Genomic DNA, 54,383 nt, shown 5'->3' on the forward strand with positions numbered 1-54,383 from the left:
CTGTCATCGAATTCTTCCCAGGGCTGGCGCCCCTTCGACTGCGCTCAGGGCAGGCTCTGGGCTACTAGCGTTCGCCCCCTTCGACTTCGCTCAGGGCAGGCCCTGCGGGGCTGGGGTCACGGTGATCCTGAGGCCAGAAACGACGCGCACCAATGGGATGTCAACAAAGCCGAGAGGGTTCTTAAATACTGACGGCTGAAAGCTGATAGCTGACAGCTGAACTCTGACGGCTGGTTTACGTGGCGTAGGCGCGGAAACTCCTGGGCTGGGGGCCGCCATAGGAGGTGGTGTACTCGAGGCGCGCCCGGCCGATGGTCAGCGTGACCCGATCCGATACCACCCGTTCCGCTTCCAGGCAGCGCGTGCACAAGCAACCGAACTCGGCGATGGTCCCGTCGGTGTGCTCGGCTGTGACGGGCAACACGTGACGGACCGAGGCGCGGCACATGGAACAGCGCCCGCCGCCGTGCAACTGGTATTGCAGTTCCGCGTAGGACAACAGGATCTTCTGTTGCCGGTCGCTGGGACCCGCAGCGGCGCCGTCGGCCAGCGCCTGCAGGTACTCCTGCAGCACGTTGTGCGGCAACGGCCTGTGGTGCGATGTGGTCATCTGGGGCGCATATTGCACGAAAGCGCCGCTTTTTACAAATCTCCAAAGGTCACCATTGCGGGATTACCACAAGAGGAATGCGAGCGTGGTGGTGACAGTGGTGGCGGAGGGAAAGCGACGGGCTTCCACGCCCAGGCTGACCTCGGGGTCCGAGTCGCAGCCGCGGAATGGCGAGGGTTGCAGCACGAAGGCCTGGTTTTCGCGGCGGATGCGGACTTTGCCGGGCGCGAACGGTTGCGGGAACTCGACCGCGTCGCCGGCGCCGCAACACAGGTACAGCGACAACAGGTCGCAGAACTGGAGCACCAGCAGCAGGGATTCGAGTTCGGCCGGGCTGTGAGCGCCCTGCGGTTGCAGGCGCTGGCGCCGCTCCGCTTCGCGGGCCAGGAAGGCGTGCAACCGCGAGGAGTTCTCGGGACCGTCGATGGCCGAGGCCAGGCGGCCCTCGCCGAGCGCGCAGAAATGCCGCGAGACAATGTATCCGCCGGCGGGACAGACCGACTCGGCACGGTCGATGGAAGCCGTCCAGGCACGCAGGAACTGCGGCGGGTCAATCTCCAGAAATGAAATCGGTTTCCCGCGGCCATCCACGCCGGGAGCGGCGGTGAAGCAAGCCTCGGGCTCGAAAATTGCCCATCCCGCATCGTGCACTTCGATGGCGCGCGCGAGCAGCGGATCCACGCGGGGAAACCCGGGCGCAACCATGTTGGCGGCCAGCGCTCCCGCCAGCGCGGCATGGTCGGGTTGCGTAACCAGCCAGTATTTTTCGGCAAGCTGTTTTTGGGCGCGCTCGATCACCGGCCAGACGGGCTGATAGTCGTTGGCGGGCGGCGGAGCGTTGGGCACAAGCGGGTAGATGACCACGTTACTTCACGCCTCGGCGGGCGCGCACCGCGCCGCCGGCCGCTTTCTCCGGACCGGAGCTGTGGGGCGGTTTCCGCATGCCGTCCAGAAGCTCCTTGAGCACGACGGCGTTGTTGTGCTCTTTATTCCGGGAGGCGAACACCAGCGTCGTCTTCTTGCGCTTGCGGGCGAGGTCATAAAGCTGCGCCAGAGCGCGCGCGGCCTCGGGCTCGCCGAGCTCCTCGAGGTATTTCTTGCGGAACTGCTGCCATTGCGCCGGGCGCGTGTGGAACCAGCGGCGAAGCTGCGTGGAAGGCGCCAGGTCGCGCAGCCAGGCATCAATCTGCGCGCGTGCTTTGGTCACGCCGCGCGGCCACAGACGATCGACAAGGATGCGGGCGCCGTCGTTCGGTGATGGTGGGTCGTAGGCGCGCTTGAGAGCAATGAGCATGGCTCTGGTATTGTAGCGCTCAGCAAGACAGCTATCAGCTGTCAGCTTTCAGCTTGAGGCGGACCAAATCATTTGCATAAACACTTATTCATCCTCCTAGTCGCAGCCGCGGCGGTGTTGCTTGGGGGCTGCGACACGCAACTTCGTAAGAGCGATGCCGAGCTGGGATTGAATCCGCAGCAGGCGAGCGGGCGTCGCGTCTTCGACCGCTACTGCGCCACCTGTCACGAGGCGTACAGTTCGCGGTCGCTGCGCGGGCCCAGCCTGGAGGGCGTCTTCAAGAAGCAGTTCATGCCCAGCGGCACTCCGGCCAATGACGAGCGTGTAGGCGAGGTGATCAGCCTGGGACGCAGCAAGATGCCGTCGTTCGGGCGCGTGCTTGACCAAAAGCAGATGGACGACCTGCTGGCTTACATGCATACCCTTTAATTTTCAATAACTTACGGCGCTCAGAATAAAGAGTCCTCGCCAGTTGGGGAGAATCTATATACACTGTACGAGCGTGTGGATTTGAATTGATCTAAGTACGTTCTGCCGAAGCTCTGCTGAAGCACTACCTGTTCTTAGTCCCGATTTACTTCCCCGCAATTTCAACACAGAAGAGAGCAACACGAAAATGGAACAAGGAACAGTGAAGTGGTTCAACGACGCCAAGGGTTTCGGTTTTATCAGCCGCCAGAACGGTGAGGACGTATTTGTCCATCACACCGCCATTCAGGCGCAGGGCTTCCGCAGCCTCCAAGAAGGGCAAGCGGTTCAGTTCGACGTGAAAAAGGGTCCCAAGGGCTGGCAGGCTGAGAACGTTCAGGTTCTGTAATCCGGCGTTCGCAGAATCATTTCGGGGTGGCTTCGGCCACCCCGATTTTGTTTGGGCGTCTCACTCGATCTCCCGCACCGGCCTCTGCATCGCCCCGATGGCAGACATGGCCACCACCGCCAGTCCGGCCAGGGCGAACATCCCCGCAACGCTCCACCCCACCAGTATGCCGGCGGTTGCCAGGGAGATTGGCATCAAGCCGAACGCCGCCAGCATCAGCACGCTCATCACCCTGCCGCGTACCGCGACCTCAACCCGTTGCTGGATCCACGATTGCAACTGCACGTTCACATATCCGCTAATCGCGCCCATGGCCAGCAGCAGCACCGCAATCGACCAGAGCGGTTGCAGGAATCCGATTGCGGTCATACCCATACCCAACAGCGTGGTGCCACCTAGCAGCAGCTTTCCGCGCCGCTTCGACCTCGCCACCCCCGCCAGCATCATGCCGGCCAGCGCCCCGGCAGCCACGCTCGAGATGCACAGCCCGTAGGCCGACGGCGACGCGAACCGGTGCTTGGCCAGGTAAGCAAGCCCGACGCTAAACGGCCCGATGGTGCAGAAGTTGATGACCGCCGCCACCGCCATCAAAGTGCGCAAGGCAACGTCCTGCTTCACGAATCCCAACCCTTCCGCCACCGATTTCAGGAGGCTGGGCTTCCGGCCGCCAGCCCTTTTCGACGGGTCCGGAAGGCCGATCAAGGCGCCGATAATGAACAGAAAACTTATAGCGTCCAGCACAAACGCCCACGCCACACCCTTGGCTTTGATCAGGAATCCGGCCGGGGTCGGTCCCAGGATGCCGGCCAGCAGCGCGGTGCTTTGCGCCACCGAGTTGGCCTCCGGCAACTGTTCACTCTCCACCAGGGAAGGCAGGAAGGCGGAAGCCGCCGGCATGGCAAACGCGTCGGCCACGCCGAAGGCGAATCCCAAAACGTAGAGGTGCCAGAGGCGAATGTGCAGCGTCCATAACAGCAGCCCGATTAGGGCTACCGCTGCCGCGCGAGTCCCCGCCGTCGCCATCAACACCTTGCGCGGCGAAGTTCTGTCGGTGATCGCGCCGCCCAGCAGCATGAGCAGGGCGCGCGGGATGGCCGCCGTCATCAACACGGTGCCCATCGCCAGGCCCGAGCCGGTCAGTTGCAGCACCACCCAGGGCAAGGCCACCAGGTAGAACTGGTCTCCGGCGATCGAGACGGTGGACCCCATCCACCATTTGCGGAACCAGGGATTCAGGAGCGGATGTCGGGGAGCGGGCAAGGCTGCGGCGGTCGCCATGGGGCCTCCTGGGTGGGTCGTTTCGATCCGATGCGAATGTGAATTTACATTTACATTCGATGGGCTGTCAAGCCCCCTCCGCTGTTTTTTTCGCGTGCGCTTCTTGCGGGCTGCTATAAAGGGGCCATGCCGGCGACCCGGAAATCGCTAGTCCCGCAGCAGGCGCGCAGCCGCGAGAGCCTGCGCAAGCTGATGAAGGCGGCCACCGAGGTGCTGGGGCAGCGCGGCCTGGAAGGCGCCACCATCCCGCGCATCGCGCAGCACGCCGGCTTGTCTCCGGCCGCCATTTATCGCCGCTTTCCCGACAAGGATGCGCTGCTGGAGACCGTGATCCTGCACATTTACGAGCGGCAGGAAGAGCACTTGCGGACGAACCTGACGCCGGAAATGGCGGCGAAGATTCCCGCGCCGGTGCTGGCGGCGCAACTGGTGAATAGCATCTTCGTCAGCTACCAGATGAACACCGGTCTGATCCGCGCCATGCGCCAATTCCTGCACACCACCGGCAACAAGGCGTTCTGCAAAAAGGCGGTGCGCTCCGAGATGCGCACCTTTGAACACCTCATCAACCTCTTCATGTCGCACCGGAAGGACATCAAGCACGCCGACCCGAAGGTGGCGATATCATTGGGATTGATGCTGGTGGTCAACACCCTCCTGGAGTTGATTGTCTTCAACCAGTACCAGCGAGAGTTGCAACAGTTTCTGCCCCCCGACGATCAGCAGTTGAAAAAAGAGCTGACGACCGCTTTTTTGCGCTATCTCGGGCTCGAGGCCAAGTAGGCTGGAAACGAACCGGTATCAACCTCATCTCGCGGGCGCGTCGTACAATGTAGCGTTCTCATGTTCACGACCCTGGTTCAGATCGACACGGCGCCGCGGCGCCCCGGGCCCAAGCCGGAGTGGCTGAAGGCGCGCGCGCCCATGGGCGAGAACTATCACTCGCTCAAGAAGCTGGCGCGCGGGCTCGGCCTGCACACGGTGTGCGAGTCGGCGCAGTGTCCCAACATCGGGGAATGCTGGAACCACCGCACCGCGACCTTCATGCTGCTGGGCGACATCTGCACCCGGCGCTGCGGGTTCTGCGCCGTGCCCAAGGGACACCCCGGGCCGATTGATTTTGACGAGCCGCGGCGCGTCGCCGATGCGGTGGCGCAATTGGGACTGAAGTACGCGGTGGTGACCAGCGTCAATCGCGACGACAACAACCTGGGCGGCGCGCGCGTGTTCGCCATGACCATCGAGGAGATCCGGCGGGTGGCGCCCGACTGCCGCGTCGAAGTGCTGATCCCCGACTTCCAGGGGCACGACGACTGCCTCGAGGTCGTGCTCGACGCCCGGCCCGACATCCTCAATCACAACACCGAGACGGTGCCGCGGTTGTACCGCGTGGCGCGGTCCGGGGCGCGCTACGAGCGCACCCTGCGCCTGCTCGGGCGCTCGAAAGAAATCGCGCTGCGGACGGTGACGAAGTCAGGGCTGATGGTCGGACTGGGCGAAACCACCGAGGAACTGCTGCAGGTGTTTCGCGATCTTGCCGAGCGAAAGGTGGACATTCTCACCGTGGGGCAGTACCTGCGGCCCTCGCGCGACCACCTGCCGATGGCGCGTCTGGCGCCGCCGGAGGAATTCCGTTTCCTGAAGCAAGAGGCGCTGAAGATGGGATTCCGGCATGTGGAGAGCGGGCCGCTGGTGCGGTCGTCGTATCACGCGCACGAGCAGGCGGAGTCCACGGGGATATCGTAGCGATTCGCGGTTCAATCAAACACAGAGACACAGAGGCACAGAGGGTTTACCGGGAACGGTTTCCCTCCGTGCCTCGGTGCCGCTATGGCGAATCATCAATGTTTGCGGGCAGAGTTTCTGATATACGATACGTTTTCCCACCCGAACACGAGGCTCCATGAAAGATTTCTACGTCCGCGACGCCGCGCAATTCGAGAACAAGGTCGTCACCACCAGCTTCGTCGTGGCGGTCAAGCAGGTAAAGCCGAAAAAGACCGGCGAGCCGTACCTGGCGCTCACCCTAGCCGATCACACCGGGCACATTGACGCCAAGGTGTGGGACAACGTTCCCGAGATCATGGGGACGTTCGAGCAGGACGACTTCGTCAAGGTGCGCGGCCTGATCAACAAGTACAACGGCCGCCTGCAATTGACCGTGCACAAGCTGAAGCGGCTGGAGGAGTCGGAGATCGATTACTCCGACTATCTGCCCAAGACCACCAAGGACGTGGATGAGTTGTGGCGCACGCTTGGCGAGTTCGTGGCCGGATTCCAGAATCCGCACCTCAAGGCGCTGCTGGAAAATTTCATGAGCGATCCCGAAATCGCCGCCGCCTACCGCAACGCGCCCGCGGCCAAAACGCTGCATCACGCCTATATCGGCGGGCTGCTCGACCACGTAGTATCGCTGTGCAAGCTGTGCGACCTGGCCTGCCGCAACTACCCCCAGATTGACCGCGACCTGCTGTTGACGGGCGTGTTCCTGCACGACATCGGGAAGGTGCACGAGCTTTCGTACGCGCGCTCCTTCGCCTACACCACGCGCGGGCAACTGCTGGGGCACATGATCATCGAGCTGGAGATGCTGCAGGCCAAGCTGCCGCCGGAGTTTCCTCCGGAGCTGAAGACCCTACTCGAACACCTCATCATCAGCCATCACGGACACTACGAATTCGGCTCGCCCAAGCTGCCCATGTTTCCCGAAGCGCTGATGCTGCATTATCTCGACGATCTCGACTCGAAGATGGAAAGCATGCGGGCGCATTTCGAGCGCGAAGCGGCGTTGGAGAACCCGTGGACGAGCTACAACGCGTCCTTGGCGCGTCCGCTGCTGGACACCGGCAAATTCCTGCGGCCGAAACCGCAGGCAGCGCAGGCGGAGGATGTCACGGCGGCGCCGGCGCAAGCGGTGGAGGAACCAGCGGCGGTAGCGGCGACCTCCGCCGAGACCGCCGTGCCGCTGGAGAAACACATCGAGGCGCTGCAAAACAAATTCAAGCCTGCCGCCAAGAGGGAAGGCAAGTGAGATCGGGCGCGCCGGCGTCGCTGGAGATGGATTGCCTTAGGGTGTTGTGGAGCCGTCCCGAGGCAAGCGTCGCTGAAGTGCGCGCCGGCCTGCCACGGCCGCTGGCATACACCACCGTCATGACCGTGCTCGATCGCATGTGCGGCAAGGGCCTGGTAAAGCGACGCAAGCGCGGGCGGGCCTGGTCGTATTCCGCCTGTCTCGACCTGGACACGGCGCGGGCGGAAGCGGTGCGCCGGCTGGTGGCGAACCTGTTCGAGTCCGATAACCGGGCGCTGGTCCGGTACCTGCTGGGCGAAGGCGCCCGTCCGCGGCGGCGAGTGACGGCGGCGTCCAGCATTGATGATGAACTGCTCTGAATTGGTAATTTCGTAATTTTGTAATTTGGTAATTTCAAGAGTAGCGGTTCCAATCGGCTGCAGAAACCAGTTCTCGCAGACAGATTATTCTTCATTCTGACTTCTTAATTCTTCATTCCTCCGTGGTGGAATCCGCTCTTAATCTCAGATCGCGAACTCCGTAAATTACCCAATTACCCGATTACCAAATTACTCAATCGCCCACGTTGCTATCCGGCGCTCCTTCTGGTAGAAAGCCCCCAACGGTGGAGGTTTCTATGCGTCGAACACTATTACTGTGCAGTCTTTTGGTCTTGGCAATTGCATTGATGATGGCGTGCACGAAGAAGCCGGCAGAACCGGCGGCGGCAGAGGGCGGGCCGTCGTCAACTGCGACCGGAACTGGGGCAACTGGAGCCACGCCCGGAGGCACGGCAGGCACGGGCGCGACAGCTGCCAAACCGGGCGCCATGGCCGCCAAAACGGCCGAAGCGAAGCCCGCGGCTGCGAAGCCTAAGATCGTGCCCGCCGGGCAGCACATCGTAGTGCGGCTCGGGCAGGCGGTGGGATCGAAGATCAGCTCGCCGGGGCAATCGTTTACGGCGACGGTGGCGCAGCCGGTCGAGGTCGACGGCCAGGTGTTGATCCCCTCGGGCGCCGAGGCGACGGGAACGGTGGCGGAAGCGGTGCCGCTGGGGCGCTTCAAGGGAGGCGCGGTTCTGCGGCTGGCGCTCAACACGGTGAAGGTGGGGGGCAACACCTACAAAGTTGAGACGGCAGCCATCGCCCAATCCGCCAAGGGCAAGGGCAAGCGAACCGCCGTGGCGGTGGGTGGAGGCGCCGGACTGGGCGCGGTCATCGGCGGTCTGGCCGGCGGCGGCAAGGGCGCTGCCATCGGCGTACTGGCGGGCGCGGGCGCGGGCACTGCCGGAGCGGCGTTCACCGGCAACAAGGACATCGTGCTGCCGGCGGAGGCGACGCTCAGCTTCAAGCTGCTCCAGCCGCTGGAAGTGAAATAGCAGGCGGCGGTCGCCAGTCGCCAGGCTGCAGGCAATCGAACTTGTTTTCCTGACGACTGAAGACTGGCGACTGACGACTTTTATGTCTGATTTCGATTTCTCGCCGTTCTCCTGGCTCACCTTCGACTGCTACGGAACGCTGATCGATTGGGACCGGGGAATCCTGTCCACGCTGCGTCCCGTGCTGGCCGCGCATGGCCGCAATCTCAGCGACGGCGGAATCCTGGAACTATTTGCCGCCATTGAGCGCGTCGAGGAGGCCGGCGAATACCGCACCTATCGCCAGATTTTGGAAGCGGTCATGACCAAGATCGCGGCGCGGCTGGTGTTTCGCATCAGCAGCCAGGAGGTGCGCTCGCTCCCGGATTCCCTCGGCGACTGGGCGCCATTTCCCGACACCGTGGCCGCTCTGCGCCAGTTGAAGAAGCACTACAAGCTGGCGGTGATCTCCAACACCGACGACGATCTGTTCGCCCGCACCGCAGCGCACCTGGAAGTGCCGTTCGATGCCGTGATCACCGCCCAGCAGGCGCGCAGCTACAAGCCTTCTTTGAACAATTTCCGGCTCGCGCTGGAACGCCTGGGAGCGGGGCGAGAGCAGGTGCTGCACGTGGCCCAGAGCCTCTATCACGATGTCGCTCCCGCCAATGAACTGGGAATCGCCAGCGTGTGGGTCAACCGGCAGGGAAGGCCGGGAGCTTCCGGCGGAGCTGCCGGCACGGCGAAGCCGGATTTGGTGGTTCCGGATATGGCGACACTGGCGGCGATGGCGGTGAGTTAATCGGCGGCGCTCTTTAGTGCCCGGTACAGTTGTAGAATGTGCAAGATATGATCAGCCAGGAACTGCTCGATATCCTCGCCTGCCCGGTTTGCAGGACGCCCTTGAAGTTGACTGCCTCGGACCAGTTGCAGTGCGTCAAATGCCACCGGCTTTACCCCATACGCGACGGTATTCCCATCCTGCTGGAAAGTGAGGCACAAAAGGCCTGACTTGCACCAAATTCGGTGTATGGTTGTGCCACAAACGTCCAAGTTTCCCCAAATGAGAACAAGATTCGTCATTGCGGAGCCCTTTTCGGGCACAGTTTACAACCCCGTTCCAGCGTAAGAAATATCCGTAAGTCACTTCCAAACAACCAGTTAGCTCAGAAAGTAGGAAACGGCTGTGGAATACGCCATGCTTTGGGCCGAGAATTGCTTGCAACATCGGTAGGGTTTGCGGAGTCTAACCGGGTAGAGAAGGGTTAGAAGTAATAGGCAAGGGTGAGGAACCCAAGCCTTCAGGGTCGGAGGTGATCCATGATGGCTGAAAAGTTCTCAAGCGGTGAATTGACGGCCCTCCGCAGCGAACTGCTGCAAAGCGGGGTGGATTCCTGGGATGCGGCCCGCGTGCTCCAGATCTTTCTTGCCGGGCGCGGCTATGGAGTGTCGCCCGAGGCGGCGCTGGATGCGGCCAGCCGCGTGGAATGCGCTGGCTGTGCTCTGGATGTGATCCAGAAGGAGCTCGAGGGCATTGCCATGGTGATGTAAAGTCGGGCGCGGAAGGTGACGCCGCGCTGACCCAAGTTTCGCCGGAACTCAGGCGAATTAAGAAGGAGCAGGCCGGACCAACCAGTCCGGCCTTTTCGCTTTTCCACGCCTGCTGCAACTCGGATTCAACCCGGTAACCGCGCCGGGGTAACGGGGGTGTGTTGGCGAAGTAGGTTTCCGGATTGACCCGCCACCACTCTTTTCATACCATACCGCCACTGGGGTCGAGCAGCGCTAAGTAGTCTTCATATCTGCATTCGGGGATTTCTCAAAAATTTACGTGACCGGTAGTCACAATTCCATGGAGGAGCCACTATGAAGCGGTGTTGTGTCTTGGTGTTCGCAGCGTTGTTGTCGGTGCCCTTGGGGTTCGCGCAGGAGGCTCAGAACGGTCATGGCCGGCCTGAACCGCCGATGCTGGGCGTTCACTGGGCCAGGGGAATCGCCCGCGCACGATCAAACCCCGATATGACCTGGCACAAGGGCGCCATCATGAACGCCGCCGCCGTCAAGGTCATTTTCTGGGGACCGAAATGGGCCAACAGCTCCTTCGTGGGCGACAAGATTTCAGGCCTGGATCTGTGGTACTCGGGGTTCAGCAACTCCAATTACGCCAAGACTTCCGACGAATACACCGGAAGCAACGGCCAGGTGGGTCCGACGAGTACCAACGGTGGTTATTTCATCGACACGACGACCGCCTCGGGCGGCAACACAACCTCGCCCATCCTCGCCGAAGTTTGCAGAGTGATCCCCAACCCGGTCGCCGACGGGTATTATCCGGTCTACACGGACAAGCCTCGCGGCAACGCCGGGTACTGCGCCTGGCACAGCTACGGTTCTTGCGGAGGCACACCCGTGCAGTTTGCATTCTTCTGGAGCCTGGATGGCGACCCGGGATGCGATCCGCAAGACACAACGACGGGACATTCGCAGGGCCTGGCCGCGCTTGCCAACGTGAGCGGGCACGAATTGTCGGAAGCGCGCACCGATCCCCGCAACGGCGGTTGGTACGATTCCTCGGGGGCCGAGAACGGCGACAAGTGTGCCTGGACCTTCAACGTTTCCTCCGTCGCGTTTCCTAACGGGACCCATTGGAAGCTGCAAGACGAGTGGTCGAATGCCGCGTATAACGCTGGCACCGGGTACCCGAACAGTTCCGGACAGAAAGGCTGCCTCGACGGGCACTGATGCCGGCGAGCGCTAGCTGCGGCTGAACATCAACCGGGCCGCCTTCGTACTGGGGCGGCCCTTTTTCATTTTGCTCCGCGGGCGCCTGTGCGCAGCGGAGAAGCGCGGGAAGGTTGAACCGCGCGCGCAGCGAATTTACACTGGATCGATGCACGCGCACGCCCACGATCCGCAGGGACATACCTCGCGCGTGCTGCGGGTCTCGCTGGTGGTGACGATGGCCTACATCGTCCTGCTGGTGATCTCCGGTGTCCGTGCGCACAGCCTGGCGCTGCTTTCCGAGGCCGGGCACAACGTCTCCGATTTCCTTGCCCTGCTGCTCTCGCTGGCCGCGGTGTACCTGGAGAACCGCCCGCCCAGCGCGACCAAAACCTACGGCTACAGCCGCGCCGGCGTGCTGGCGGCGTTCATCAACGCCATGACGCTGGTGGCGATCGCCTTCTACATTTTTTACGAGGCAGGCCGCCGGCTGGTGGCCCCGGTGCCGGTGCATCCCGGGTTGATGATCGGCGTCGCCGCCGCGGGCGTGGTGGTCAACGGCGTCATCTCCATCATGCTCTGGCGCAGCAGCAAGGACCTGAACATCCGCAGCGCCTTACTCCACATGCTGGGCGACACGCTGTCCACCGCGGCCGTCATCGGCGGCGGCTGGGCGATCCTGGCAACCGGCCAAAACTGGATTGACCCGGCGCTCTCCTTCGGCATCGGCGCCATGATCTTGTGGTCATCGCATGGGATCATCCGCGAGACCCTCAACATCCTGCTGGAAGGCACGCCACGCGGCATGGATCTCTCGCTGGTGGCGCAGGACATCACTGCCGTCGCGGGTGTGAATGACGTGCACGACCTGCACGTGTGGAGCATCGGCAGCCAGTCGCACGCGCTCTCCTGCCACATCAGCATTGCCGACATTCCCCCGTCGGCCAGCGAGGCCATCCTGCGTGACGTCCAGGAGCGGCTGCGGGTGAAGTTCCACATCCATCACACCACCATCCAGTTCGAGCACGTGGTGTGCGACATCGCCCACGGCTGCGTCGTTATCCCGACGCAGACACCCGAAGGCCATGGGCACGAGCACTAGAAGCCCTATCACGCCCGCTTTGAAATCCTGTCGGTTAGTCGGCCTACTAAGAAATATTGGTTGACAGCGGTTATTAAACGTGGCAGAGTTGTATTGATAATGCTTATCAATACGTTACAACCAATGAGGCGAAAGATGAAGTGGACTCGAAAATTTCCTAATTCCGCCAATAACTTCGATCTGGTCCTAGCCACGCCGCAGGAGCTGGATTCTAAACGGATGAACACACTTCTAGATGGCATTTTAGAAGAGACCCACCGCGGACTTACGCTGAGTTCGCGTGCCAGCACCGAGTTCCGACGCTGGTTCGACAAGCCCGAAACCCCACTGAAGAGCGAAGCCTATGTTCTGTTAAGCAACTGGTTCATGACGCAGTCCGGAGATCGACACTGCACGGTTGCGAGCCGCTGCGAAGACCTCTGGGATGCGCTGTTCCCGTGCCGTCCAGTGGAGCGGCTGTCTTCGCCTGAAGCTGGACGCAATCATGTGATGGTTCCGGCCGCATTTCAAAGCTTTTGGCGGCGGCTCTTGGAGGCTCAGGGCGAAAATGTCCGTGAAGCTGATGAATCGTCCGCAGAGCCGAATAGCGCGCCGCCTTCTCGGACGGATGAGGCGCCTGCAGTTAGTGACGTGTCCACGACTGACCGGCTTCGGGCGAAGTTCGACAAGGAGGGTCTGCACTGCGAGGTGGAAGGATCTCCCCGGGCGCTCGCTGATTTTCTAAAGATGGTATCGAACTGGGAGGCTGGCCAAGCTTGATAGCCCGGCGGAATGCGCCCAAAGCTTTCGTCGAGAAACTGCCGTGATGACTCTATGGCGCAATGGAAAGAAGCGTCAAAAACTAGGAGCTTAGCGAATGCGCTATTGGGGTACTCGTTGGAGGCGCGGGATACTCACCAAGAATTGGCATTGGCAAGCCGCGATGCTGGCCCGTTGGGGCAATTGGCTACTTGGCCGCGGCTTCAGGACTGACGCCGAATACTGGCGTGAGAATAAAATGGAGCATCGCCAAGGAGATGACGAGCGGGGCGGACGAAAACGACGCGGTATCGCTACCAATGTCAAGTTCACGATTGAATGCGGCTGCTGCGGCAAACACTTCAAGCGGCAATCTCCGACAGGAACAACGTTAAAACCGCACAAATCTTCGGAGGGCTTGACTTGCCACGGAACGATCGGTTTCTTACGATGAGGCATCGGCAGCTGGCCTCCGAGGAACCGCCAAGTTCCCCCATCCCATAGAAGTGACTGGGTGAATTTGCGAATGGATCGTCGGCCACTCGGAAGCAATTCCAGCGGCCAACTGACCGAAGTTCACCAGCAATCGCAGGCACAGGCTACAGATAATTCTGCGCCTCAGGTCTGAAGCTCGAACTGCTTCCTCAGCTTCTCCCACGTGGTTCCAAGATCTTCCGGCACAAGGCGCGTCTCGCCAACCACCGTCATGAAGTTGCTGTCGGCGATCCAGCGCGGCAGCACGTGCATGTGGATGTGGCCGGCCACGCCTGCCCCGGCGGCCGCGCCGATATTCATCCCCAAGTTGATCCCGCCAGGCTTGTACGCCGCGCGCAAGGCCCGCTCCATCCGCTGCGACAGCGCCATCATCTCGGTTGCAGCCGCGGGCGACAGCTTCTGCAATTCGTCAATGTGTTCATAGGGAACGATCATGACATGGCCGCTGGTGTAGGGAAAGGCGTTGAGGATGATAAAGCAGTGCTCGCCGCGGTGGAGGATCAGCGCCTCGCGGTCCTGGAGTTTGACTTGCTCGCAAAAAACGCAACCCGGGGTCTTGCCGACATTGGTGAGATACGTGAAACGCCAGGGGGTGAAGAGGTAGTCCATGCGCGACAGCGTACCTCAAAAGTCAGAATTAAGAAGTCAGAAGTGAGAAGTAAGAAGTGAAAATGAAGTTGAGATGAGGTGCAACGTGCCTGTACTTTCTGACTTCTGACTTCTGACTTCTTACTCAATCATGCGTTGCAGCCCAAAAGGGCACAGCATGGTTCCGTTTTTCGTTCGCAGATGCAGTATTGGCCTTGCAAAGGCGCCCACGTAGAATTTATGCGATTTAAGGGCTGAAAAAGAAGATTCCTGATCAATCGCTCTCTCATTTCGCTGAGGCGGCCGCCCAACGCCCAGCGCAGCTACGAGCAACCAACCGCAGTTACGAATCTAGCGCAGCGTAGCGGACATGCACCGTGGATACCGATTTCTCACTTCTATGGGCCGCAGAGTCTCTGGAGAGAGCTGAACGGGGCGCTCGGCTCGGTAGGGGAGTCTATCTGCGCCGTCTGTCAGAGATTTCCCGGACAAGACTCCCCATTATTAGCAATATCCCCGATACTCCGCCTATGGTGCATAGCCGCACACTGCAGAACTTCGAAATGTTTCGCATTCTGTTAGTGGATTCAATCGCTCTCTCATTTCGCTGAGGCGTTTACGCCAGCGCCCAGCGCAGCCAAGAACAACCAGCCACTTCGTGAGGTGAATATGAACAAAGTAACACGTGCGTGTCTTCTTGTCGTGACGCTGCTGGCTCTCGTAGGGCTCGCCGCAGCGGGGTCTAATGGGCGTCGGCACTTCAACCTTGCCGACGTCGACGGCCGTTACGTCAGCGCAGAGACTGCGTACGACATTTCTCAGGGGAATGCCCTCCCGGCAGTCCTCTTCGCCGGGGCATCCGTGATGATCGCCGACGGGGAGGGCCACGTATGCGGAGAGTCCGACGGCTTCTACGGTGGGAATCCGCCTCCTGGCCTGAACCTCGGCCCAAGCCTGTTCCACGGAACGTACACCGTTGAGGCTAAAACTGGAAGAATCACGATTATTACCGCCAGTGATGGGCCTCCCGTGCCTTTGACAAATGTATTCTGCGGAACAACCGCACCGATTGACACCACTGGCGCCGTTGTGTTCAAGACCCAGGTGGGCTACCTCCAGTCGGACGGTGGCAACGGTGCCGGCAATAAAATCGTTACGACGGAGCAGATCAACGCGTCTGACGCATCGCAGGGCGGCTGCTGCGCTACCAGCGGTTTTCTTGTACACGCAAGGGTGTGGACCAAAGGCGGCGAAAGCGAAAGCGAACACGAACGCGATCGCGATTAGCCCCCTTCCCCTGGAAACTCTGAGCCCGGCCTGGAAGTGAGGTCGGGCTCTCTTTTCACAACGCGGCGAATCGATTGTCTCCCCACCAGGCGGAGATGGCTGTGGAGCCGGTATTCATCGCTTCGGCACAACGCTTCAACTGGATTATTTACCCTTACTTCTGACTTCTTAATTCTTACTTCTCCCGGGTGCGCGGTGTCACATGTCCCTGTGCGGCCCGACCTTGCCCGGCGGCCTGGCGCCTGCCACAATCTGGGGCAGTTGGTTGCAGAATTTTTTTCGTCTGTTGGGAAGAATTCCGCGGGGCGTTTGACCAATTTGTGAGCGGTTGCTATAGTCGGAAAGGCCTCCAGATCGCCAGCCGCGCTGGAGGGAGCGACCGCTGGACTGTCCAAGCCCGATTGCGGGCAAATCACCCCGACGACCCACGCCAGCAGTCCGTACAAAATCGTGGTCCCCATGCGCGCGCTGCGGTGTGCGATGGGTGGAAGAATTATGGTCTTAGACGAGCGTACAGCCCACAGCGACGAATCCCCTTCGGACTCGCAGCCGGCTGCGGAACAGAGCGCACAAGATTCGCCTACCGGGCAAGCCGAACTTTCGCCTACCGAGCAAGCCGCCACGCCCCAACCGGCCAACGCTGTGAATCCTGTTGAGACTCCCGCTGTTACTCCACCTCGGCCCGCCTCGGGTCCGACGAACAGCACCCCAGCGCGCGAAACGCGCGCTGGAGACCCCGCAAAAAGCAATCGAAACGAAAAAGAGATGACGGACGATTTCGCAACCGCACTGGAAAACTTCACCGCCGAACAGGCGGCCGAGCAGGCCGCCCATGAAGACCGCGTCATCAAGGGCACGGTCCTGAAGATCACCCCCACCCACGTCGTGGTTGACGTCGGCTTCAAGTCCGAGGGACTGGTACCGATTGCCGAGGTTCAGGACCACGAGGGCAACGTAAAGGTTGAGCCCGGCCAGGAAATCGACGTCATGATCGAGAAGGGCGAGACCGAGGAGGGCTACACCAAGCTCTCCCACCAGAAGGCCTCGCGCCTGCGCGCCTGGGACGAGATCGAGAAGGCCTACAACGACAAGACCCCCATCCGGGGCATCGTGGTGGAGCGCATCAAGGGCGGTCTGACGGTGGATATCCAGGGCGCGCGCGCCTTTCTCCCCGGCTCCCAGGTGGACCTGCGGCCGGTGCGCAACCTGGACGGCATGAAGGCACAGGAGCTGGAAGTCCGCGTCATCAAGCTGAACAAGAAGCGCGGCAACATCGTGGTCTCGCGCAAGCAGCTCCTCGAAGAGGACCTCACGGTAAAGCGCAGCCACACGCTGGAGCAGTTGCACGAGGGCGCGGTGATGACCGGCACGGTCAAGAACCTCACCGACTACGGAGCGTTCGTGGATCTGGGCGGCATTGACGGCCTGCTGCACATTACGGACATGAGCTGGGGCCGGCTGACGCATCCCCGCGACCTGGTCAACGTCGGCGACCAGATCCAGGTGAAGATTCTCAAATTCGACAAGGACAAACAGCGCGTCTCGCTGGGATTCAAGCAGCTCACGCCCGACCCGTGGCTGGATGCCGCGCATCGGTATCCCATCGGCGCCCACGTCAAGGGACGCGTCATCAGCATCACCGATTACGGAGCCTTCATCGAGCTGGAGCAGGGCATCGAGGGACTGGTGCACGTCAGCGAAATGACGTGGTCGAAGCGCATGAAGCACCCGTCGAAGATGCTGAACGTCAGCCAGGAAGTGGAAGCGGTGGTGCTGAACGTGAACCCCGGCGAGCGCCGTATTTCGCTGGGCCTGAAGCAGCTCGAGTCCAACCCCTGGGAGACCTTGCACGAGAAATACCCGGTCGGCTCCACCGTCGAGGGCCGCGTCCGCAACCTCACCGATTTCGGCGCCTTCATCGAGATCGAGGACGGCATTGACGGCCTGGTGCATGTCAGCAACCTGAGCTGGACCAAGCGCGTCAAGCATCCTTCGGAAGTTCTGAAGAAGGGCGACAAGGTCAAGGCCGCGGTGCTGGCCATCGAACCCGAAAACCGGCGCCTCTCCCTCGGGATCAAGCAGCTTCAGCCCGATGTGTGGGAGACCTTCTTCAACGAGCACCGCATCGGCGACGTGGTGCACGGCAAGGTGCTGCGCGTGGCCACCTTCGGATCCTTCGTCGAGATCGCCGATGGAGTCGAAGGCCTCTGCCACAATTCCGAAGCGGTGGACGAGCACGGCGCCCAGGCGAAGCTGGAGCCCGGACAGGAATTCGATTTCAAGATCCTCAAGATGAACCCGGGCGAGAAGAAAGTCGGCTTGAGCCTGCGCGCGGTGGGAGCGGAAGCCACTCGCGCCGACGTCGAGGCCTACAAGCACCCGGTTTCAAGCTCGACCACGACCTTGGAAGAGCTGATGACGTGGAAACGAGCGGGCAGCGATAACCAGTAGCTGGGAGTTAGTAGTTAGGAGTTAGTGAGCTCGGCGGAAACGCCGAGCTTTTTGCTGGAATCAAGAATTGAAGATTGAAGATTTCAGATTGCAGAATGAACAGCAGAAATGGCCAATGTTCGAACGAACAACGCCCCCGACCAATCTTCAATCTAAACTCTGAAATCTTCAATGCTTTAGAACGCTTCCACCGCCCACTTATACGTCACGCGCCCGGTCTCTTCGCCCTGGGTCACCTTTTGGTCTTTAACCAGCATTTCCAGGATGTGCAGAATCTTGGTTTCCGGGTAGCGCGGCTTTCCGGTCGCCGTGATCTTGCTGGAGATATCGAATACCGACATGCCGCCGCCCGCATTTCTCAGTGCCCAGATGACGTCGGCCTTGATGTTGCCGGGCGGTTGCGCCGGTGGGGGTGGCTGTTTCTTTTCTTCCGCGGGCGGCTGGCCGTAGCCGGGCCGTGTTCCCGGTTGCTGTCCATAGCCGGGCCGGTTTTGACCCTGTCCCTGCTGCTGTCCCGGGCGTCCGTAAGGGTCTTTCGGGGGTGGCCGCATACAGGTTTTCCTCACGCGCATTGTATGGCATGAAGGTGGCGGCCCGGCATTACTTTCGTCGGCGACCGACGGTTGGTGGCCGGCGTCACTCTTTGATCTTCAGGTTGATGTACGCGGTCTTCCGCGAATCGAAGGAGCTCAGGGTCTTGGCGTCGCTCTTCTTGCCGTTGCGCTCGGCATGCACTTCATAATCCACATTGGGCGAGAGCGCGTTAAAGCGATAGCTGCCGTCCTGCCCGACAATGAACGTCTTCACCGCCATGGTCTTGCTGTTCTTCAGGTACACAATCGCACCCGGTAGCGGCTTCTCCTGCTGGTTCACCACCGCGCCCGTCAGGATGCGCACCTGGGGCTCTTTGTCAGACATCGCGGCGCTACCCATGGCGCGCGCTGGCGCCGCACAAGCCCCGGCCAGCAACCCAGCCAGCGCGGCGGTGAGCCATAATCTCTTCACGTGACACTCCTGACTCTGACTTCCCTGCTGTGTTGGATGCAAGCCGATGCCGGCCCGCTCATCATATTCCAACCGCTTTGTCCGCTTCCAGTTGCGGCCAGAACCGCTGATTTCCAGCCCCGGCCCGGCGCATGCGATAATGCTGTCTGTGCAATTGTTCCGACGTTTTCTTATCGCCGTTCTCTTCCTCTGTCTGGGCTGCGCCGCGCAGGCGAACTCTCCGGAAGTCAACCAGCGCATCGAGCGCCAGGTACGCGTCTATTTGGGCGACAAAATCCCTCCCTCGGTGAACGTCACCGCCGGCCCACGCACCGCCAGCACCGAGTTCCCCGGCTACGACAAGGTCACGGTGACCCTCTCCCAGGGGGAGCGCAAGCAGGACATTGATTATCTAGTTTCCAAGGACGGCGCCAGCCTGGTTCGCGTCCTCAAGTTCGATATCAGCAAGGACCCCTACGCCGAGATCCTGAAGAAGATTGACGTCAACGGCCGTCCGGTGCGCGGCAACAAGGACGCCAAAGTTACCATCGTCAACTTCGACGATTTCGAGTGTCCGTTCTGCTCGCGCATGCACTCCCAGCTCATGCAGGAAGTGCTCAAGATGTACGGCGACCGGGTGCGCATCATCTACAAGGATTTCCCGCTCGCCGAAATTCATCCCTGGGCCATCCACGCGGCCGTGGACGCGAATTGCCTGGGCGCGCAAAGCTGGGACGCCTACTGGCAGTTCGCCGACTACGCGCACGCCAACCAGAAACAGATTTCCGGCGGGGAGCAGAAGCCGCCGTTCACACAACAGTTCGCCGCGCTCGACAAATCGGCGGCCGACATTGCCCGGCGGCTGAATTTGCAGGCCGCGCCGCTGCAAGCCTGCATCAAGGCGCAGTCAACCACGGCAGTATTGGCCTCCATGCAGGAGGGCCTGGTCCTGGGAATTTCGGCAACGCCGAGCCTGTTCGTCAACGGCGAGAGGGTGGATGGCGCCGTGCCCATGGCGGAATTGCAGGCGATGATCAATCGCGCGCTGCATGACGCCGGCCAGCCCATTCCGGCGGCGGCCGTGGCGCTGCCGCCAGACTCGTCGCCTATGGGAAGCGCCCCGGCGCATGCGCCGGCCAAGGCAGATGCGGCGCCAGCAGCCAACGCCGTGCCGGCCACGACCGCGCCGGCGACGAATGCGCCACCGGCCCCCAAGTAAGTGTCATTTCGGAGGAACAACTTGATTCGCACTCGTAGCGGGCTTCGCCCGACCGGCCCCGCAGTCCTCGTCATTCTCCTGGCGCTGCTGGTTCCCCTTGCCGCCTGCAACCGCGGCCAGACCGCTGCCGACGTCATGGCCAAAGTCAACGGCCGTAAAATCCTGCGCTCGGAAGTGGACAAGTACTACGCCAATCAGACCGCCTCGTCGCCGCAGCAGCCCACCGACGAGCAGTCCACCAGCCTCAAGCTCGGTATCCTGAAGGAGCTGATTGACAACGAAATTCTCATGCAGCGCGCCGAAAAGCTCGGGCTGCTCGCCACCAACGAAGAGGTGGACCAGAAGCTGAACGAGATCAAGGCGCCTTACACGCAGGAGGAATTCGACAAGCGGCTCAAGGAGCGCAAGATCAGCCTCGACGACTTCAAGCGCGACCTGCGCCGCTCCATCACCATTGACAAGGTTCTGAACCGCGAAATCACCTCCAAGATCGCCATCTCCGACTCCGACATCTCCTCCTACTACAACGCCCACAAGGGCGAGTTCAACCTGATCGAGCCGCAGTATCACCTGGCGCACATCTTCGTCAGCACGCAGCCCAACCCGCAGGTGCGCAACCTGAAGGGCGACAAGGCGCAGAACGAGGCCGAGGCACGCAAGAAAATCCAGATGATCATGAACCGGCTCGACAGTGGCGAGGACTTCGCCACCGTCGCCATGAATTATTCCGAGGACCCGGAGAGCGCCGGCAATGGCGGCGATTTGGGCTTCACCCCGCAATCGGCGCTGGCCAAGACCGATCCGGCCACGCGCGACGCGGTCAGCAAGCTCAAGCCGGGCCAGTACAGCAACGTCGTCACCATCGCCAACCCGGAAAACCGGCAGGTCTACGGCTTCCGCATCGTCAAGGTGGTGGCCAAGGAACCGGCGGGCCAGCGCGAACTCAATGACCCGCGGGTGCAGCAGGCCATCCGCGACCAATTGCGCGACCGCCGCGAGCAACTGCTCAAGGCCGCCTATTACGATGTGGTCCGCGACCAGGCCAAGGTCGAAAACTACTACGCCGAGCAGATCCTGAAGAGCACGGGACAGAAATGACGGCGTAGTCCGCGGCGTCTGAGCCGCGGGCCGTCATCCTGAGCGAGCGCAGCGAGTCGAAGGATCTTGGTGTGGCACAGGCGTCTGCCCTGAGCGAAGTCGAAGGGGACGGCACGCCGCATCTGTGCTACATTTCCCGCCATCAATGCCCGAAAACCACCTCTACTACGGCGATAATCTCGACGTTCTCCGCCAACGTCCCTCTGCCACTGGAGTAACGTGCAATGCCGGATATCGACAACGTCGGCCAAGCATTGGCGACCTACGCCACGAAATACGGTCTGAAGAAGGACCCGATTCTGAGCGCGTCTGAGCTTCTTCAGTATGGCCAACCACTCGCGAATGTGCGGACCGGACTACCTCCGTCCATCGAAGAGTGGCAGGAGTTCATCGCGGAGGTCTTGCTCGTCCCTCAGGTGCCTGAGGCCGTACGCCGCACGTTTTCTGTAGCCAAGAGGCTCTTCATTTTCGGGTACTACGAATACTCTCTTTCAACGGTGTCACAGCATTACGCGCTACTCGCGCTAGAGGCGGCGCTACAGGCGCGATGGTCTGCTGCGCTGCCGCGACCATGTGCGGTTGCGTACAGCAACGGTATAGTGACGTCATTCGACAACCTCACTCACAAGTTCTTGCACGACCACTGGAGAGCGGACCCGAAGCTCAAGGTAAATGGTGAAACATTCCCAAGAAGTAATCATCAACTAACGGCATGTTTGGAGAAGATGAAAATAATCACAGCTGAAGATGAGAAGTGGATTCTTGAAGCAATGGAAGACAGGAACCACTTGTCACACTTGGAATTCGCGCCGATCTACGGACCATCGGACGCGGCGTTGTACTTCGTTGCGGAGCTGATCAACCGAATGTTTGATTCTCTGCCACTGCCGGCTCCCTCCTCCTAGCCTGGGTTTTGCTGCGGCAGGTGTTATCGCAAACGCGCCTTTCGTGTGCAGTCCGACAGCGCCGTTATGGCTTGCCCATGGACGGCACGGTAAACGGAAATACCGCCGCATCGGGCTCACCAAACTCAAACACTAGCCAGTCGTCATCATCTTGCGGCACTGCCGACCTCTCGAATCGCACACCTTTAATTAGCCTGCCTTGCGAGAGCATTTGCATGAACGGCGTCATACCGCCGCCCGAGTCATACTGTTTTACGAATGTTGCTTGGTCGATTTTACCTGCCAGGACCTCCTGGACTACCCTCGAAGAAATCTTGATTTCACGACTGCTCACGGTCATGCCTCCGTAGTTGCTCTCTCCCTCATGCATTTTTCCCGCCCGAACAGCCCACTGCAATCGGTATCGGGCATTCATAGGACCGATAGCCGGATTTGCGAGTTTGAGATGGATGGACCCAAGGACTCTCTTCAGCTCGCTGCTCATCGGGTCAATCGTGCAATTGAGGTAAAGCGCTGGGTCGAGAGACCAATGTCCCGGACCGACATTCCACAAATTGCCTACGTGCTTCATTCTCAACAGGAGCACAAATGCAGCCAACGAGTGTTGCCGGAAAAATTCAGCAATAATCTCGTTGAGTTCATAGGTAGTCCAGTCGTGCTGCCGTCCCGACCGCAACGTATCACAGCCGCCGTCACAAAGAATGATTCCCTTGTAGCCGTTAAAGCCTGTCTCCTTCAGCTTTTGCCATTTCTTAGCTAGAGCACGAAAAACAGCATTCTGCCTTACTGATCTCGCTCCTGTATAACTGGCGTGCGATCCCGAGGAAGTAGATGCTCGCGGTGTGTACAAAATTGCGACCGACGTGTCGCTTGTATTGACCTCATACGTGCGTCGTACACCAGGGTTCGCCACAATCTCCGCCAGGAATTGCCGGAATCGTTCATTGAAGATTCGGTCCTCAAACAGGCGGCGCTCCGGAACTTTCAGTCGAAGTGGCGGACCGCCCCTGCGCGGCCGCACATCATAGTCGCCGACCCTCAGCGAAAAACTCCCGTGCACGCCCTTGTCGCGCAACCACCGAGTTCGTAAGCGCAACTCGTCCCACAATAGGTCGAAGCGATTCGCTGCATGCAAGCCCTTATCCGACACGCTCGTGATGTCGGCTATAAATTCTTCTCCCTGTTTCGACGAAAAATGCACATCGGGAGCCTTCCTGCCCGAAAACGTCGGTTCGTGCCGTACCGTTCCCAGCTTGCTCACCGCATTTAGGACAACGACCTCCCACTCGGTTTCAATACACTGATACGTATTCGTCCCATTCAGCAAATCCACATGCCTTTGCACCTGGCTGGGAAGCATCCACCGAGCGTTTTCATTGATTACTCGTTGCAAGGTGCGGCGCGAGAACATCATGTCGTGCAATCGTACCTGATCCCGAGCCGGGTGCCCCACCCTTCGCGCTTTTCGAAGGGTGGGAATCAAGCCACCCACCACCGGCCAGCCCCTCACGACCGCTTCGACATCAAGGCCTGCGCCGAATTGCCGGCTGAACCAATCGCTGAAACTGAAACTTGACTTGTTCTACAATCTCGCCAATCTTCCATGGGCAACGTCCTCGAGTGGCTCCGCGATTTTCGCGACTACGTGCGCCGGGTGTGGCAGGCGGAATGGCTGCCGCTGTCGCGGGCGGAGGCCATCGGATGGATGCTCTTCTTCCTCTTCTTCCTGTGGTACGCCATCGGCAAGGAAGGCGGCGATTTCGCGCTGCTGGACTCCGGCAATCTGGTAATCCACGAGGGCGGACACGCGCTGTTCGGCCACTTCGGCAATTTCCTGGGCGTCGCCGGTGGAACGATTCTGCAACTGCTGGCGCCGCTGCTGCTGGCGCTGGCCTTCCAGGTCCGGCGGCAGGCGGTGGGCTACGCGCTGTTCCTGCTGATCGTGTTTGAAAACCTGCTCTACGTGGCCAAGTACATGAGCGACGCGCGCGCCCAGGCGATGAGCTACGTCGCCATCGGCGTGGGCGCCATGGAAGGGCTGGAAGACCCCATGATGCACGACTGGTACAACCTGTTCTCACGCTTCGGCGTGCTGCCGTACGACACACGCATCGCCGCCGCGGTATTCAAGATCGGGTGGGCGGGCATGATCGGCACGGTGCTGTGGTTCGGGTGGCGGTGTTACCGGAGTTGGCGAGCGGGATGGGAGTGAGACAGTCGATGGTCGATGGTCGATGGCCCAAGAAATGAAGATCAGCCGCGGCCCGACAGATTTGCGATAGAGGGGGTTGGTCGTTAGTCGTTCGCAAATCTCATTGGCCCACCGCTGACGCTAATTGTCTACGGCGATCGACCATCGACCATCGACGCTTTGACTAAATTTTCGCGGCGGCGCGTTCCAGTTCCTGCCGGGCGAGATTGGGTTCGAAGCAGCGGCGGCAGCGGGCTTCGTACATGCCGGCGGCGCCGACCACGATCAGGTCTTCGCTGGCGACCAGGCGCTGGGTGTGCTTGGCGGGATTGCCGCACTGCATGCAGATGGCGAGGGTCTTGGTGATCTCGTCGGCGACGGCGAGCAATTCCGGCAAGGGGTGGAAGGGGCGGCCGAGGTAGTCGGTGTCGAGGCCGGCGATGACGATGCGCTTGCCCATGTCGGCGAGGCGCACCACCAGGTCCACCATGCCGGCGCCGAGGAACTGGGCCTCGTCAATGCCGATGACCTCGGTGCGGAGGTCGAGGCGGGATTCCAGGTCGGCGGCGTCCTTCACCGGCACGGAGCGGATTTTCAGCTCGCTGTGGGAGACGATGTGGTCGCCGGCGTAACGGTCATCGAGCGCGGGCTTGAAAATCTGCACCCGCTGGCGCGCGATTTCGGCGCGGCGGAGACGGCGGATCAGCTCCTCGCTCTTGCCGCTGAACATCGGCCCGCACACCACTTCAATCCAGCCCAGACTGCCCTTGGCGAAATTCATGGAAGCTTTCAGCTTTCAGCCATCAGCTTTCAGCTAAAGAATGACCAACCAAAAATTGGACTCAAAACTCAGCACTCACAACTCGACTTGCTCAATCCCTGACCGGCAACTGGCGCGCGGCGATGGCCTGGACTTCCGTGGCGATGTTGGCGGCGTAACGCTGCGCGTAGGTGCGCGTCAGAAACGACTGCAAGTCGGCGAAATTGTCGAAAATTCTGGTAGCGCAGCCCAGGATCCATCCGCTCACCACGCGCGACGGCATGCCCAGCACCAGGTACACAGGAATGCCGGAACGATGGGCGAAGGTGAGCTCGCCCTGAGTGCCGGCGCCGCGCGCTGCGGCCGCGTCCCAGTAGCAGACGACGTAGTCGGCGCGCGACTCGATCCAGTCCAGGTCCCAGGCGATGATTTTGCGCACCGCCGCCCGGTAGCGCACCAGGTCGGTGGTTTTCCAGCCGCGGAAGTCGCGGACTTCCTCGTCGGTGAGATTTTTCCTTTCGTCGGCGGCGGGATCGTAAACCTCGTGGCCGAGGGCGCGCAGGAAAGGAGTGACCTGCGCACGCCATCCCTTGCCGAGGTCGGGCGAGTACTCGATGGAACCTGAAAGATAGGCGCGCATGAAGGAAAAGCCATTGTCGGACGTGTGAAGCGGGAGGTCAATCCGAATGAATGTGAATCACTGTGGATAGCGGTGGAAAAACAGGCTTCAGGCTCCAGGCTTCAGGAAGGCAGATTCCTCACGGGCTCCTTCCCCGTTCGACTTCGCTCAGGGTCGGGACAAGTTCCGCCCGTTCGAAATGACAAACACAGTGGTCAGTGGCCGGTGGCCAGCGCGGCAGGGTTGACAGCATCGGGCAAAGAACCCTAGCATCGAGCGAATTTCACGGGCGAGGGCGCCCGCGCCACATCGACTCATGAAGAAATCCGGAAAAGTCACCCTGGGATTCGTGGCCGGCGCGGCCATGGTGCTGCTGGGCTGCCAGCGCACCGAGATGCAGCGCTGCGTGGACCAGTACGGGATGGTGACCGAGGATTTTTACTGCAATCCGGCGCGGCCCAGTACCTATCGCAATTTCTATCACTGGCACTACGGCGGCAGCGGCGGCTTCGGCTACGGAACCTACGTGCACGGCGGCAGCAGCGTCGCGACGCCGGGCGTGGGACACAGCACGGCGACGGGCGTAGGACACAGCACGGCGAGCGGAGTTTCGCGCGGAGGCTTCGGCGCGCACGGCTCGGCGCACTCCGCGGGATCATGAAATGAAGCGCAACACGATCACACCACGCAGCGGCTGGGAAAAGAAGGTCGAGGAAGCCGGCCTGGTGTTTCATTCGCCCGACCAGACGTACTGGAACGAGGCGGCATACTACTCGTTCACCTCCGCCGAAGTGGACATGCTGGAGAAGACCACCAACGACCTGCACGCCATGTGCCTGGACGCGGTGCAGTTCGTGATCGATCACAACCGGTTTGCCGACTTGAAAATACCCGAGCTGGCGGTGCCGGTGATCAAGCGCGCGTGGGAGGCGGAGCCGCCGGCGATCTACGGGCGCTTCGATTTGGCGTACGACGGGAAGAATCCGCCGAAGCTGCTGGAGTACAACGCGGACACGCCCACATCGCTGCTGGAGGCGGCGGTGGTGCAGTGGTACTGGCTGCAGGATGTGTTTCCCAAGGCGGACCAGTTCAACTCCATCCACGAGCGGCTGATCGCAAAGTGGAAAGAGCTGAAGGATTATCTGAAAATGCCGCTGTACCTGACCAACATGGACACCACCGAGGACACGATGACGGTGGCGTATATGCGCGACACGGCGGAGCAGGCGGGGCTGACGTGCAAGTCCATCCTGATCGAGGAAATCGGGTGGGACCAGGAGCAGAATTATTTTGTGGACCTGGAATTGAACCCGATCCGGTCGGTGTTCAAGCTCTACCCGTGGGAGTGGCTGCTGGCGGACGAATTCGGCGAGCACACGCTGATGACCTACGGCGAAACGCAGTGGGTGGAACCGATCTGGAAGATGGTGCTCGCGAACAAGGGAATCCTGGCGATCCTGTGGGAGATGCACCCGAACCATCCCAACCTGCTGGAAACGTATTTCGACAGCGCGCGCTGGATGTCCACCTACGCCAAAAAGCCGCTGCTGGCGCGCGAGGGAGGCAACATCACGCTTACAACGGCAAAAGGCACCGTCGGTCCGACCGACGGCACATACGGCGAGGAGGGATACGTTTTCCAGGCGCTGGCGGAGTTGCCGAACATGGACGGAAATTATCCGGTGATTGGGAGTTGGATGATTGACCAGGAAGCCGGCGGAATGGGGATTCGCGAGTCCGATGGGCCGATTACGACGAATTTAAGCAGGTTTGTGCCGCATCTTTTCGAGTAACTCAGTATTTCAGTACGTCAGTGACTCAGTACCTGAGTACCTCAGTCCTTACAATAAAATTACGCATAGAAATGCGTTGGAAGTTGTAGTTCGACGCCTTAGGTACTTGAGGTACTTAGGTACTCATTCCACGATGGCGAGCACTTCGCCGGCGGTGACGGAGGCGCCTTCGGCGACCATCACCTGCTTGACCGTACCCTTCTTCGGCGACTTGAGTTCGTTCTGCATTTTCATCGCTTCCACGACAAGCACGCCCTGGCCGGCTTCGACCTCGCTGCCCGCCGCGAGGATCACGCGCACCACTTTGCCGGGCATTGGCGCCAGCAGTTTCTGCGGGCCTTCGCCGGTGGCCGCGGCGCCCTTGCGGCCGCGCAGCGAGCGCGGGTCGCGGACTTCGACGGCAAAGCGCGAATTCTTGACCCAGTAGTGGACGTCGGTGGCGGTGCGCTCGCGCTTCACCTCGTACTGCGTGCCGCCGATGATGATGGAGATGACGTCGTGCTTGGTCATGGCGGCGTCGGCCTGGACGAGCTCGCCGTCGAGCCGACAGGACCAGGCGTTGCCGTCGCGCTCGAGTTCGAGCTTGTGGGGCGTGCCGTCGATGGAGATTTCGTAAACCACGTTGTCGGTTCTCGGTTATCGGTTGTCGGTCCTCATCCGTTACGCAAGGCTTCAACGCGCGCGGCCTGTTTCCAGGCCGATGGCTTCGCCGGGGCGGCTGCGCCATTCGCGGCGGCGCCGTTGACGGATTTGGGAGCGGCACTTTCCAGCGTGGCGAAAATTCCGGCGGCGAGGGCGGCGACGCGCTCGCGCTCGGCGGTGCGGTCCATGCCGTCGTCGAGGCCCGGCGGCGGCGCGGGCTTGCTCAGCAAACGCTCCAGGTAGCCGGTATCGAGCTTGCCGGCGTGGAAGTCCGCGTCCTGCAAAATGCGCTGGAAGAGGGTGATGTTGGTCTTGATGCCGGCGACCACGTATTCGTAGAGCGCGCGTTGCAGGCGGTGGATGGCCTGGTTGCGGTCGCTGCCATAGCCGATCAGCTTGGCGAGCAGCGGGTCATAGTCAATGGGAACAGTCCAGCCCTCGTAGATGCCGGTGTCGCGGCGGATGCCGGGGCCGGCGGGAATTTCGAGCAAGGAAATGCGGCCGGGGCTGGGAAAATAATTGTTGTCGGGATCCTCGGCGTAGATGCGGCACTCGATAGCATGGCCGCGCAGCGCGATATTCTGCTGCTGGAACGGGAGCGGCTCGCCGGCGGCGATGCGGATTTGCAGGTGCACCAGGTCGAGTCCGGTGACCAGCTCGGTGACCGGATGTTCCACCTGCAGGCGCGTGTTCATCTCGAGGAAATAGAAGTTGCGCTGCTGATCCACCAGGAATTCGACGGTGCCGGCGTTGGTGTAGCCGGCGGTCTGGGCGACGCGGACCGCGACATCGCCCATCTGGCGCCGCATTTCGGGCGAAACGATCGGCGACGGACACTCTTCCAGCACTTTCTGGTGGCGGCGCTGCACGGAACACTCGCGCTCGCCGAGATAGACGGTTTGGCCGTGCTCGTCGGAGAGGATTTGCATCTCGATGTGGCGCGGGTTCTCGATGTACTTTTCGACGTAGACCTCGTCGTCGCCAAAGGAGCGCTTGGCCTCGCTGGAGGCGGCATCGAAGGCGGAACGCAGTTCGGCGGCGGAGCGCACCAGGCGCATCCCCTTGCCGCCGCCGCCGGCCGCCGCTTTCAGCATCACGGGATAGCCGATTTTTTCGGCCACCTTGTGGGTCTCGCCGAAATCGTGGCCGCGCGAGGAACCGGGGACGAAGGGCACGCCGGCTTTCTCCATCGCCTGGCGGGCGCGTGTCTTGGAGCCCATGGCTTCCATGGCGGCGGCGGTCGGGCCGATGAATTTGATGCCGGCATCCACGCAGGCCTGAGCGAAGGAGGCATTTTCGGAAAGGAAGCCGTAACCGGGGTGGATGGCCTCGGCGCCGCTGCGGCGGGCGACGGCGAGGATCTTGTCCTTGTTCAGGTAAGACTCGCTGGCGGTCGCCGGGCCGATGGGGTAGGCCTCGTCGGCCTTGCGGACGTGCAGGGAGGCGCGGTCCACGTCGGAGAAGACGGCGACGGAGCGGATGCCCATCTCGCGGCAGGCGCGAATGACGCGCACCGCGATTTCACCGCGATTGGCGATCAGGATCTTTTTGAACATACGGGCGACCCGGAGATTGTAATGCAGGGGAGGGCACGCCGCCGGGTGATTTAGGTCACAGGGGAGTGTGCGGTGGTGGGCGTAAGGCAAATGGCCCAAGGCCCAAGGCAAAAACCTCATGCCTTGAGCCTGCACACGCCATGGCGCCCTTCGACTCGCCCAGGGCAGGCTGTGTGCCACCCAGCGTGGGCCGCTAGTCTTTCTTCTCCAGGGTGATGCCGCCGGGGCCCGCCTGTTTTTCCGCCTTGGCCGCCTTGGTGGCCATCGTCTTCTTGACCCACTCGTCGGCCTTCTTCAGGTCTTCTTCGCGGGCCTTGGGGTCGCCGCATTCGATGTCGGCCAACTCGCGCCACATCAGGTTGTAGTAGGCCATGGCGTCGTCGTAATCGGGCCGCAACGCGATGGCCTTCTCCAGCATGGTCATGCCTTCCTTGACCGCGTCCTGGTTCTTGTTCCGGAGCGCCTCGCAGATTTTCTTGTCCTTGATGGCCTCGTCGGGCTTGAGGCCGGCCTTGGCCTTTTCCTCCATGCGAGGCTGGTAGGTCTCGGTCCAGTCAATAACGGCGACCGAGTAATAGGCCTCGGGATCGTTGGGATCCACGGTGATTACCTTCTTGTAGTATTCCTTGGCCTGGCCGAACTTCTTCATCTGCAGGTAAAGGTAGGCGATCCCCTTGATAGCGTTGAGATCGTTGGCCTTCATCTTGAGTACGTCCTGGTACTGGTTGATCGCCTGTTCGGCCATGCGGTTGTTGTCCGGTGTGTCCGCCCCCGGGATGTATTGCTGCGCGTACGCGGTAGCAAGATAAAGCCGGGCATTAATCAGGGTCGGGTCAAGCGCCACCGCGTTCTTGAACTTCTCGATGGCATCTTCATATTTGGCGTTCTTGTAGGCCTGCACGCCCTTGTTGAGCTGGTCGCGAGCGCGGAGCTTGTTGCAGCCGGCAAGCGAGAACAGCGCCAGGACGACGGAGGCAAGCGCCAGCAGTCGTGCGCTTCTGTTCATTAGTTTGTCTCTCCGATAAAGTCGATGGCCGATGGTCGATGGCCGATGGCCAAAGACCTCAGCGGCTAACGCCGTTTTTCAGTTTCAAGCTGGGATGGCACGGCTCCTTCCGCTTCGCTCAGCGTCAGGACAAGTTCCGCCGTGTCCCTCCGAAAGAACTAGCCGCCGGCCTCGATCTTGGCGGTAATCAGGCCGACCTTGTCCACGCCAGCCGAGTGCGCGATGTCAATCACCTGCGCCACGTCGGCGAAGGGAAGATCGGTATCGGCCTTGACGAAAACCACCTTCTCGGCACGCGTCTTGTAGATCTCTTCCAGGCGACCCTGGAGCTTGTCCCAGGAGACGTCTTCCTGGTTGATCTTGAGCAAGGGCTGGCCCCCGGTCTTGATCACCTGCACGACGACCGTACGGTCGGTCGAAGGCGGCTGCGCCTTCTGGTCCTTGGGGGGCTGCGGGACGAGGGCGTCCAGGCCCTTGGGGGTGAGCGGGGTGATGACCATGAAGATGATCAGCAACACCAGCAGCACGTCGATCAGCGGCGTAACGTTCATGTCGGAACAGGGACCGCTACTAGTTCCAACTACCATTGCCATAACGAAATCCTCTCTAGAACAGTTTCAGTTTCGAGTTTCAGTTTCAGCAGGCCTCAACTCCAGACTGAAACGGCTCGCAAACACGCGGACCTATTGCCCGCCAGCAGGCGCCGGCTTAGCAGCGCCCGGCGCGGTGGGCGGTGGAGCGGGAGCGCCCTGCTTGCGCTGCTCGGTCAGCAGACCCAACTGGTCAACGCCGGCGGCGCGGACGTTGTCCACCACTTCGACCACGTTGCCGTACTTGGTGCGCGCGTCGGCGCGGATGAAGACCCGTTTGTCCATGCGGGCGGCGAGCTTGTCCTTGATCTTGTTGGTGAGCTGGTCGGGTGAGATTTTCTCCGCGCCGAAGAACACGGCGCCGTCGCGCTGGACTGCGACCAGCAGCGCGTCTTCCTTGTCGGCGTCGGGCATCTGCACCGGGTTGTTGGTCTTGGCCAGGTCAACGCTGACGCCCTTCTGCAACATGGGCGTGATCACCATGAAGATGATCAGCAGCACCAGCATGACGTCCACCATAGGAGTGACGTTGATGGTGGAGTTGACCGGCAATGGTCTTTTTCCGAGCGGCATAACTACGACCCTCCTGCACGAAACCTGAAGCTGAGGTTGTCTGTCCCTCCCCGCCGGGCGGGGAGGGACAAGCAACTATGCTCGTTCGAACTGCCTGCTTCCCACTCTCCGCCAAAACCGGGCGGAAGGGTGGGCCCCCCGGCGGATTTACCGGCGGACGGCGTTGCGGCGCTTCAGGAAGTAATCCACCAGCTCGCTGGAGGAGTTATCCATCTCGACGTCAAACGCTTCGACGCGGCCGGACAGGTAGTTGTACATCATTACGGCCGGGATGGCGACGAACAGACCGACGGCGGTGGTGACCAGCGCTTCGGCGATTCCGCCGGCAACGGCGCCCAGACCGGTGGCCTTGGCCTCGGAGATGCCGCGGAAGGCGTTGAGAATGCCGACCACGGTGCCGAACAGCCCGACGAAGGGGGCGGTGGCGCCGATGGTGGCCAGGCCGCCCAGGCCGCGCTTCAACTCGGCGTGAACGATGGCTTCGGCACGCTCCAAGGCGCGGCGGCTGGCTTCGATCTGTTCGCCCGGAATTTCCGCTGACTCGCCATGCGCCTTGAATTCCTGCAACCCGGCGGTGACCACCTTGGCCAGGTGGCTCTTCTTGTTGCGCTCGGCGACGCGGATGGCCTCGTCAATCTTGCCTTCGCGCAGGGCGCCGGCGACGGCGGGAGCAAACGCCCGCGATTGCTTGCGGGCGGCGCTGAACGCCATCCAGCGGTCGATCATCACGCCAATGGACCAGCCGGACATGATGAACAGGATGACGACCACGAGTTTGGCCAGGATACCCATCTGCTTCCACAGCGAGATCGGGTCCCAGGTAATCGTGCCCTCCTGGAAAATCGCCAGGGCGATGGTGGGCACGTGTGTGTAAAAGAGAGTTGCCAGTGCTACGAGCATGAGTTGCTTGTTCCTCCTCAGAACTAAAACAGTTTCAGTTTCAGTTTCAGTTTCGAGACCGAAACTGAAACTCGAGTTCCGCGCCAAGGGTCGCGCCCCGCTGTCGAAGCTGGGGGCGGCCACGAATCCCCGCGCGTGGGGGGCCGGAACGCGGCGTGCCAGCCCCGAATTCGTTGCCCTTCCAGAGAGAAAACCGGATCAACCGGCCAGGGTGAAATTGACCGTCACCACGGTTTCCACTTCCACCGGCTCGCCGTTCAGGAAGTAGGGCTTGTAGCGCCACAGCTTCACCGCTTCCACGGCAGCCCCAGTCAGCATCGGGTGACCGCTCACAACGTGCAAGCCCTGAATGCTGCCGTCCTTGGCGATGACCGCCTGCAGCACCACCGTACCCTGGATCCTGGCTTGGCGAGCCAGCGGCGGGTAGGTCGGCTTCACCTGGTGAATGAGCAGACCTTGGGAAACGCCCTGGGAGACGCGCACGCGCTGCGGCGTCGCCACTTTCGGGACCGCGACCGGCGTCGAGCTGATGATGCCGCCGATCACGCCGCCCATAGTCCCTCCCGGAATGCCGCCAGGCACGCCACCAACCACACCCCCGATGCCGGCAGCCGGAGGCGCTTCCTCTTCCTTGATCATCTGAACCTTTTCAGGAATCTTGGTCGGCGTGCGCAACTGACCGTTGTTAATCTCACTGATGATTTGCTTTACCACCTTGATCTGCTGTGCAGCCGGCGGGGGCGGCGGCGGCGGTGGTGGTGGCGGCGCTACCAGAAACGTCATCAACTGCTGCTTCGGCAGCGCTTCCGTATAGATCAGCGGAATCAGGATCAGGATGCCCAGCAGAATTCCCTGGAGCACGAACGACAGCACCGTAGTGGCGCCGCGCTTGCTGCTGAGCCTGCCTCCCGACTCGATAAGGCTATCCTCAAACATGCCCTTGTTCTCCGGTTGCGGTACTTCCCGCACGTAATTTAGACACCGGGCCCGCGAGTTTTGCTCCCGGGGGCGTTCATTTCTTGCCGCTTGGGGCGAACGCCTTCGAGAGCGGCCGAACAACAACTAGCCCTTGGCGCGTACTTTTTCACGCCGTTGCGAGGGCGCCACCGGCACCGTGGCCGCCACCCCGCGGGCCTTGCGCAAACGCCAATCCTGGTACGCAACCAGCATGGGCGAAGCGATGAAGATCGACGAATAAGTCCCGATAATGATGCCGATGACCAGTGCCAGGCTGAATCCGTGCAGCACCTCTCCCCCGAAGAGGTAAAGCGAAAGCACGGTCAGGAAAGTCAAACCGGAAGTCAAGACCGTTCGGCTCAGCGTCTGGTTGATGCTGCGATCCACGATCTCGGCCAGCGATTCACGGCGGAGCAGTTTAACATTCTCCCGGATACGGTCAAATACAACAATCGTATCGTTCATCGAATAGCCCACCAAGGTGAGGATGGCGGCGATGACGGTGAGGGAGATTTCCTTGTTCATCAAGGAGAAGGCGCCGACCGTAATCAGGGTGTCGTGGAAGCAGGCGACGACGGCGGCCAGGCCGTAAATCAGTTCGAAACGGAACCACAGGTACACCAGCATGCCCGCCAGCGAGTACAGGATGGCCAGTTTGGCCTGCGTCTGGAGCTGCTTGCCAACTTGCGGACCGACAATCTCGACATTGCGCACGCCAAAGTCGGAGGTGTAGAAGCCGCCGTTCAGCGCCGCGAGCGCGGGTGCGGCAGTGCCGGCGGACTTGAGCTCGTCAACCGAGGCGATGACCCCGCCGCGGGTCTTGTCGCGGAAATTGGCGATCTGGCGGGCGATCTCGCCGTAGCGCTGCGCCGCGTCGCTGCCCAGGTGCAGCGGGTCCTTGGAGAGCAAGAAATCCTGGATGGCCTGCACGCCGGCGTTGTTCAAGTCCTGCTTGCCGGCGGGCGGGTCGGGCGGTTCCAGCGCCTTGATGATCTGGTTCTTGCCCTGGTCGAGTGCGGATTCGCTGGTTTCCTTGATGTCGAGCGCGACCAGCACTTCATTGGCGGCCGGATCGCCATAGCGCTGGATACGGGCATTGTGCAGCGCGGCACGGTCCAACTCGGCGCGAATCTGGTTGTTGTCAGGCGGGTGCGTGAACTTCACATACACCAGCGTGCCACCGCGGAAATCCACGCCCAGCGGGACGCCGTGCCAGAACGCCATGCTGAGAATGCCGGCGACGCTGAAAATCAGGGAAAAGGCGAGGAAGTACCACTTGTACTTCAGGAACGGGATGTTCGGGTTCCGAAAGAACTCCATTGTTTACCTTGTCGATGGTCGATGGCCCGTGGTCGATGGCAACCGGGTCCCGACCTGATTCTTCCAAACTTGTCATCGTCGTTGATCGCTCGTCGCTGGCCATCGGCCGTCGACCATCGACCATCGACTTGCTAAATACTCAGCACTTCGCCGCGCTTCAGGTTGTTCAGGTGCGCGTCAAAAATGACGCGCGACACGAACACGGCGGTGAACAGGTTGGCCAGCAGACCGAAGGTCAGCGTGACCGCGAAACCCTTCACCGGGCCGGTCCCGAAGATAAACAGGATGAAGGCGGAGACGATGGTGGTGACGTGCGTGTCCACAATCGTGATCCAGGCGCGTGCAAAGCCTTGCTCCACCGCCGAGGGCGCGGTCTTGCCGTTGCGCAGCTCCTCGCGAATGCGTTCGAAGATCAGCACGTTGGAATCCACGCCCATGCCGACGGTCAAGATTACGCCGGCGATGCCCGGCAAAGTGAGCGTCGCTCCGCTGAAGCCGAGGAATCCGAGCAGGATCACCAGGTTGAACAGGAGCGCAAGATCGGCATTGATGCCGGCGACGCGGTAGTACACCAGCATGAAGATCATGACCGCCAACATGCCGATGACCGCGGCGAGCACGCCGTGCTTGATGGAGTCCGCTCCCAGCGACGGCCCGACGGTGCGCTCTTCCAGATAGCGGATACCGGCCGGCAGCGCGCCGGAGCGCAGCACCATGGCGAGATCCTTCGACTGCTGCTCGGTGAAGGCGCCGGTGATGCGGCCTTCATCGTGAATCTGTTCCTGGATGGTGGCGACTTCCTGGACCTTGTTGTCGAGCACGACAGCCAACTGCTCGCCGACGTGCGCGCCGGTGAAGGAGGCGAAGCGGCGCCCGCCTTCGCCGGTCAGCAGGAAGCGGACGGCGGGACGGTTGTTCTCGTCGCGGGTGGGCTCGGCGGTGCGCAGGTCGCGTCCGGTCACGGCCGAAGCGCGGGTAATGATGTACCAGGCGGTCTGGGTGGCGTCGGCGCCGCGCGCGCCGATGGAGCGGCCCTGCATGAGCACGGAATCAGGAGGCAGCACGCCGTTCTTGGAGGCCAGCGCGTCCTGCTCGCTGGGATAAGGCCCGCCCAGCGCCTGGCGGATTTCCAGCATGGCGGTGGACTGCATGATCTGCTTGACGCGGGCGGGATCGTCCACGCCCGGCAACTGCACCAGAATCTGGTACTGGCCGAGGCCGTGCTCCTCGATCACCGGCTCGCTGACGCCGAGCTGGTCAATGCGGTTGCGAATGGTCTCGATGGCCTGCGCCACCGAGCGGTTTTTCAGCTCGGCCAGCGATTGCAGCTTCATGGCCAGCGTCCAGGAGTTTTCGGCGCCCGAGGTGAGGACGTACTCCGGCAACTGATTGCTGACGATGTCTCTCAGGTCGGCGGCCGATTCCGGCGGCACGCCCTTGATGGCGATGTGGTCGGGAGCATTCTGCGGGTCGGGCTTAGTGATGTCGGTGTAGACGATGCCCTTGGACTTGAGGCTTTCCTTCAGGCGCTCGATACCGCGGTCGCTGTCGGCGTTGACCGCGTCGTTGACCATGACCTGGAGGATGAGGTGGGTTCCGCCCTTGAGATCGAGCCCGAGTTTGACGCGCTCGAGGACGGCCGATTTCAGGGCACTGCCGCTCACGCCGCTCGGCAGCCCGAAGATGCCGAACACAAAGACCAGCAGCACGGCAACGATAAACAGGGATTTCCAGAGTAACGTCTTATTCATTTGAGTCGATGGTCGGCGGTCGACGGTCGACGGTCGACGGCCAAAAACCTCAGCGGCTAAAGCCGCTTAAACAGTCGCACGAATTCGGCACGGCTCCTTCTGCTTCGCTTCGCTCAGCCTCAGGACAAGTTCCGCCGTGCCCTTCCCGAGCCTTGCCCTTTCCGAAATGCTTCCCGAAAAGCTAGCCACCGGTTTTGACTTCCTCGCCCGAGCTGACGGTGACAATCGAGCTTCGGCTCACTTCCAGCCGCAAATTGTCGGGCGGAACGCGCAGGTGAATGTAATCTTCCCGCAGGGCGATGACCGTCCCGCGCAGGCCGCCGCTGGTGACGACGCGATCGCCAGTCTTCAGCTCGGCCAACATCGCCTGCCATTTTTTCTGCCGCCTCTGTTGCGGCATGATCAGCAGGAAATAGAAAATGACGAAGATGAAAACCAGCGGCAGCCAAACCAGCGCGCCGCCGCCGCCCTGCCCTTGCACCAGGGCTAATGCCATGAAGAATGTCAAGACTTGCCTATCTCCTCCCGCGCAACCTTCGTAGCCGGATGCAACGGGCACTGCCCCGGTCGCCACTCGGTTCGCCACCCCATCGCACGCGGCGTGCGCTGGGGACCCCGGTTCGTCGCGGCTTCGCCAGACAAATTTCAGCCTGCGGCGACTATTACCACCGAGGATGATCTTGAACCGACGGGTCTGCCACCCCATCGCGCGCAAAATCGGCGACGCGATGGGGACCCCGGTCGCCCGGGAGCCCCAGTCGCTTATTCTCGCGATGGGGCGATGGTCGGATCTTCCCTTTGGGCACGAGCAGGGGAGTTCAAATTCTGCGACCGGAGACCAGAAAGAAAACTACTGAATTCCCCAAGTTGTATAGAATGCCGCACCCGTTTCATGGTGTCAAGGTAGTAAGCCAGATTGTGGATGGAGTTGAGGACTTGTCCCAGCACCTCGCGGGCGGCAAACAGGTGTCGCAAGTAGGCGCGCGAGTAGCGGGCGCAGACCCGGCAGCCGCAATTGGGGTCGAGCGGGGCCTGGTCGGCGGCATAGCGGGCGCCCTTGATGTTGATCTTCCCTTCGGAGGTAAACAACAAGCCGTGGCGGGCGGCGCGCGTGGGATGGACGCAATCCATCATGTCCACGCCCAGGGCGGCGTATTCCACGATCTCCTCCGGGGTACCCACCCCCATCAGGTAGCGCGGCTTGTCGGGCGGAAGATGCTCCAGGGTTGACTCTACGATCTCGCGGGTGAGGGCGCGCGGTTCGCCTACGCTCAGGCCGCCGATGGCATAGCCGGGAAAGTCCATGTCAACCAGGCGCTGGGCACATTCACGGCGGAGGTCGGGGTAGATGCCGCCCTGGACGATGGCGAAAAGGGCGGGGGAGTCGATGGTCGATGGTCCCCTCGGCTGCGCTCGGGACAGGCTCTGGTCGATGGCAACCGGGTCGACGGTCGACGGTCGATGGTCGACGGCAACAGCATTGCCGATTGCCGATTGTCGATTGCCGATTTTGCGCCAAGGAACCTCATCCTTGTGCTCTTCCCAATACTGCTTGCACCGTTCCGCCCAGCGCACCGTCAACTCCATCGACTGGCGGGCGCGCTCGCGGTCGGCGGGGAATTCGGTGCACTCGTCGAAGGCCATGATGAGGTCGGCGCCGAGCGCGATCTGCGACGCGGTCGCGGATTCCGGCGTGAAGAAGTGCGTCGAGCCGTCCAGATGCGAGCGAAATTGCACGCCCTCGTCGGAGACCTTGCGCATCTCGCTCAAGCTCCACACCTGGAAGCCGCCGGAATCGGTAAGGATGGCGCGCTCCCAGCTCATGAAGCGATGCAGGCCGCCGAGGGCGCGGATTTGCTCGGCGCCGGGCCGCAGGTAGAGGTGATAGTTGTTGCCGAGAATGATCTGCGCACCCAGCTCCTCCAGGACGTCCTGGGGTACGGCCTTGACCGTCGCCTGCGTGCCCACCGGCATGAACACGGGGGTCTCGACCGGCCCGTGGGCGGTTGAAATGCGCGCGCGGCGGGCGGCGCCGGAGCGAGCCGTTACTTCAAAGGAGAAGGGCATGCAAGAGAGGATTGTAAATCGCCGCTGATGAACGCAGAAAAACGCAGATGAATTTCCCGATCTGCGTCAATCAGCGTTTATCTGCGGCCGGGTTTTTTACGCGCCCTTTTGCTTCACCCGCGCCATGAACTTGCCGACGCTGACGAAGGCGCGGTTCACGGTGCCGCTGCCGATCTCGTTGGTCTCGTCCCAGGCGCGGACGCGCATGGTGTAAAAGCGGCCGTCGAAGGACTCCATGACCGCCTCGGCCTTCACCTTGATGCCGATGCCGGTGGCGGCCTTGTGCGAGACGTTGATGTGCGTGCCGACGGTGGTCTCGTCGCCTTCCTCGTAGGGCTTGAGCGCCCAGTAGCACGCCTCTTCCATGAGCTGGATCATTTGCGGAGTGGAGTACACCGGGGAAAATGAGTCGTGGATGCCGGCCAGGGTTTGTTCCAGCTTGACGACGTTTTCAACTTCGGCACGGGCGCCAACGGGGACGGGCTTGGACATGGGGTTCCTCTGTTGCGAGAGATGAAAGATCAACGCAGAGGTCGCAAAGGATTCGCAGAGGACCCGGCCGTCGGCGAGCGGCAATCGGCTGTCGGGCCAGAACTTCCCCACCCTATCTCGCCCCTTCGACTGCGCTCATCAGGGCAGGCCCCCACCGGGGCGAGATAAGGGTGGGGCAACCGCCCGTTAGTATGAAACTCAAATCGGATGATATTTTGTAAGCCTTGGAACCGCTGACCCACTTTCTGACCGGGGCCTGCATCTCGCGCGCCGCCGGGCTGAACCGCAAGACGCTGCTGGCGACCACCACCTGCGTGCTGGCCGCGGAAGCCGCCGACCTCGACGTCCTGTGGCTCTTCAAGAGCCCGATTGACAGCTTCGCGCACCACCGGGGCATCACACATTCGTTCGTGGGCGCGCCGTTTGTGGCGGCGTTCGTCGTCGGATTCATGTACCTGGTGTGGCTGTGGAAGCGGCGGCGAAGGCCGGAGCCGGCCGGCGCGGCGAAGGGTCCGGCACTGCCGAAAACGCCGCGCTGGGGGCTGTTGTACGGCTACGCGCTGATCGCCGCCCTCAGCCACATCCTGCTCGACTTCACCAACAACTACGGCGTGCGCCCGTTCGAACCGTTTTCTTACCGCTGGTATTCCTGGGACATCGTCTTCATCTTCGAGCCGCTGCTGTACGTGTTTTTTCTGGCCGGCCTGGCGATGCCGGCGCTGTTTGCGATGATCAATGAAGAGATTGGAGCGCGCCGCAAAGGGCCGCGCGGACAGGGCGGCGCCGTGGTTGCGCTGGTGCTGATGGTGGCGCTTTGGGGCCTGCGGGATTATCAGCATCGGCGGGCGGTGGCGGCGCTGGATGCACGCATCTATCACGGGGCCGAGCCGATCCGCACGTCGGCGTTTCCGTATTTCGTAAACCCGTTCAAGTGGTACGGCGTGGTGGAGACGGAAAAGTTTTACGAGCGCGTGACGGTGGATTCGCTGACGCCGGAAGTGGATCCGGCGGCGCGCAGCGAGACCCGCTACAAGCCCGAGGAGACTCCGGTCCGGGAAGCCGCCAGGGACACGCGCCTGGGGCGGGTATATCTGGACTGGGCGCAGTACCCGATGCTCGAGGTCCAAGCGGTGAGCGGGCCGGTGCCGGGCTTCGAGGGGCCGATTCATGGCGGCACCATCGTGCGCTTTTACGATCTGCGCTTCGAGTATCCCGACCTGGAGCGGCGGGGCGGACACACGCTGGGCGCGCGTGTCCTGCTCGACCAGAACCTGCACGAGGTGGCGGAGTGGTTTGGAACACGCTCGCAAAGGCCGGACCTGATCGCACCGCCCCGGGAAAACGGGAAGTGACCAAGAAATCTGTAATTTGCAATTTGTAATTTGTAATTTTTCTGGACGTGAACAAACGTTGTGCCTATCGGCCAGAGCTTCCGCGGCTTTCAAATTGCAAATTACCAATTACAAATTACAAATGCCGTCTTGACGATCCATCCTCCGCAGCCGCAGAATCATGCGTTGACCTCGGGGAGGAATTCATGCTGGCTTACCTGTTCGTAGTCTTCGCCATTGCCGCCCGCTTTCTGGTTCTGCTGTTTCCGCAAATGTGGCTGAACTTCACCCCCGTGGGCGCGGCGCTGCTGTTCTTCGGGGCGCGCGGTCCGCGCAAGCGTGCCTGGGCCGCGGTGCTGCTGCTGGCCGGTTCCGATGTGGTGCTGACCAAGTTTGTCTATGGATATCCCTACACGCCGGACCATTTCGCGACCATCGCGTGGTACGCCGCCATCGTCGCGATGGGCACGCTGCTGCGCAACCATGCCGGCCCGGCGCGGATTGTGGGTGCGGCACTGGCGACCTCGGTGTCGTTCTTCGTTATCAGCAACTTCGCCGTCTGGCTGACTTGGAACATGTACCTGCACAACCTGGGCGGACTGGCCGCCTGCTACGCCGCCGCGGTGCCGTTCTTCCGCAACGATGTGGTGTCAAATCTCCTGTTCACCACGGTCATGTTCAGCGTCCCGGCGCTGATCGAGCTGCTGCGGCCGGCGGCAGTAAAAGCTTAACCACGGATCGCCACGGATCTTCACGGATCAAGAATCAAAGGCACGGATCACCTCCGTGCCTTTTGTTGTTGCGTTCACTTTTCTGATCCGTGTTGATGCGCGGCTAAGCGGTCTTGTTGTTTCTGCTCCTCCACCAGAAGGCCACGGCGAAGATCACAGCCAGCAGCAGCGCGAGCAGCAGCCAGGCCAGGTGGGTACGGACCAGGTTGGCGGCCAGCGTGACCGCTCGCGGCCCAAACTTGATGACCAGCACGGAGAGGATCAGAAAGCGCGCCACGCGCCCGGCGAAGATGGCCAGCAGAAAGTGGCTGAAGTGCATTTCGAAGACGGCGGCGGAGAGCGCGAAGAGTTTGAAAGGAAACGGCGGCGGCATCATGGCGGGCAGGATGAGCGCGAGATACTTGTGCTGCTCGAAGCGCTCGCGCATGCGGGCAAATTTCAGCGGCCCCATGCGCTTCTCCAACACCAATTCGCCCATCTCGTAGCCGATGGCGTAAATGATCAGGCTGCCCAGGGCGGAGCCGGCGGCCGCCATCAGTATGTAGAGCCAGAACCGCTCGGGATGCTTGTAGACGTAGCCGGCAACCAACGGATCGAGCGGCAAGCCGAGCAAGGCCGCGTCGATTCCGGCGATGGCAAAGACGCCCCACGCCCCGAGGGGTTTCAACAGCGCCCAGAGAAATGCCGACCAGCGGGCCAGGAGATTGCCTAGTGTGTGCAAGGATGGAATTCTACCAGCCGGGTCACGCCGGACTTAACCACAGCGGCCACAGAGGAACGCAGAGGAACACGAATTGATTGCCTTTCTCCGTGATCCTCTGTGTCCGCTGTGGTTAATGTTGTGTTTTGCCCGCCAGCAACTCCAGGGCGTGCGGCAGGATGTCAATCACCGCCGCCAGCGATTCGGTGGCGGCGGAGGGGCTGCCGGGCAGATTGAGGATCAGCGACTTGCCGCGCACGGCGCACATGCTGCGGCTGAGCGCGGCCAGCGGCGTTTTCTTGGCGCCTTCGGAGCGCATGCGCTCCCCGATACCGTCCACGATCTTGTCGGCGATCGAGCGGGTAGCCTCCGGCGTTACGTCGCGCTCGGCGATGCCGGTGCCGCCCGTGGTGACTACCAGTTGGGCCAGGTGACACATGTCCATCATGGCGACTTCGATGTTGGTCTGATCGTCCTTGCTCACGCTGCTGACAATCACGTTGAAGCCCTTGGCTTCCAGCGCGGCGCGAACGGCCGGGCCGGAGAGGTCGTCGCGGTGGCCGGCGGCGGAGGAATCGCTGATGGTGAGGACGGCGGCGGTGAATGGCATCGGTCTGTCAGTCTAGCGGGGAATCACGCTTCCAGCACGTTGTCTTCGGCTTCCCGGCTGGATTCATCGAGCAGGCGCAGGCCTTCCATGAGCAGGCCCTGGGTGGAGCGCGAGATGGACTTCTGATCGCTGTTGCCGTTGAAGTCAATCTGGAAGTTGCCGCCGGTCCAGCTCAGGACCTTGAACACGGCCTCGTCACCTTTCAGGCCGCCGTAGACGGCGTGGTTGATCTGGCCGTCGTGGAAGTAGATTTCGCAGCGGTCGCCGTTGTTGGTGAGCGTGAGCAGGCAGCTCTTATGACCGAGATCGAGCGACTGCAGCAGGTCAATGACGTTCATCTGCGCCAGGCTGCCGCGCAGTTTGCCGTCGGCGGTAGGCGCTTCCCTGGCCAGTTTCTCCAGCGCGATCTTGTCGATGATGCGCTTGATCTTTCCCGCCGCTTCCTTGACGAAGAAGGGCTTCTCGATGAAGTCTTCGACCTTGTCCTGGAGCACCTTGAGCTTTTCGTCGATGTCGCCCTTGGTGGCAATGATGATGAAGGGAATGCGCGCGGTGGAGGCGCGGGCCTTGATCTTGTCGAACAGGGCGCGGCCATCCATGCCGGGCATCTGGTAATCGCTGATGATCAGGTCGAAGGGCTCGTCAATGATCTTCAGCAGGGCATCGGCGCCATCCCCGGCGGTGCTGAGGTTGGCCATCGGGGCGAGCGCCTGCCGCAGCATCCCCAGCACCATGGGGTTGTCGTCGACCAGAAGGACTTTGACGTTGGATGGCATGAAGTAGTCTGTCGGTCTATCGGTCTTTCAGTCGATCAGCTCTTGCCTGATGCCTTGCGCCTTGAGCCTTGCGCCTGTACTCCCCGCTTTTTCCGCCTGACTTCTTCTGCAACACGATCTCGCGGATCGCGATGCCTTTGTCGAGCGCCTTGCACATGTCGTACACCGTCAGAGCAGCGACACTGGCGGCCACCAGCGCTTCCATTTCGACGCCGGTGACGGCGGTCGTCGTCACTCGGGAGGCAATGGCGACGCCATTCTGCCGCACGTGCGCCTGCACGTCAACCACGCTCAGCGGCAGCGGATGGCACATCGGAATCAGTTCCGCGGTGCGCTTGGCGGCCATGATTCCCGCTACCCGCGCCACTTCCAGTGGATCGCCCTTGGGATTTTTCGCCAGCGCCTTCACCACCGCCGGCGACATGGCGACGAAGGCGGTGGCCTCGGCTTCGCGGTGGGTGGCGGCCTTCTGCGAGACGTCGACCATGCGGGCGCGGCCAGTGCTGTCGTAGTGGGAAAAGCTTTTAGCCATTAGCTCTTAGCGATTAGCTCCTGCAAACCGCTGGTCAATCCGTTGGCCGCTAACAAACGACGAAAATGCCGGACGATTCGCCAATTCTGCAATTCGACAATTCGGCAATTCAGGTAATCCAACCGCTACGGTACACCAGCCACCAACTGAAAAACAGGATGGGGATGGTCGCTACCAGGCCCCACAGCAGCGGCAGCACGAAATCGGCGATCAGGCTCAGGATGACGAAAATGATCCAGAACAGCTTCTTCTCGTCCACCGCACCATGGTAGTCCTAAAACAGTTTCAGTTTCGAGTTTCAGTTTCAGTTGGCTGCCTCAGCGGCTAAGGCCGTTCACATTAGCGGCTGAACAGCAGGGCTGAAGCCCTGCTCCACCCGAATGCAAGCAGTTACACCAGCAACAGGGAAACCATGTCGCCGGCGGCCAGCATTTCGCGGTCGGGCGGGACGACCAGGTAGCAGTTGGCGCGCGCGGTGGCGGCCATATCGCCCGAGCCTTGCCATTTCACCAGTTCAACTTCGCTACGCTCATATTCACCGCTCAGCAGGGCCGGGAGAAAGCGCGTGAGCCCGGTTTTGACCTTGACGTCGTACCGCAAGCGCGCCTGGGTGAACGTCATCCTTCGTGGAGATGCGCCGGCGAGCGCTTCCACCATCAGGCGCGCGAATAATTCGAAGCAGACCATGGTCGAGACAGGATTCCCCGGCAGTCCGAAGAAATGCGTGGGCAAAGCGCCGGGGCGCGCGGGCGCGCGACCGAAGACAACTGGCCTCCCCGGCTGGATGTGTGCGCCGGTAAAGAAAAATTCCGCGCCCAGCTCGGCGAGGACCTGCTCGACCAGGTCGTACTTGCCCACGCTGACGCCGCCGGAGAGCAGCAGCAGGTCGCTGGTGAGCCCCTGCCGCACCAGATGGCGCAAGCGCTCCAATTCGTCGGGTGCGATCGGCAGTACGACCGGCACGCCGCCGGCGGCGTGCACCTGCGCGGCCAGCGAGTAGCTGTTGGAATTGCGAATCTGGTTGGCGGCGGGCTCAGCGGCGATGTCCACGAGTTCATCGCCGGTAGAAAGGATCGCCACGCGCGGACGCTTGTAGACATGCAGTCGGTGGCGGCCGCATGAGCCGGCGACGGCGATGGCGGCGGGGTTAAGGCGCGTGCCCGGGGACAGCAGGACCTCTCCGCGCTTGGCTTCGGCGCCCGCGGGCACGATGTTCTCTCCCGCGGCCACGCTGCGTTGGATCTCGACCGTGTCGCCGGTGCGCAAGCTGTATTCAACCATGACGACGGCATCCGTGCCGACCGGGACGGGCGCTCCAGTCATGATCTCGACTGCCTGGCCCGGTTCGATATCCAGCGCTTGCGGCGGCCCGCCGGCGCGGATTTCTCCGACCAGCTTCAGGCGAGCCGGGACGCTGGCGACATCCGCGGAGCGGACCGCGTAACCGTCGCGGGTGGCGCGCGCAAATGGCGGGAAGTCGCGGTCGGCGAGCACGGATTCGGCGAGCACGCGGCCGCCGGCGAGGAGCAGTTCGCACCGCTCGGCTTCGGGAGGATGGACTTGCGCCGCGGCTTGCTCCACCCCGCGGCGTGCGTCTTCGAAGGAGAGAATGGTGGGCTGCATCAAGGCGGTGATTTTATAGCAAATGAGTTGCGAGTTCTGAGTTGTGAGTTGCGAGTGTATGTCGGCGAGGGCGCCGGGCCTACAATTCAATGGTTGAAGGTTGAGGGCTGAGAGCTGACCGCGTGCATCGAAATCGGACAGTGCGTACTAATTTACTGAGGTCTCTGGTCGCGGTGGTGGTCGGGAACGCGATTTATTTCCTGGTGATCATGCCGTGGCTGCCGGCCGCGGGACGACATGGGATTGCGCGGATCGACCTCGGGCTGGCGGTCGACTTCTGGGTGTGCCTGGTGGTGTTCGGCTTAATCGAGCTGGTGTGGCGCAGAAAAAGGGCAGGTGCGGGCAGGTAGTGCTGCTGATAAACTAGATTCCTCTTCCCGGCTGGCATTTTTCCCTCAACGTCGCCCGGGCACCGACGCATGCAGAAGATTGCCATCCTCTACGACGCCAGTCAGGCGGTGATTTCGACCTTCGACCTGGACGAGGTGCTGAGCCAGATTCTCTCCATCCTGGGGGATTATTTTCATCTGCACCGGGTTGCGGTCGTGCTGCTGGACGCGGACAAGAACATGCTGCACGTCCGCTCGCATACCGGGTGGAACCGCGAAAGCGTGGAGATGGACATCCCGCTGGGCAGGGGGCTGATCGGGACTGCGGCCAAGCTGAAGCGGCCGATCTACGCGCCCAAAGTCAGCAGCGACCCGCGCTACATCATGTCGATTCCCAGCACCCAGTCGGAGCTGGCGGTACCGCTGATCGTGCGCGACGAGGTGGTCGGAGTGCTCGACTGCCAGAGCGACCAGGAAGAATTCTTCGACACGGAAGCCATCGACCTGCTGACGCTGTTCTCCACCCAGGCGTCGATCGCCCTGCAGAACGCCAAGCTGTACTCGAACGAGCAGCGCAAGGCGGCGCAATTGGAGGCAATCAACGCCATCGCGCGGCAGACCACGGCGGTGCTCGACATCGGCGAGCTGCTGCAGAAATCGTGTCACTTCATCCAGCAATCGTTCGCCGTGGACCACGTTGCCATGCTGCTGCTGGAGGACGGCATGCTGGTGGTGCGGGCGCATGAAGGCCGCCTGACACCGCGCATCCACACCGGCACCGAGATGCCGCTGGCGGGGTTGTGCGCGCGCGCCATCGCCTCAGGAAAGCTGGTGACGGAAAACGATGTCAGCGGCGTCGAGGGCTATGTCCCGGGATTCGAGGAGACGCGCTCGGAGATGTGCCTGCCGCTCATCTCCTTGGGAGAGACGCTGGGCGTCTTGGCGGTGGAAAGCGCGCAGACGAACGCGTTTTCGCCGGCCGACGCGCAGCCGCTGGAGTCGGTGGCGGACATTTGCGCCGCCGCCATCCAGAACGCGCGCTACTTCGAGAAAGTCCGCCAATTGGCCTATGTTGACGGGCTCACCGGCATCTTCAACCGGCGCTACTTCGAGATGAGAATGGCCGAGGAGATCGAGCGCGCCCAGCGCTATGAGAACGAGCTCTCGCTGATCATGGTCGACATTGATAATTTCAAGAAGCTGAATGACGAATTCGGCCACCTGCTGGGCGACGAAACGCTGCGCCAGGTGTCCACCATCTTCGCGCACAACCTGCGCAAGGTGGACATCGCCTGCCGCTACGGTGGGGAAGAGTTCGTCATCCTGGCGCCGCAGACATCGGGCGAGCACGCCCACGCGGTCGCGGAAAAGCTGCGCAAGGTGGTGGAAGGCTGGTCATTTCCCGGCGTGCCTCGTCCGGTGACCATCACGGCCGGCGTGTGCAGCTTCCCGGCGAATGGCAGAACCCGCGACGAGTTGGTCAAAGCCGCCGACGACGCGCTCTACTTTGCCAAGCAGCACGGGCGCAACCGCGTACAGCTTGCCGGATCCGGGCTGGCGACGACGGCATGAAGTGATCAGTGGCCAGTGGTCAGTGGCCAGTCGTCGGGTGATGCTGGCCACCGGCCACCAACCACCGATCACTTGTTGTTTCACTGGCGTGAGGCCGATTGTGCCGTCAGCTTCCGCAATTCTTCCGCCGACGCGTTCAGCAGGTTCCGCAACACGGCGACTTCCGCGGTAATGCCGGTTTCCAAGGCCGGCTCCACGTCGGGTGCAAACAGGGCAGAGTGGTTGGACGGCAGCGTGGTTCCCGCCGCCTTGGCCTGGGCCAGCTTCTCCGGATCCGCGCCTCCCAGGTTGAAGTAGAAGCCCGGGATACCCTGCTTAACGAAATACGAAAAGTCCTCCGACGCCGTTTGCGGCTCCTCACTGACGACATTGTCCTTGCCCAGCGTAGATTCAAGCGCAGACCTGAGCCGCTGCGCCAGCGCGGGGTCGTTATAGACAGCGTCGGTGAACTCGAGCCGCTCGATCAACGGCTCGCGCGGCGCGCCGGCTGCTTGCGCTTCCGCCTTGGTAATCCTGGCAATCGCCGCCAGCACCTGCTTGCGGATGTCCTGTTTGTAGGTGCGCACCGTCAGCCCAAGTTCGGCCTGGTCGGGAATAATGTTGTTCTTGGTGCCGGCGCGCATGTAGCCGACGGTAATCACCGTCATCTCGCCGGGTTTCACCTCGCGAGAGGGGATGGTCTGCAGGGCGAGGATGGTGCGGGCAGCGATCACGATCGGATCGATGGCCGTGTGCGGCGCCGATCCGTGCCCGCCTTTGCCGAAGATGGTGATGCGCAGGGAGTCGGAGTTGGTGTCGTAGATGCCGGGCACGACTCCCACCTTGCCGGCCGGAAGCTCATTGCCGACGTGCAGCGCCACGGCCACATCCGGCCGCGGAAAACGGGTCAGCAAGCCGTCCTTGATCATGCCATCGGCGCCGCCGATGGTTTCCTCGGCCGGCTGCCCGATCAGCATCAGAGTGCCGTGCCAGGTCGTCCTGCTCTGCGCCATGATCGCGCCCGTGCCCGCGATGGAAGCCATGTGCAGGTCGTGCCCGCAGGCGTGCATGACCGCGACATCTTGCCCGCGGTCATCCTTGGTCCGGACCTTACTGGCGTAGGCGAGGCCGGTTTTTTCTTCCACCGGAAGGGCATCGAGTTCGGTGCGCAGCATGACCGTGGGCCCGGGACCGTTCTTGAGAATGGCGACGATGCCGGCGCCGCCGACGTGCTCCGTGACTTCGTAACCCAGGCTGCGCAAGCGGCCGGCGAGCTTGGCTGCCGTTTGGGTCTCGTGCGAAGACAACTCCGGGTGCTGGTGCAGATCGACATAGAGAGCGTGCGCGTCGGGATAGACGGTTTGAACTTCCTTGGGTACCGCCGCAGATTGCGCGCACGCTGATGCCGTCGCGCCGACCAGGAGCACGAATGCCGCCCATTTCATTGCGAATTACCCCTTCTGGTTGATGGTTCATGGATTATATGACTGCGCGGCGCACCAGCGGGGAAGGCAGGGGAAAAAGCAAAGGCCGCGACGGCTCGCGGCCTGAAGAATGACGGCGAATGATCATTGCGGAGGCGAGGGCGGTTGCGCGGGCGGCGCGGGAGGATTGGTGGGCGCCTCCGGCGGCGCTTTCTCCTGGTCGCGCTGGGCCTGCTCTTGCGCGCGTTCGGCCTCGCGCTGGGCCTTCTCTTGCGCGCGCTGGGCGCGTTCCGCCGCGCGTTGGGCCTGCTCTTGCGCGCGCTGGGCCTGCTCTTGAGCACGCTCGGCTTCGCGCTGGGCTCGTTCCGCCGAGCGCTCCCAGTCGCGCTGGCTGCGCTCCAGTTCACGCTGGATCTTTTCCTGCGCCTCGCGCATGGAGCGCTCGATCTCCGGCTGCAGCCGTTGCAGATCCCTCATTTCGAGCTTGAAATCCTGCATGTTGTGCCCGAAGTCTTCCATGTTCAAGGGGAATTCTTCCATGCCCGGAAAAGTGTCCGACTGCTCGCGGCTGTGTTCCGGGACTGTGAGCGAGAGCGTCTGCTGCCGCTTATCGCGCATGATCCCGAGCTGCACCGGGCCCGCCTTCTGCTCGCGCATGAGGCGATTCCAGTCGGGGGTACCCGCCACCTTCTGATTGCCGACGCGGACAATCACGTCTCCGGCGCGCAGGCCCGCCGCCTCGCCGGGGCTGCCTTTTTCGACGGAGCGGATCAGCACGCCTTCGCCGTCCTTCACCCCGAAAACCTCGCCCAACTGCGGCGTCAGGTTTTCCACCAGGACGCCATTGCGGCTCGACAAGGTGGTGATGATCGGAACCCCGATGCGCGGGATCCGGATTCTGGAGATCTCGACGCGAGGAGCCATGACCACCACGCGGCGCCGGTCGGCCAATTGCGCTTTGATGGTCATCGGCTTGCCGTCGCGGCTGATGCCCAGTTCCACCGTCTGCCCCGGCGGCGTTTCGCGAATCAGCTTGCGGAGATCCTCGCTGCCCTGGAGGTTGCGCCCATTGAACGAGAGGACGACATCGTGCTCCTTCAGCCCGGCTTTCCCCGCGGGCGCGTCGCCGTCGACCATGGTGATTTCCACGCCGCGCGCGTCCTTCAACTTCAGGGCCGCCATGCGATCGTGGGTCACGTCACGGATATCAACTCCAAGATAAGAGCTTGGCTTGGCCGGTTTGGCCGCCGTTGCCGCTACTGCCACTGCTACCGGGGCGGGTGAGGGGCGCGCCTTGACCACCGGCGCGGGCGGCGCCGGGGGGGCAGCGGGCGCCGGCGTTTCCTGGGCCGCGGCCAGCGCGCCCAGAACAACCGAAATGATGGCGAACCGCGTGATCCTGCTCATAGTCTTCCTCTGTGCTCCCTTGCCCCCCAGCGTGTACATCAACAGGTTTTAGGCGTTAGGCGAATACCCAAGGCCTGTGGCCTAAGATCAAATGTAAAACCCGAAACTCACAGCTTGAGAACTTCAAGCTCATTCAGCATTGCCGCACATCATTTAGCGCGCCGGAATTCGATGTTGCCCGACATGGTGCGCACCTTCAACACCGAGCCGCCGCCATTCAACGACCCCTGTGCGTAATAGTTTTTCGGTCCGTAGTTACCGCCATCGGTGGTGATTTTCAGGTCGGGAAAATCGGAGCGAATCTGGTGGCCATTGGCCATGTCCAGCTCTGCCTTGACGGTCAACTTGACCTGCGGGCCGACGTAAACGATCACGTCGCCCACGGAAGTTCGCAGGGTGGAATCGGTGCCCATGCCGAGAAACTCGACGGTAATGGGTCCGGCGCCGGTTTCGGCCCGCGCGCCCTGCATCAGCTTGTACAGTTCGATACCGCCGCCACCGGTGTTGGCGACCACCGGCCCGCTGGCGGAGGTCAGCTTGATGCTGCCGCCGCCGGTGATCAGCTTGGCCTTGCCGCTGACCTCGCCGACGTTAATGCTGCCGCCGCCGGTGGAGACGTACAGTTCCGAGCCGCACTGCTGTACCTGCACGCTGCCGCCGCCCGTGGATACCGTCACCGCTTGCGATGCTCCTCCGACGCTGATGCTGCCGCCGCCGGTGCTGGCGTTGACCTTGCCCTTCGAACCCGTGATCTTGATGCTGCCGCCCCCGGTGCGCAGGCTCAGCATATTGGTGGAGTTGGCCGCCTCGATGCTGCCGCCGCCAGTGTCGGCGGTAATCTCCCCGGCGATATCGCCCAGCGAGATGCTTCCGCCCCCCGAATGGGCCGTCACCCGTCCTGACAGGTTATGCAGGCTCAGGCTGCCGCCTTCGGTGTCGGCGCGCACCTGCTGCAGGTCGCGCGGAACCTGGACGTGGAACTCCACCGACAAGCGACCGTGGCGCCGTTCCGTGGTGCCTTCGATCACGGCGGCGTCGCCGCGTTTGGCGGCGCTGACGCCGAAACCCGCCAGGTCGCGCCGGGCGGCCTCTTCCGAGCCGCCGTGGATGCGCTTGCGGATGGTGTAGGTCACGTCATTCTGGGTTCCGCCCTGCACCGTGATCGCGCCCATGTCGGTGTTCACCCGCAAGGAGGCCGGAGCCGGCATGCTGCCGGTGATCTCCTCCACCCAGGCATTGCCGTCACGATAGATCCTGCTGCTCGAATTACTGGTCTGCGCGAACACCGGCAAGGCGGCGATGACGATCGTCGCAGCCAGCAGCGCGAATTTAGGAATGCGTTTCACTTCGATTCTCCGATCTCCCCCAAAATCCAGTCTTCCGTCGTCGGTCTTCAGGCGTGAGCCTGGAATCGCATTAATCAATTTCCGGCAGGGAGGCCAACATGCGGCCCGCCTGCTCGCGAATAAAGTCGCTGCGCTCCTCCGCGGCCAGCTTCTGCAACACCATCCGCACGGCGCCGTCGGCGCGTACCGGTTGCAGGAAGCTAATGGCCTCGGCGCGGACGCCCGGATTGGTGTCGTTCTGCAACGCTTGCAGGATGGCATCGCGCACGCCGGTATCTTCCTTGATGTAGGGCGCCAGGGATTCCAGCGCCTTCAGGCGCACGCCGGGGTTGGTGTCGTAGAGCAACGACGCCTTCAACATCTCGCGGATACGCGATTCATCGGGCTTCTGCGACAGCAAGTCCACCGAGTTCTGACGCACCCCGGGGTTGTAGTTGTTGCGCGCGGCAAACAGCAGCAGTTGTTGGATGCGCTCGTCGTTGAGCGAGCCTTCCGCACGCTGCGGCGTGACCGTGTCGTACTTGATTTCCACCTTGCCGCTCCCCGGGACCTGACTGATCTCGCGAATGCCGGCAATCGAGGCCTCCGCCGGGGCCGTCCCGGTTCCTGATCCCACGAGTTGACCGCCGATGCGCGGCACCAGCCGCCACGCCGTCCCAATGCCGCCGGCGAATCCCAGGATCAGCAGCACCGCCGCCAGCGCCGGCGAGAATTTCATCTGCCGCAGCCAAACCATGGGATCGATCAGCCGCCACCCGCGCTGCGGTTCGGCCGTCTCCAGCGCTTCCTGCAAACGCATGCGCGAGGCGGCGAGCAGATTGGGCGTGGGCTCCACGGGCGGCGTCGCCGACATGGTGGTGCGGAAGGCGCGCACGATCTCGAGCTCCGAGGCGCAGGCGCCGCATCGGCTGACGTGCTGCTCCAGCTCGTAGCGGCTGTCGTCGGGCAGCTCGTCATAAACGTACAGCGTGATGTTCGCTTTGACCCATTCGCAGTTCATACCGTCATCTCATTTCCGCCAGGGACGCGCGCAGCTTCTGCGTGGCCCGGAACAACGTATTCTTCGCCGTCTCCTCGGTGGTATTCAGCATTTCACCGATGGTGCGCAGCTTCAGTCCCTGGTAATGCTTCAATTCAAAAACCATGCGCTCGCGCCCGGAGAGCCTGCCCAAAGCGGAGTGGATGCGCGATCCCAACTCGCGGCGCATCAGGTCGTGCTCCGGATTGCTGTGGGCGCGATCGTCGGCCACGCGGTCGATCACGCTGTATTCCTCGCCCTCGGAGTCGGTGGCCACCGGCGCGTCTTCCTTGCGGACCTGTCTTTTCCGCAGGTGGTCGAGGCAGAGATTGGTCACGATGCGGTACAGCCAGGTATAGAAAGAGCACTCGAAGCGGAATTTGCCGACCGAGCGGTAGGCTTTCAGGAATGCTTCCTGGTAGATGTCCTGCGCGTCGGATTCCGAGCCGGTCAGGTGCAAGGCCAGGCGCAGCACCGCCTGATCGTACTGGCGGACCAGTTCCTCGAAAGCGCCGCGATTGCCCGCTTGCGCTTCGCGGATCAGGACCGTGTCGTCCACCCGCCGGATACCACTGCTTGCCATGCGCCCCCGACTGGACCAGGCGTCATTGTTGCGGGCCTGCTCCACGCGTTTCAGCTCGCCACCCGGAAATGGGACTGCCGCCGCTTCGGCCGGCATGGGTTCGTCTCCACGTCTGCTCCGCTCTGAGTCTGGCACGCCAACCTCGGGATAACTCCCCTGTACGGCTTTTTACAATCGGAGCCAATCAATTCACTGCCAATGCTTTGGACGTGGCGTGGGCCGAATGGTAAGCAGAATCATCGCAACCGTGCATTACCTGCCGCGAACGGCAATTTAAGCGTTGCCGCACACCGGCGGATGACAGCTAAATTACTGGAAAGAATATATCTTTTTGCCTACGCCTTGGGCAGCGACTGGGTCGGTGGGACATCCCGTGCGGGGGTTCGCAGGCGCCGGGCAATGGCCGAGATCAGCGCCCAGAGAAAAGCGAAGACGGCGGCGACGAGCAAGGCAAGGGCGGCGACCACTCTGACGCCCTTCGCCGATCCGGAGACCTCAAACGAGCAGGAACTCAACGGCCAGGCGACGTTCAGGTTCATGTTGCCGGCGAAATTCGCCAGCAGCGTCCACAGGCCCGCGATCAACAACAGCAGCGCAATGATGAACCGCGAGATCGCTTTCATGGAAAGAATAATGCGCGGGGCCGAAGCCCCGCGCAACTGAAACTGAAACTCAAAACTACTGTTCCGGCTCCGCTTCCTTCTGCACTTCGACCTTGATCTGCGCCGTCACATCCTTGAACAGGCGCACCGGGACCTTGAACTCGCCCAGGGTCTTGAGCGGCTCGTCGAGCTGGATCTTGCGACGGTCAATGTTGAAGCCCTTCTTTTCCAGCTCGGCGGCCAGGTCGCCTGAGGTCACGGAGCCAAAGAGCTGCTCGTGCTCGCCCGAGCGGCGGTGGAAGGTGATGGTGACGCCCGCGATTTGAGCGGCCAGCGCTTCGGCGTCCGCCTTGTCCTTCTGCAGGCGGCGCACCGAGGCGGCCTTCATCTGCTCGATGACCGACTTGTTCGCCTTCGTCGCCTCGATGGCAAGCTTCTTGGGCAGCTCTGCGAGGCTTTTGTCTGTTCTCTCAGGCCACCTGGATGCTTTCGATGCCCAGGATACTGGCAAGTTTCCGGATCCTGGATCCTATATGCCCCACTCCTATCGCGCAATGATGGGCGGGTCCCTGACAACACCAGGCATCCATAAATTCCTTTATGCCAAGACGGAATTTATAGCGGCTGTTCGTATTGCCAATCTCGTTCT

At 61.9% G+C, this 54,383-nt stretch carries 60 protein-coding genes and 1 pseudogene; 25 read left to right on the forward strand and 36 right to left on the reverse strand.

Annotated elements, in window-relative coordinates; genetic code table 11:
* Positions 1 to 235: 235 nt before the first annotated feature.
* From LAN70_17530 to LAN70_17540, 3 genes are all read right to left on the reverse strand, one after another.
* The gene (locus tag LAN70_17530; protein MBZ5512951.1) at positions 236 to 610 is read right to left on the reverse strand and encodes a hypothetical protein; all 375 of its coding nucleotides are present in this window, start codon (positions 608 to 610) and stop codon (positions 236 to 238) included.
* A gap of 63 nt (positions 611 to 673) precedes the next feature.
* Positions 674 to 1,474 carry a DUF3891 family protein gene (locus LAN70_17535; protein MBZ5512952.1) on the reverse strand — a complete coding sequence of 267 codons (801 nt, stop codon included), beginning with the start codon at positions 1,472 to 1,474 and terminating at the stop codon, positions 674 to 676.
* A gap of 1 nt (position 1,475) precedes the next feature.
* A complete protein-coding gene (locus LAN70_17540; protein MBZ5512953.1) occupies positions 1,476 to 1,904 on the reverse strand; it encodes a DUF488 family protein in 429 nt (142 codons plus the stop codon).
* A gap of 72 nt (positions 1,905 to 1,976) precedes the next feature.
* Between LAN70_17540 and LAN70_17545 the strand changes: the two genes are divergently transcribed.
* Together LAN70_17545 and LAN70_17550 are read left to right on the forward strand one after the other, a co-directional pair.
* On the forward strand, positions 1,977 to 2,333 hold the full coding sequence (locus LAN70_17545; protein MBZ5512954.1) for a cytochrome c: 357 nt from the start codon (positions 1,977 to 1,979) through the stop codon (positions 2,331 to 2,333).
* 187 nt (positions 2,334 to 2,520) lie between these two features.
* On the forward strand, positions 2,521 to 2,721 hold the full coding sequence (locus tag LAN70_17550) for a cold shock domain-containing protein (protein MBZ5512955.1): 201 nt from the start codon (positions 2,521 to 2,523) through the stop codon (positions 2,719 to 2,721).
* A gap of 60 nt (positions 2,722 to 2,781) precedes the next feature.
* Here the strand turns inward: LAN70_17550 and LAN70_17555 are convergent, their stop codons facing one another.
* Entirely contained in the window at positions 2,782 to 3,999 is a 1,218-nt protein-coding gene (locus tag LAN70_17555; GenBank protein ID MBZ5512956.1) for an MFS transporter, read from the reverse strand.
* Positions 4,000 to 4,125: 126 nt separating this feature from the next.
* On the opposite strand from LAN70_17555, the gene LAN70_17560 reads away from it, so the two are divergent.
* From LAN70_17560 to LAN70_17610, 11 genes are all read left to right on the forward strand, one after another.
* Complete coding sequence (locus LAN70_17560; GenBank protein ID MBZ5512957.1) at positions 4,126 to 4,782, forward strand: TetR/AcrR family transcriptional regulator; 657 nt, start codon at positions 4,126 to 4,128, stop codon at positions 4,780 to 4,782.
* Between the two features lie 60 nt (positions 4,783 to 4,842).
* Positions 4,843 to 5,745: a lipoyl synthase gene (gene lipA / locus LAN70_17565; GenBank protein ID MBZ5512958.1), complete on the forward strand. Its 903-nt coding sequence runs from the start codon at positions 4,843 to 4,845 to the stop codon at positions 5,743 to 5,745.
* A 157-nt stretch (positions 5,746 to 5,902) separates the two neighbouring features.
* On the forward strand, positions 5,903 to 7,030 hold the full coding sequence (locus tag LAN70_17570) for an HD domain-containing protein (GenBank protein MBZ5512959.1): 1,128 nt from the start codon (positions 5,903 to 5,905) through the stop codon (positions 7,028 to 7,030).
* A gap of 26 nt (positions 7,031 to 7,056) precedes the next feature.
* The gene (locus LAN70_17575; protein ID MBZ5512960.1) at positions 7,057 to 7,389 is read left to right on the forward strand and encodes a BlaI/MecI/CopY family transcriptional regulator; all 333 of its coding nucleotides are present in this window, start codon (positions 7,057 to 7,059) and stop codon (positions 7,387 to 7,389) included.
* 293 nt (positions 7,390 to 7,682) lie between these two features.
* Complete coding sequence (locus tag LAN70_17580; protein ID MBZ5512961.1) at positions 7,683 to 8,387, forward strand: hypothetical protein; 705 nt, start codon at positions 7,683 to 7,685, stop codon at positions 8,385 to 8,387.
* 82 nt (positions 8,388 to 8,469) lie between these two features.
* Positions 8,470 to 9,168 carry a haloacid dehalogenase type II gene (locus LAN70_17585; GenBank protein ID MBZ5512962.1) on the forward strand — a complete coding sequence of 233 codons (699 nt, stop codon included), beginning with the start codon at positions 8,470 to 8,472 and terminating at the stop codon, positions 9,166 to 9,168.
* Between the two features lie 47 nt (positions 9,169 to 9,215).
* Complete coding sequence (locus LAN70_17590) at positions 9,216 to 9,377, forward strand: Trm112 family protein (GenBank protein MBZ5512963.1); 162 nt, start codon at positions 9,216 to 9,218, stop codon at positions 9,375 to 9,377.
* Positions 9,378 to 9,686: 309 nt separating this feature from the next.
* Positions 9,687 to 9,917 (forward strand): hypothetical protein, encoded by a 231-nt coding sequence (locus tag LAN70_17595; protein ID MBZ5512964.1) that lies wholly within the window; start codon positions 9,687 to 9,689, stop codon positions 9,915 to 9,917.
* 315 nt (positions 9,918 to 10,232) lie between these two features.
* Complete coding sequence (locus LAN70_17600; GenBank protein MBZ5512965.1) at positions 10,233 to 11,108, forward strand: hypothetical protein; 876 nt, start codon at positions 10,233 to 10,235, stop codon at positions 11,106 to 11,108.
* Between the two features lie 148 nt (positions 11,109 to 11,256).
* On the forward strand, positions 11,257 to 12,189 hold the full coding sequence (locus tag LAN70_17605) for a cation diffusion facilitator family transporter (GenBank protein MBZ5512966.1): 933 nt from the start codon (positions 11,257 to 11,259) through the stop codon (positions 12,187 to 12,189).
* A gap of 135 nt (positions 12,190 to 12,324) precedes the next feature.
* On the forward strand, positions 12,325 to 12,948 hold the full coding sequence (locus tag LAN70_17610; protein ID MBZ5512967.1) for a hypothetical protein: 624 nt from the start codon (positions 12,325 to 12,327) through the stop codon (positions 12,946 to 12,948).
* Positions 12,949 to 13,545: 597 nt separating this feature from the next.
* Here LAN70_17610 and LAN70_17615 read toward each other — a convergent pair.
* Positions 13,546 to 14,031, reverse strand: coding sequence for an HIT domain-containing protein (locus LAN70_17615; protein MBZ5512968.1), 486 nt, complete (start codon positions 14,029 to 14,031; stop codon positions 13,546 to 13,548).
* A 648-nt stretch (positions 14,032 to 14,679) separates the two neighbouring features.
* Here LAN70_17615 and LAN70_17620 point away from each other — a divergent pair.
* Entirely contained in the window at positions 14,680 to 15,297 is a 618-nt protein-coding gene (locus tag LAN70_17620; protein MBZ5512969.1) for a hypothetical protein, read from the forward strand.
* A 765-nt stretch (positions 15,298 to 16,062) separates the two neighbouring features.
* On the forward strand, positions 16,063 to 17,748 hold the full coding sequence (locus tag LAN70_17625) for a 30S ribosomal protein S1 (protein ID MBZ5512970.1): 1,686 nt from the start codon (positions 16,063 to 16,065) through the stop codon (positions 17,746 to 17,748).
* A 389-nt stretch (positions 17,749 to 18,137) separates the two neighbouring features.
* Here LAN70_17625 and LAN70_17630 read toward each other — a convergent pair.
* Positions 18,138 to 18,233: pseudogene (locus tag LAN70_17630) on the reverse strand (septum formation family protein).
* A 151-nt stretch (positions 18,234 to 18,384) separates the two neighbouring features.
* Positions 18,385 to 18,753 (reverse strand): carboxypeptidase-like regulatory domain-containing protein, encoded by a 369-nt coding sequence (locus LAN70_17635; GenBank protein ID MBZ5512971.1) that lies wholly within the window; start codon positions 18,751 to 18,753, stop codon positions 18,385 to 18,387.
* 148 nt (positions 18,754 to 18,901) lie between these two features.
* On the opposite strand from LAN70_17635, the gene LAN70_17640 reads away from it, so the two are divergent.
* The 3 genes from LAN70_17640 (at position 18,902) to LAN70_17650 (ending at position 21,954) form a co-directional block, all read left to right on the forward strand.
* Positions 18,902 to 19,951, forward strand: coding sequence for a DsbA family protein (locus LAN70_17640; protein ID MBZ5512972.1), 1,050 nt, complete (start codon positions 18,902 to 18,904; stop codon positions 19,949 to 19,951).
* A gap of 135 nt (positions 19,952 to 20,086) precedes the next feature.
* On the forward strand, positions 20,087 to 21,049 hold the full coding sequence (locus tag LAN70_17645) for a peptidylprolyl isomerase (protein ID MBZ5512973.1): 963 nt from the start codon (positions 20,087 to 20,089) through the stop codon (positions 21,047 to 21,049).
* Between the two features lie 224 nt (positions 21,050 to 21,273).
* Positions 21,274 to 21,954, forward strand: a complete 681-nt coding sequence (locus LAN70_17650; GenBank protein ID MBZ5512974.1) for a hypothetical protein — start codon at positions 21,274 to 21,276, stop codon at positions 21,952 to 21,954.
* 64 nt (positions 21,955 to 22,018) lie between these two features.
* On the opposite strand, the gene LAN70_17655 is transcribed toward LAN70_17650, so the two are convergent.
* Positions 22,019 to 23,377, reverse strand: coding sequence for a hypothetical protein (locus LAN70_17655; GenBank protein MBZ5512975.1), 1,359 nt, complete (start codon positions 23,375 to 23,377; stop codon positions 22,019 to 22,021).
* Positions 23,378 to 23,557: 180 nt separating this feature from the next.
* On the opposite strand from LAN70_17655, the gene LAN70_17660 reads away from it, so the two are divergent.
* Positions 23,558 to 24,166, forward strand: a complete 609-nt coding sequence (locus tag LAN70_17660; GenBank protein ID MBZ5512976.1) for a hypothetical protein — start codon at positions 23,558 to 23,560, stop codon at positions 24,164 to 24,166.
* Positions 24,167 to 24,329: 163 nt separating this feature from the next.
* On the opposite strand, the gene LAN70_17665 is transcribed toward LAN70_17660, so the two are convergent.
* A complete protein-coding gene (locus tag LAN70_17665; protein ID MBZ5512977.1) occupies positions 24,330 to 24,926 on the reverse strand; it encodes a thymidine kinase in 597 nt (198 codons plus the stop codon).
* Positions 24,927 to 25,017: 91 nt separating this feature from the next.
* Positions 25,018 to 25,545 carry a nucleoside 2-deoxyribosyltransferase domain-containing protein gene (locus tag LAN70_17670; protein ID MBZ5512978.1) on the reverse strand — a complete coding sequence of 176 codons (528 nt, stop codon included), beginning with the start codon at positions 25,543 to 25,545 and terminating at the stop codon, positions 25,018 to 25,020.
* Positions 25,546 to 25,840: 295 nt separating this feature from the next.
* Between LAN70_17670 and LAN70_17675 the strand changes: the two genes are divergently transcribed.
* Both LAN70_17675 and LAN70_17680 read left to right on the forward strand, forming a co-directional pair.
* Entirely contained in the window at positions 25,841 to 26,185 is a 345-nt protein-coding gene (locus LAN70_17675; GenBank protein MBZ5512979.1) for a hypothetical protein, read from the forward strand.
* A 1-nt stretch (position 26,186) separates the two neighbouring features.
* Positions 26,187 to 27,317, forward strand: coding sequence for a glutathionylspermidine synthase family protein (locus LAN70_17680; protein ID MBZ5512980.1), 1,131 nt, complete (start codon positions 26,187 to 26,189; stop codon positions 27,315 to 27,317).
* A 123-nt stretch (positions 27,318 to 27,440) separates the two neighbouring features.
* Here the strand turns inward: LAN70_17680 and LAN70_17685 are convergent, their stop codons facing one another.
* The 12 genes from LAN70_17685 to LAN70_17740 form a co-directional block, all read right to left on the reverse strand.
* A complete protein-coding gene (locus tag LAN70_17685; GenBank protein ID MBZ5512981.1) occupies positions 27,441 to 27,938 on the reverse strand; it encodes an acetyl-CoA carboxylase biotin carboxyl carrier protein subunit in 498 nt (165 codons plus the stop codon).
* A 32-nt stretch (positions 27,939 to 27,970) separates the two neighbouring features.
* On the reverse strand, positions 27,971 to 29,515 hold the full coding sequence (accC, locus tag LAN70_17690; protein MBZ5512982.1) for an acetyl-CoA carboxylase biotin carboxylase subunit: 1,545 nt from the start codon (positions 29,513 to 29,515) through the stop codon (positions 27,971 to 27,973).
* A gap of 193 nt (positions 29,516 to 29,708) precedes the next feature.
* Positions 29,709 to 30,521, reverse strand: a complete 813-nt coding sequence (locus tag LAN70_17695) for a tetratricopeptide repeat protein (protein MBZ5512983.1) — start codon at positions 30,519 to 30,521, stop codon at positions 29,709 to 29,711.
* 158 nt (positions 30,522 to 30,679) lie between these two features.
* Positions 30,680 to 31,114 (reverse strand): biopolymer transporter ExbD, encoded by a 435-nt coding sequence (locus tag LAN70_17700; GenBank protein ID MBZ5512984.1) that lies wholly within the window; start codon positions 31,112 to 31,114, stop codon positions 30,680 to 30,682.
* Positions 31,115 to 31,204: 90 nt separating this feature from the next.
* Entirely contained in the window at positions 31,205 to 31,684 is a 480-nt protein-coding gene (locus tag LAN70_17705; GenBank protein ID MBZ5512985.1) for an ExbD/TolR family protein, read from the reverse strand.
* A 147-nt stretch (positions 31,685 to 31,831) separates the two neighbouring features.
* Entirely contained in the window at positions 31,832 to 32,584 is a 753-nt protein-coding gene (locus LAN70_17710; protein ID MBZ5512986.1) for a MotA/TolQ/ExbB proton channel family protein, read from the reverse strand.
* Between the two features lie 198 nt (positions 32,585 to 32,782).
* Positions 32,783 to 33,520 carry a TonB family protein gene (locus LAN70_17715; protein MBZ5512987.1) on the reverse strand — a complete coding sequence of 246 codons (738 nt, stop codon included), beginning with the start codon at positions 33,518 to 33,520 and terminating at the stop codon, positions 32,783 to 32,785.
* Between the two features lie 126 nt (positions 33,521 to 33,646).
* The gene (gene secF, locus LAN70_17720) at positions 33,647 to 34,861 is read right to left on the reverse strand and encodes a protein translocase subunit SecF (protein MBZ5512988.1); all 1,215 of its coding nucleotides are present in this window, start codon (positions 34,859 to 34,861) and stop codon (positions 33,647 to 33,649) included.
* Positions 34,862 to 34,992: 131 nt separating this feature from the next.
* Entirely contained in the window at positions 34,993 to 36,612 is a 1,620-nt protein-coding gene (gene secD / locus LAN70_17725) for a protein translocase subunit SecD (GenBank protein ID MBZ5512989.1), read from the reverse strand.
* A gap of 181 nt (positions 36,613 to 36,793) precedes the next feature.
* On the reverse strand, positions 36,794 to 37,108 hold the full coding sequence (gene yajC / locus LAN70_17730) for a preprotein translocase subunit YajC (GenBank protein ID MBZ5512990.1): 315 nt from the start codon (positions 37,106 to 37,108) through the stop codon (positions 36,794 to 36,796).
* Between the two features lie 266 nt (positions 37,109 to 37,374).
* A complete protein-coding gene (locus LAN70_17735; protein ID MBZ5512991.1) occupies positions 37,375 to 38,679 on the reverse strand; it encodes a tRNA guanosine(34) transglycosylase Tgt in 1,305 nt (434 codons plus the stop codon).
* A gap of 96 nt (positions 38,680 to 38,775) precedes the next feature.
* A complete protein-coding gene (locus tag LAN70_17740) occupies positions 38,776 to 39,171 on the reverse strand; it encodes a thioesterase family protein (GenBank protein MBZ5512992.1) in 396 nt (131 codons plus the stop codon).
* A gap of 224 nt (positions 39,172 to 39,395) precedes the next feature.
* On the opposite strand from LAN70_17740, the gene LAN70_17745 reads away from it, so the two are divergent.
* Positions 39,396 to 40,523: a metal-dependent hydrolase gene (locus LAN70_17745; GenBank protein MBZ5512993.1), complete on the forward strand. Its 1,128-nt coding sequence runs from the start codon at positions 39,396 to 39,398 to the stop codon at positions 40,521 to 40,523.
* A gap of 185 nt (positions 40,524 to 40,708) precedes the next feature.
* Complete coding sequence (locus LAN70_17750) at positions 40,709 to 41,233, forward strand: hypothetical protein (GenBank protein ID MBZ5512994.1); 525 nt, start codon at positions 40,709 to 40,711, stop codon at positions 41,231 to 41,233.
* A gap of 103 nt (positions 41,234 to 41,336) precedes the next feature.
* Here the strand turns inward: LAN70_17750 and LAN70_17755 are convergent, their stop codons facing one another.
* The 6 genes from LAN70_17755 to LAN70_17780 all read right to left on the reverse strand — a co-directional run bounded on the left by LAN70_17755 (position 41,337) and on the right by LAN70_17780 (position 45,474).
* Positions 41,337 to 41,954 carry a VTT domain-containing protein gene (locus tag LAN70_17755; protein MBZ5512995.1) on the reverse strand — a complete coding sequence of 206 codons (618 nt, stop codon included), beginning with the start codon at positions 41,952 to 41,954 and terminating at the stop codon, positions 41,337 to 41,339.
* A 112-nt stretch (positions 41,955 to 42,066) separates the two neighbouring features.
* Complete coding sequence (locus tag LAN70_17760; protein ID MBZ5512996.1) at positions 42,067 to 42,543, reverse strand: MogA/MoaB family molybdenum cofactor biosynthesis protein; 477 nt, start codon at positions 42,541 to 42,543, stop codon at positions 42,067 to 42,069.
* Positions 42,544 to 42,566: 23 nt separating this feature from the next.
* Positions 42,567 to 43,319, reverse strand: coding sequence for a response regulator (locus LAN70_17765; GenBank protein ID MBZ5512997.1), 753 nt, complete (start codon positions 43,317 to 43,319; stop codon positions 42,567 to 42,569).
* 16 nt (positions 43,320 to 43,335) lie between these two features.
* The gene (gene moaC / locus LAN70_17770) at positions 43,336 to 43,851 is read right to left on the reverse strand and encodes a cyclic pyranopterin monophosphate synthase MoaC (protein MBZ5512998.1); all 516 of its coding nucleotides are present in this window, start codon (positions 43,849 to 43,851) and stop codon (positions 43,336 to 43,338) included.
* 109 nt (positions 43,852 to 43,960) lie between these two features.
* A complete protein-coding gene (locus tag LAN70_17775) occupies positions 43,961 to 44,110 on the reverse strand; it encodes a hypothetical protein (protein MBZ5512999.1) in 150 nt (49 codons plus the stop codon).
* 131 nt (positions 44,111 to 44,241) lie between these two features.
* A complete protein-coding gene (locus tag LAN70_17780; protein MBZ5513000.1) occupies positions 44,242 to 45,474 on the reverse strand; it encodes a molybdopterin molybdotransferase MoeA in 1,233 nt (410 codons plus the stop codon).
* A gap of 140 nt (positions 45,475 to 45,614) precedes the next feature.
* Here LAN70_17780 and LAN70_17785 point away from each other — a divergent pair, with 140 nt between their 5' ends.
* Complete coding sequence (locus tag LAN70_17785) at positions 45,615 to 45,824, forward strand: hypothetical protein (GenBank protein ID MBZ5513001.1); 210 nt, start codon at positions 45,615 to 45,617, stop codon at positions 45,822 to 45,824.
* Between the two features lie 69 nt (positions 45,825 to 45,893).
* Positions 45,894 to 47,375 carry a sensor domain-containing diguanylate cyclase gene (locus tag LAN70_17790; GenBank protein ID MBZ5513002.1) on the forward strand — a complete coding sequence of 494 codons (1,482 nt, stop codon included), beginning with the start codon at positions 45,894 to 45,896 and terminating at the stop codon, positions 47,373 to 47,375.
* A gap of 80 nt (positions 47,376 to 47,455) precedes the next feature.
* Here LAN70_17790 and LAN70_17795 read toward each other — a convergent pair whose 3' ends face one another.
* From LAN70_17795 to LAN70_17830, 8 genes are all read right to left on the reverse strand, one after another.
* Positions 47,456 to 48,799 (reverse strand): amidohydrolase, encoded by a 1,344-nt coding sequence (locus LAN70_17795; protein MBZ5513003.1) that lies wholly within the window; start codon positions 48,797 to 48,799, stop codon positions 47,456 to 47,458.
* Between the two features lie 123 nt (positions 48,800 to 48,922).
* Positions 48,923 to 50,185 carry a PDZ domain-containing protein gene (locus tag LAN70_17800; GenBank protein MBZ5513004.1) on the reverse strand — a complete coding sequence of 421 codons (1,263 nt, stop codon included), beginning with the start codon at positions 50,183 to 50,185 and terminating at the stop codon, positions 48,923 to 48,925.
* Positions 50,186 to 50,334: 149 nt separating this feature from the next.
* A complete protein-coding gene (locus LAN70_17805; protein MBZ5513005.1) occupies positions 50,335 to 51,531 on the reverse strand; it encodes a DUF4097 domain-containing protein in 1,197 nt (398 codons plus the stop codon).
* A gap of 70 nt (positions 51,532 to 51,601) precedes the next feature.
* Positions 51,602 to 52,531, reverse strand: coding sequence for a HEAT repeat domain-containing protein (locus tag LAN70_17810; protein MBZ5513006.1), 930 nt, complete (start codon positions 52,529 to 52,531; stop codon positions 51,602 to 51,604).
* 4 nt (positions 52,532 to 52,535) lie between these two features.
* A complete protein-coding gene (locus LAN70_17815; protein MBZ5513007.1) occupies positions 52,536 to 53,228 on the reverse strand; it encodes an RNA polymerase sigma factor in 693 nt (230 codons plus the stop codon).
* 239 nt (positions 53,229 to 53,467) lie between these two features.
* A complete protein-coding gene (locus LAN70_17820) occupies positions 53,468 to 53,755 on the reverse strand; it encodes a hypothetical protein (GenBank protein MBZ5513008.1) in 288 nt (95 codons plus the stop codon).
* A gap of 55 nt (positions 53,756 to 53,810) precedes the next feature.
* Positions 53,811 to 54,245, reverse strand: a complete 435-nt coding sequence (gene rplI, locus LAN70_17825) for a 50S ribosomal protein L9 (GenBank protein MBZ5513009.1) — start codon at positions 54,243 to 54,245, stop codon at positions 53,811 to 53,813.
* On the reverse strand, positions 54,205 to 54,383 hold a 179-nt coding region (locus LAN70_17830; GenBank protein MBZ5513010.1), incomplete at its 5' end, for an arabinose isomerase. The genes rplI and LAN70_17830, both read right to left, overlap by 41 nt.

Source organism: Terriglobia bacterium, assembly GCA_020072845.1.
Lineage (GTDB): Bacteria > Acidobacteriota > Terriglobia > Terriglobales > Acidobacteriaceae > JAIQGF01.

Coding starts and splice junctions, on each gene's coding strand:
- LAN70_17600 (MBZ5512965.1), top strand. CDS start 10,233: ATGAAGCGGTGTTGTGTCTTGGTGTTCGCAGCGTTGTTGTCGGTGCCC.
- LAN70_17575 (MBZ5512960.1), top strand. CDS start 7,057: ATGGATTGCCTTAGGGTGTTGTGGAGCCGTCCCGAGGCAAGCGTCGCT.
- LAN70_17665 (MBZ5512977.1), bottom strand. CDS start 24,926: ATGAATTTCGCCAAGGGCAGTCTGGGCTGGATTGAAGTGGTGTGCGGG.
- LAN70_17820 (MBZ5513008.1), bottom strand. CDS start 53,755: ATGAAAGCGATCTCGCGGTTCATCATTGCGCTGCTGTTGTTGATCGCG.
- LAN70_17560 (MBZ5512957.1), top strand. CDS start 4,126: ATGCCGGCGACCCGGAAATCGCTAGTCCCGCAGCAGGCGCGCAGCCGC.
- LAN70_17705 (MBZ5512985.1), bottom strand. CDS start 31,684: ATGCCGCTCGGAAAAAGACCATTGCCGGTCAACTCCACCATCAACGTC.
- LAN70_17550 (MBZ5512955.1), top strand. CDS start 2,521: ATGGAACAAGGAACAGTGAAGTGGTTCAACGACGCCAAGGGTTTCGGT.
- LAN70_17695 (MBZ5512983.1), bottom strand. CDS start 30,521: ATGAACAGAAGCGCACGACTGCTGGCGCTTGCCTCCGTCGTCCTGGCG.
- lipA (MBZ5512958.1), top strand. CDS start 4,843: ATGTTCACGACCCTGGTTCAGATCGACACGGCGCCGCGGCGCCCCGGG.
- LAN70_17590 (MBZ5512963.1), top strand. CDS start 9,216: ATGATCAGCCAGGAACTGCTCGATATCCTCGCCTGCCCGGTTTGCAGG.
- yajC (MBZ5512990.1), bottom strand. CDS start 37,108: ATGGCATTAGCCCTGGTGCAAGGGCAGGGCGGCGGCGGCGCGCTGGTT.
- LAN70_17540 (MBZ5512953.1), bottom strand. CDS start 1,904: ATGCTCATTGCTCTCAAGCGCGCCTACGACCCACCATCACCGAACGAC.
- LAN70_17555 (MBZ5512956.1), bottom strand. CDS start 3,999: ATGGCGACCGCCGCAGCCTTGCCCGCTCCCCGACATCCGCTCCTGAAT.
- LAN70_17680 (MBZ5512980.1), top strand. CDS start 26,187: ATGAAGCGCAACACGATCACACCACGCAGCGGCTGGGAAAAGAAGGTC.
- LAN70_17815 (MBZ5513007.1), bottom strand. CDS start 53,228: ATGCCGGCCGAAGCGGCGGCAGTCCCATTTCCGGGTGGCGAGCTGAAA.
- LAN70_17625 (MBZ5512970.1), top strand. CDS start 16,063: ATGACGGACGATTTCGCAACCGCACTGGAAAACTTCACCGCCGAACAG.
- LAN70_17660 (MBZ5512976.1), top strand. CDS start 23,558: ATGGGCAACGTCCTCGAGTGGCTCCGCGATTTTCGCGACTACGTGCGC.
- LAN70_17700 (MBZ5512984.1), bottom strand. CDS start 31,114: ATGGCAATGGTAGTTGGAACTAGTAGCGGTCCCTGTTCCGACATGAAC.
- LAN70_17800 (MBZ5513004.1), bottom strand. CDS start 50,185: ATGAGCAGGATCACGCGGTTCGCCATCATTTCGGTTGTTCTGGGCGCG.
- LAN70_17675 (MBZ5512979.1), top strand. CDS start 25,841: ATGAAGAAATCCGGAAAAGTCACCCTGGGATTCGTGGCCGGCGCGGCC.
- accC (MBZ5512982.1), bottom strand. CDS start 29,515: ATGTTCAAAAAGATCCTGATCGCCAATCGCGGTGAAATCGCGGTGCGC.
- LAN70_17530 (MBZ5512951.1), bottom strand. CDS start 610: ATGACCACATCGCACCACAGGCCGTTGCCGCACAACGTGCTGCAGGAG.
- LAN70_17735 (MBZ5512991.1), bottom strand. CDS start 38,679: ATGCCCTTCTCCTTTGAAGTAACGGCTCGCTCCGGCGCCGCCCGCCGC.
- LAN70_17710 (MBZ5512986.1), bottom strand. CDS start 32,584: ATGCTCGTAGCACTGGCAACTCTCTTTTACACACACGTGCCCACCATC.
- secD (MBZ5512989.1), bottom strand. CDS start 36,612: ATGAATAAGACGTTACTCTGGAAATCCCTGTTTATCGTTGCCGTGCTG.
- LAN70_17585 (MBZ5512962.1), top strand. CDS start 8,470: ATGTCTGATTTCGATTTCTCGCCGTTCTCCTGGCTCACCTTCGACTGC.
- LAN70_17595 (MBZ5512964.1), top strand. CDS start 9,687: ATGATGGCTGAAAAGTTCTCAAGCGGTGAATTGACGGCCCTCCGCAGC.
- LAN70_17650 (MBZ5512974.1), top strand. CDS start 21,274: ATGCCGGATATCGACAACGTCGGCCAAGCATTGGCGACCTACGCCACG.
- secF (MBZ5512988.1), bottom strand. CDS start 34,861: ATGGAGTTCTTTCGGAACCCGAACATCCCGTTCCTGAAGTACAAGTGG.
- LAN70_17605 (MBZ5512966.1), top strand. CDS start 11,257: ATGCACGCGCACGCCCACGATCCGCAGGGACATACCTCGCGCGTGCTG.
- LAN70_17740 (MBZ5512992.1), bottom strand. CDS start 39,171: ATGTCCAAGCCCGTCCCCGTTGGCGCCCGTGCCGAAGTTGAAAACGTC.
- LAN70_17795 (MBZ5513003.1), bottom strand. CDS start 48,799: ATGAAATGGGCGGCATTCGTGCTCCTGGTCGGCGCGACGGCATCAGCG.
- LAN70_17670 (MBZ5512978.1), bottom strand. CDS start 25,545: ATGCGCGCCTATCTTTCAGGTTCCATCGAGTACTCGCCCGACCTCGGC.
- LAN70_17715 (MBZ5512987.1), bottom strand. CDS start 33,520: ATGTTTGAGGATAGCCTTATCGAGTCGGGAGGCAGGCTCAGCAGCAAG.
- LAN70_17760 (MBZ5512996.1), bottom strand. CDS start 42,543: ATGCCATTCACCGCCGCCGTCCTCACCATCAGCGATTCCTCCGCCGCC.
- LAN70_17570 (MBZ5512959.1), top strand. CDS start 5,903: ATGAAAGATTTCTACGTCCGCGACGCCGCGCAATTCGAGAACAAGGTC.
- LAN70_17780 (MBZ5513000.1), bottom strand. CDS start 45,474: ATGCAGCCCACCATTCTCTCCTTCGAAGACGCACGCCGCGGGGTGGAG.
- LAN70_17615 (MBZ5512968.1), bottom strand. CDS start 14,031: ATGGACTACCTCTTCACCCCCTGGCGTTTCACGTATCTCACCAATGTC.
- LAN70_17610 (MBZ5512967.1), top strand. CDS start 12,325: ATGAAGTGGACTCGAAAATTTCCTAATTCCGCCAATAACTTCGATCTG.
- LAN70_17645 (MBZ5512973.1), top strand. CDS start 20,087: ATGGCCAAAGTCAACGGCCGTAAAATCCTGCGCTCGGAAGTGGACAAG.
- LAN70_17810 (MBZ5513006.1), bottom strand. CDS start 52,531: ATGAACTGCGAATGGGTCAAAGCGAACATCACGCTGTACGTTTATGAC.
- moaC (MBZ5512998.1), bottom strand. CDS start 43,851: ATGGCTAAAAGCTTTTCCCACTACGACAGCACTGGCCGCGCCCGCATG.
- LAN70_17790 (MBZ5513002.1), top strand. CDS start 45,894: ATGCAGAAGATTGCCATCCTCTACGACGCCAGTCAGGCGGTGATTTCG.
- LAN70_17765 (MBZ5512997.1), bottom strand. CDS start 43,319: ATGCCATCCAACGTCAAAGTCCTTCTGGTCGACGACAACCCCATGGTG.
- LAN70_17620 (MBZ5512969.1), top strand. CDS start 14,680: ATGAACAAAGTAACACGTGCGTGTCTTCTTGTCGTGACGCTGCTGGCT.
- LAN70_17750 (MBZ5512994.1), top strand. CDS start 40,709: ATGCTGGCTTACCTGTTCGTAGTCTTCGCCATTGCCGCCCGCTTTCTG.